Source organism: Roseivivax sp. CAU 1753 (assembly GCF_054482575.1).
This window is the reverse complement of record NZ_JBTLRF010000008.1, coordinates 110,256-152,808: the sequence shown is the minus strand read 5'-3', so window position 1 is coordinate 152,808 and position 42,553 is coordinate 110,256. Positions and strand designations below refer to the sequence as shown.

Genomic DNA, 42,553 nt, shown 5'->3' with positions numbered 1-42,553 from the left:
GCGCGGTACCCTTGCCAGAAACTCGCTTGTAGCTACCATCACGAAACTCCCCACAAATCAAAGAAGCCTCTGAATCGCAGATCAGGCGTCATGCCGTAAGTGTGGGAGCGGCGCACCGCTTACGATCGGTTGAAACGCTGTAGATATTTTTGGGATCCATGATCTCTGCATCGGCCCGCAGATCACAGGCAATGTGATACTTCCAACAAACCCGCACCGTCCCAACCCACGAGCGGTGCCAACGTTATGTCGGGTACCCTCAGCTGTAGTGGTTCAGATGTGATCTGACAGTTGGCCGTTTTTCTGGCGGCGTCTGTCAGGCGAAGTTCAGTTCACGAACTTTTCCTTCCAGATTTCTTTGCCCTCAATCATGGTCTGGAACGGCGTTCTGCCGCAACACCTTTTGCCCTGATGAGTCCGTTCGGTGTTGTAGTGATACAGCCATTCGTCGAGATCTGCCTGTAACGTGCCGCCGCGACCCGCATCAGAAAACCTTCACCACAGCAGCCATTGGCTAAATGCGCAGCGAACTTCCGCTCTCCGCTCCCTACAGACTTACCATCCTCGCCCCCCCTACCGAGCGCCCAGCTTTTCCCCATCCGCCCTTTGCAACATCACTTCCATTTCATCCAAGCCATCGACGGCGGAGCGCATCTGCGCCTGATCAACGACGCTCGTAGCTTCAGCATCCGCAACCTGGCTTCCAAAATCCATCTCCATCTGTCGTTGTTCCTGGGCGATAACGGCTTGAACGACAGGCGCGGTTTTCTTTGGAACGCCGTCAGTTTGCTGTGACTGTTGGCCATCTGCAGCCTGAGCTGAGTTTTCCACGACGGCGTCAGACCCACATGGTCCATTCGAAGGCGGAGTCATCGGCATGGCGCGCACACTCAGCGGCAGCATGCCTTGCGCCCCCCCTCCCCCCGGCTCCGGAAAGGGCAACTCGCCCGTCTGCGCCGCGTGGATCGCTTTGAACAGCCGGTCGTCGAAATACTGGATCCGCTTCGCCCGGATCGGCATCTGCGCATCGACGACCATGACAATCTCGTCGAGCGGCAGGCGGCGAGCCTCGTCCTCGGGCAGAAGCGAGGTTTCCTCAGTGCGGACGGACTGGCTGCGCCCTTCGAAGGGATTCTTGCCGATGGACCGCGAGCGCGTGACGACAGTCTTCGTGGTCTTGCCGACGGCTTTGCTGAGCTCTTCGACCGTCTTTTCGTCGGAGGGCGTCAGGTAAAGCTTCACGCCGGCGTTGCCCTGCAAAGCACGGCGGGTGTTCTCGCCGTAGATTTCATCGAGGGCGGGGATGGTCTGAGTGACCACAGCCAGGTGGCCGCGATAGGTGCGCAGGGTTTCAATACTCTCGACCACGATGGGCATTTTGCCCAAACGATTGAACTCATCGAGCATGATCATGACCGGCCAGGGCTCATCCGGTCCGGGGTCTTTTTCCTGCATGGCCGAGAGAAGATCGGAGAAGAACAGCCGAATGAGCGGCGCGAGGGGTTTCACCATGAGAGGCTGGACGACGAGGTAGACGGAGAAGGGCTTCTTTCGGATCGTGCGGAAATCAAAGTCCGACACCGCCGTCGCCTCGTCGATCGCCGGATTCTGCCATTGATCGAGCCCCGAGGTCATCAGGAGCGAGACGTAAGAGGTCAGCGTATCGTTGTTCGTCGAGGCCAGCCGCGTGAAGATCAACTTGGCGGCCCTGTTGTCCACCTCATGGCCTCGCGCGAAGTATTCCTTCTGCTTGTTCCCGCCCGAAGCGGCGATGCGGTAGATCTCGCCCAGGGTGGGGCGCTTGCGTTGAAAGGCCAGCAGGCCTGCCGCCACAAAGAGATCGATCCCGCCTTTGAGGAGGCCCTGCACCCTGTCGTTGTCACTTTGCAGGAAGAGCGTCGCCAGGAGCTGCAATTCCATCTGCTGGCGGGCGGGGTCGGTCAGCTCGAAGATGCGCAGGAGCGGGTTGTAGCGATGCGTGCGCTTGCCCTCCCAGTCGGTCGGCGCGAAGCGATAAACCTTGTCGCCCTGCGCCGCGCGGTGCCGGGCTGTTGCTTCAAAGCATTCTCCCTTCACATCCAGGGTGACAGCAGAACCCTGCCAGGTGAGCAAGTTTGGGATGACAAAGCCCGTGGTCTTGCCACGCCCGGTGGGGGCCACGATCAGCGCGTGGGGGAAGGTCTTCGAGCAGATGTACTTCGCGCGGGATTTCGGGGGGCCCAATTTGCCGAGGATGAAGCCTGTGCCGGGCCGCCCGAAGAACCCGTTGGCCTTCATCTCGCCGCGCTTCTGCCAATGGGTCTGACCGAAGCGCGTGAGCGCGGAACCGGACATGGCGATACTCAGCATCAGCCCGGCCACGGCGCAACCGCCGATGATCAGGTTGATCAGCTGGAAATCATCCGGGCGCCGATCCCGGATCGCGAGATAGTGTTGCGCGATATAGGCGAAGTCGATGTCCGCGCCAAAGCCGAGGTCTTTGAAGGTCAGCACCGCGGAGGCGATGGTATAACCGATGGCAGCGGCCACCAGAGTAACCAGCACCACCCCAATGGCGATACGCGCCTTGCCCATTGACCCGCTCAATGGGTCTGCCCGCGCTCAGACTCGCCATCCACGTCTGTGGCGCGGTGTTTTTCATACTCAGTGTCGGCAAGCTCATCGACCACCTGGCGCAGGGCCTCCGAGTTGGCCGTCGCTGCATCTGACTGGAGATAGACCTTGGCGGCGTAGAGCCGGTCGAGACGATCTTCGAGCACCTTCTCCAGCGCGTCGGCATCGCCAGATGTGACCCGGTCCAATTGCCTCTCGTCGAGGACCCGCGCGATCTCGCTTCGGAAGGCATCACGATCAGCTGACGTCTCGAACGGTCCGGTCAGCTCCCCTGCCCGCTCATGGGCCAGCACGCGCTCTAGTTCAGGTGTCTCGATCAGACGCGCGTCTCGTTCTACCTGACTTGCCTCTTGGACGCGCACATAGGTGTCACCCAGACCCTCGGCCAGTTGCTCGGGCATATCCGGGTAGCGCGCCTGCAGGTCCCGCGTGACGGCCACGGAGATCGGCGTGGAGCTGTGGGCACCCATGCGCGCGGCCTCGACTTCCTGTGTGATGCGGGCGGCAAGATCACGATCGACGATCCGCGCCTGGCCGTCCTCATCCATGCGGATGACGTCGGTCGGGCTTTGCAGAAGCTCCGGGTGATCCCGGAGATAGGCACACTGTTCATCCTCGAGCCGCTCCACCGCGCGGGTCTCGATCACGGCCTCATCCCGTTCGCTTAGCGGCGTCTCCAACCGCACCGCATTGGCGGCGTCCTCGATCCGGTCTTCGGTGAGATGCGCGCGGACTTCGCGGGCCTCTTCAATGACCCCATCCCGGCGCAGCACGTTCTCCCGTTCCAAGAGCGTGCCAAGTTCGACATGTACATCGTTGAGACTGTCGCGCGCCTGTTCCAGATCGGCGCGGCGTTCGAGGTTCAGGTTCCGCGCCTCAGCCACTTTGGAGAGATCATTGGCGATCCATTGATGCTCCAGTGCTGCATTTGAGGCGCGCGTCTCGATCCGGGCCACCACTTCCGATGTGCTGATCCCTGTCCCGCGCAGCGCGATGTCTATGCGCGACCGCAAGTGCGGCTCGGCCAGACGCTCGCGCTGGTTGGTGTCGATGTTCGCCTCGGAATAGATCCCGCCCTCCGAGGGGGTCTCTGACAGCGTGGATGATCGCAGACCCAGAGGCTGCATGTGCTGGACCTGCGTCTGGATCTCGATGAGGCGCTTTTCCAACGCGGGACGTTCCGCGTCGGACTTCTCGGCGATCATGCCCTGCACCCGCGCGAGCTTTTCCGCATAGAGACTTCTCAGATCCTCAAAACTTTGATCCTCGGCCATATACACATCTCCTGTTCGGTCCACCTGCCCGCCATGCGCCAGCACCTCACCCGCGCGGAAGAGCGCCGCCGCAATGTCTTCGCGGGCCCCGCGGACCTCGGAGGTCTCCCGGGAGGCCTCCACGGCAAGCGAATGGTAGACGGTTCTGGTGTTGGCGATCTCTGCCAGCGTACGCGTCAGGTCCTGCCCAACACGTTCGCGCTCGCGGGGCGCGCGCCCCTCTTCTTTCGCCGCATAGACCTCGCTGGTCCGGGCTGGGTAATGTACAGCCCCGCGATCCACCCGCCGTGTGGCCTCCAGCCGCACACCATACTTTTCCGCCTCCTCGACCATGGCGAGGCGGAAGTCGTCATAGTTGAAGCGGTGGTTGCGCCCCAGAAAGAAGAACTCGCCTTCCTGCGAGCGGCGGTTCAGCACCAGATGCGCATGGGGGTGATCGCGGTCCTCATGCACCGCGATGATGTAATCGAAATGCCCCGCGTCCGTTTGGAAGAACCGCTCGGCCACATCCGTCGCGATGTCGCGCACATCCTCGCCCCGCGTGCCGATGGGGAAGGACATGAGCATGTGGGTGGTCTGCCCAAGCTTGGGCTTGAAGCCCGCATCCCACCGCTTGGCAAAGCGCTCGGTCAGGTCCTTGATGTCACCCGCCTCGAGCTTCGCCTTGCCATCCAGGAACCCGCTACTGTCCACGATATGGGTTGACTTGATGGTGAGGTAATCGAGCTGGTTTACGAGCTGCGATTTGGTATGCGTGCCCCCGCCCCGGATCGCCTTGAAGACCGCTGGCCGATGCCCTGCTGCCGCGCGCGTAAGCTGGGTCTGCTTGGCCACGTGCAGACCTTGCATCGAGCCCCGGACGCGGCTCCAGCCATCCCGGAAGACCTCGCCCGTGACGGCATGGACGGCATCATTCAGCCGCATGGGCAAACTCCCTCAGCGCGGCCGTGGCCTGCAGCTGCATTGCGTCCCGACGGCGGCGCAGGAGCAGGTCGATCTCGTCAGCAGAATCCAGGATGAACCGCGCCAGCCCGCGCATCTGCGCAAGGCGCAATTCGGTGAACTCGGCACTCGTCCCTCCACCGGCCCCCTGCCCCATCCGGTTGGCCTGCGTCATCTGCTTGGCGATCTGTGCGACCCCATTGCCGACCTCGTGCAGCGAGGCGCGGTAGCGCGCCATCTCTGCCGCCATCTGCGCGTCCGGAACGAACACCCCGCCTGCGGCCTGAATGAGCCGCCGCAGCCCCTCGGCCCGGCTCTCGATCCCCGCCTTCGCCAGCACCTCGTCGAGCGCCGCCAGCTCCGCAGCCGTGACCTTCACACTGACCGCTGAGACCGGGATCGCGGCATCCGTCTGGCGCTCGGCATCGGCTTTGAGCGTGTACTGAATCGCCCGCACCGACACGCCAAACCGTTCCGCTAGCACTGAAGTGGAAACGCCTTCCGCAGCTTCGCGAACGATCTCCATGCGCTCCGCATCGATGAGGCGTTTTGAGCGAGACATGCGAAGAAAGACCCCCTATTTCCTGCCACCTTCCACCAAGGCTGCCCCTACCTTACGATAATATACCAAGCTGTCAATTATATACTTATGTCGAATTCAGGCTCAGGCAGCCTTGGTGTCCGCTTCACGCCGCGGCCCGCAGGGACGCGGCTCTGCCGCCCTCACCACCGGGCGTCCCACCTGTCCTAGGGGTCCCGTCCACCAGCCCCGCCCGAGGGTCTGGCCGAACACGCATGTGTTCGGACGGAACCGCGGGCGGGCGCAAACCCCACCGACAGGGCGGACAGGCAGGGTCAAGGAGGGCCAGATTTGGGCCCCCAAATCTCTGCCGCAAAAACCGGGAGGCCCTGGCCGATAGGTTTTTGTGGATGGCCCCCTTGAGGCTGACTGGCCGCCCTGTCGCGGCCTGATCATTCCGGGCGGAGTGCGTCCGTTGAACGCGCAGGGTCCGGCATCCCTGGAACAGGGATCGGGCCGCCCCAAGATCGTCCTGGGGCGGCCCATCCTCGTCAGAGGATTTAGTCCTGGGGACCTTTCGCGCTTGGCGGGAACATCACCAGCTCCGAGACCGCGACGGGGAAGTCGAGCTTGAGGCTGAAGAACTCCGATCCGTCCCCGTTGCGGGTGTTGCGGAACATCGCGCCCACGCGCTGAAAACGGGTGCGCTCCTGGCCATCGGTATCGGTGAACTTGACAGGGACGGTGGCGACGTAGTGGTTGGTCATTTGGGTTACTCCTTGTTGCGATGGGGATCACCCGGCACGGGGGTAAGAGGCCCGGTCGCAAGCGCAAATGCGGAGGGTCCGCGGCTAGCCGTGGAAGCCGTATTTGTGCTTGCCGAAGCGTGAGCTGAGGGCACGGACGGGCCGACCCCGTGCGATCCAAATCTATGAGCAAAAAGGAGAGACCCGAATTTGTGCCGCCACTTTGCAGTCGCGATCGCGCCCGTCGATACCGATCTGAGGTGGCTTGGTTCGTTCTGATCCAATGCATCTGGATAATGATCCGTCACGCTCACCACATGGCGGGTCAGCGTTCAGCCGCGAGCGAAGATTCGTTGTCTGTGTCGGATGAGTGCCCCTGCTATCGGCACCAGGGTTGAGGGGGTGGGGGACAGCTGGTGCGTCCACATCGGTATGGCACGGCCAAACCTTCAGCAATGAGCGTACTGCCCACGTCCCGACCGTCAACGAACAACGAGCCACAAAGCCGCCCGAAATTGCATCGATCCGTGCCTTCAGTCCCGGGCCGGCAGGAACAGGCCACGCGCTCAAATTCAATTGACGCCGCACCCCGCACCAATTGACCAAGACGCGCTGTTGCCCGTTCCCCGACCTGGCGCTCTGCAGTGCAGGATGGTCTCCATGTCTCAGGCGCGTTAAACCCGACGAGACGCACGTTCGCTGTCATGCCTCGAATATCAATCGTATCACCATCAATGATCCGTACATCGCTGGCTCGAAGCGACCGGTCTTGCGAGGCGGGTCGCTCTGCAGGTGGCGCGACCGGCGATAGGAAACTGGAAGACATCCAGCCCACTCCCAAGTTAGACCGAATTTGCGTCCATTGCCCTTCATCGCGAAGCATTTCGACGCGAGTCCCTTCGCTCAAGACGCCCATCACAGCGTTCGCGGTAGACGGCTCAGAACGTTGGTTGACACGTGTCCCTGTCACATAGACGTAAGTGGTGTTTGTCGTTTGCGATGTGGGAATTGCTGACGGACTGTACGGCTTGGATCGCGAATTCGACGTCTCAAACAATGATCCAACCAATGCGAAGAACCCGACAGCAATTACCAGCGGCACCATGATTTGGCGTTGAGCCTTGCGCACGGCACGCCGAGGTGCGGTGATTGCGCGGCTCACGGAGATCGGACGAGGTCTCGCCTGAACGGCTCTGGAGCTGCGCTTTGGTGCTGGTTTCGAAGTGCCGTCGTCGGCAGCTGCCCTTGTCTGGGCCGGTTTTTCCCCTTCCAGTTTCAGGACTTTGTGCAGGCTGGCGTACTGAGCTTTGCTCAGGCGCGTCTCCGTCCCGTGACGCTCAAACCGTTCAGCCATGTTTGTGAGAAAAGACACTTCCCAATCGTTTGCCTGCCCGGACCGCAAACGCGCATCAATGCGTGATTGAATCTCTTTGGTGCGTTCCGGAGAAAAAGGCATCGAGGAAAAACCTGTTCGGGTGTTGAGCTGCGCAACAAATGTCTTCTGCCGCACGGCCACATTAAGCTGTGATTGCATCGAGATACCATCCAGCCATTCCCAAAACCACATTGGCCGTGTTGCAGTCATCAAGACTTTTGCTACCCGTTGCTGGAGTTCGCTGCGACACGCCTGAGGTTCGCAAACATTTGAGAAACGACGAAAGGGCCGCCCGAAGGCGACCCTCTCAATTCATGTCTCCGCAGTCTTCTTCGCCGCGTCAGCAACCCGCATGACCGTCAGGCCTTTCGCTTCCGCCTTCTGCCCGAGGTTCAGCGCGACCCCGTTGCCACCGAAGAGTACAACCCCCGTCGCCGCGAACTTGTCGTCCAGCATCTCGTCGTTGCACTTGAACGGTGCCGCCCGCCCGTGCGCGGACCAGCGCGGATCGAAGCGCGCCTGCGCGACGCCGCGTGCCCGGGCCCACCGGGCCGCAATCATCTCCGCCCCGTGCTTGCCACCCTTGTGGCAGAGGAAGATCTCCTGGTTGCGGTTCTGCTTGATCCGTTCGCGAACCTTGTCGAGCGTGTTGAAGATCACATCGACATCGGTCCAGTCGGTGGCGCCTGAGACGATCAGGGGCACCCCCTCGACTTTCGACTTCTCGGCAGTCTCGCGGTCGTGCTGCTCGAGGAGCTGCCGCGCCTCGAAGACCGCCCCGGTCTCCTGCGCCCGGACGCTCGCGCGCGACCCGGCTGCCGGAATGAAGGCGTGACCGGTCTCGATCTCGTAGCATTCCGCCGCTGCCTCGCTCATCACCTCGATGGCGCCGACAATCTCGCGCAGCTGCAGAAAGCGCGCCTGCGCCTCTTCGAGCGCGGTCTCGGCGATCTCCGATCCGTCGTGGGATTTTGCCAGCGCGCCGATCTTGTCGGCGGTGCGGTCGACCTCCTTGCCGAGCGCCACCTTGCGGCGCTGGAGGATCGTCGCGAGCCCATGGGCCAGCGGTTCGATTTCCGCTTCAAGCCCGGTCCCGCGCAGCTGACCGAGCAATGCCTCAAAACTCTCGCGGATGATGCGGTCGGTCAGGATATGATCTTCCGGGATCGGCAGCTGCGCGTCCTTTTCGGTCAGTCCGAAAAGCTCGATGGTCTCGTAGGTGTTCGCATTATCGTAAGCCATGTCTGGTCTCCAGTGTTCGGTTCCAAGGCCACCACGTGAGTGTGGGGGCATGGCCGAATGCCTGGTTTCCGAATCTGCCCGGGTCAGGGACGGCGCAGCCGCCGGCTTGCCGGGCGCAAAAGTTTTCCAGGCGCGACGCCAACATTGTGCATACGCTCAATGACTGGACCGCCCTCCCTAACCGCGCCGCCCTCGCCGAAAAGTTTTGCGATCCTTGACGCGGGCTGATTTGGGGGCCATCCGGAGGATATGCTTCCACGCTCATGTGTGTGTGTTTTGACGGTAGGTTTGCCCGACGCGAGCAGGCAAACGGCCCGACCGGACGCGGGAGACGGATGGAGCGGCGGGATCGTTTTGGCCTCGGGCCAAAACAGACCAGAGCGCAATCCGGCGGAGCGGCCGGGGAGGGACGTGCTCGCGAGGCGGGCAAACCGGGGGCCTGGGTGCAACGCCGCGGTGAGGCCGAATGGCCGAATGCGCGACGGACCCAAGGGCCGTTCTCCCCTGCGACACGCGAAGCCGAGAATGGGAGGCCGCAAGGCTTAAGCCAAGGTTGATGTGCAGGCGACTACGCTGGCGACTATACGAAGTACCTACTCCAGCATGCAACATGAGGGCGGGGGGCAGGCCTTCGCTGCCAGTGCACATCCTTTCCCATCATACAGCGAAAACTGACATTCGAAGCTGGAAATTTGATCCATGTTTGGGCTGTTCATCTCAGATAAATAACGGCCCGATTGGTTTCGTGCAGAAGTGTTGGTTATCCCCCCCTGTTACTTGACTGCGTCCAACAGGTTCTTGGACACGGGCATTGTGGCTAAGCTGATCACGAACGAAGCCCCTTTCTTCATGAAATGGGGAGTTACCTCCGAGCAAGGCCTGCCGATCTGGTTCCCGCGCAAGAATACAACTTGAACTGGCAACCACCCGAGAATTTATTTTGCTTCGCAACTCTCGGCCGAAATGGGCACACACCTTACCGACCTGCGCTGCGCCCCACGCATGCCATTCTGTTGACAACATCGGCCCGCAAGGACAACCATAGGGTCAGTGTCTCGTAGCGTTGGCTATTTAGGACTTTGCAGGCCGCACTACGAACGGTGTCAGCTAATATGCCTTTGGAGAACGGGACAACGATCAGAAATACACGGGGCACGATAATTGACGCAGGCGACTTTAGATTGTTCTTTGCGGGACGCTCAGAATAAACTCAGATCCTTGGATTATATGGTGATGCGGTCCCAGCTTCGAGCCGACGCCTCACCATTCCTCGGACTTGCACTTGTCGCTGAGAAATTGCCGGAGGCCAAGGATGCGCTTTATGCGCTGTCGGACTGGCGGCTTGATGTCTTGATGCAGAAGTTTGGATATGCGGTCAGTTGGGCAATTTGCGCAACACTGTCCGAACACTATGGCGAAGATGGCAATGCCAAGGTTTGGCCTTTGGTTGAGAATATCTTGGGGAGGACATTGAAACTGCCGGAAGAGCGCAAACTGATAAATGAATCTTTTCGGCGGTCGTGCCAAAAACTCGGCCTCGCATCCGATGGATTTGACCGTTCTGTTCAGGCTTTCCAGGTCCACGCGGGCGTATCGCGCTCCCAGTTGCACCATCTGGCGAGAGTTTTCATTGCTCAGGAACGCTCGATCGGATTGCCCGAGCAAGATGACATCGTCTTGCTGAATCGCTGGGAGGATGATGCCCTTCACTTCTTGGATGCAGGCGTACACGTGCTGCAACGTCCCATCTTGATGGATCATTCAGCCTGGATGGCATCGGCCTATGTCGACTGGCGTCGGGATCAAAATGCGCTGCTGGAAACATCAAGCTACCTGAAATACTTTAGCGAACAGTTGCAAAAGGTATTCGACGGCTCCGGCGGCGCAGCGACCCGTATCGCTCCAGTGCCTCGGCTTGTTTGGGAGGATGGGCGTCCACAGTTGTCGATCCCCGGGCAACAGCAGCGTTACAAAATATTTCTTGATGGTCAGTTGCATAGGGTTCGTGCCGGGCGTCTTTGGCCTCTGCCTTTTCCACTTCCCGCCGAAGTCACATGGCAAGGAACTAGACCAGGGTGCATCCGCCTGTTTCAGACGACGGATTTTGTCGTGTTCGACAGCAACACCGGTCGCCAGGTCGAATTGACGTCTCGCGTTGTCGACGAGGAAACCCGGCTCAGCGGCGTGGTTGCGACCGCCATCGTGGTCTCAAAGGAAAACTTCTCTGTAAATGGCGAACCGAGCCGGGAAACGGTGCCTGAACTCTACAGCGCCAACGTCGACCTTCGTTCGGGCAAGATGGTGCTGGCTCGAGGCTCAAAACATTGGACGCTTGGCGGTGTGCGTCGGCCGCAAATCTCGATACATAACCAAAAGATTGCGAAGGGTCTTGGTGGCCCCAACCTTTGGGGACCCGAGGCCGAAGTGGAGCTCGATTTTGGCTCCAGTGAATTGCTTGCTGGACATACTGACGGCAAACGACGTCGCGCCTTTGTCCGTGTCGAGACGCAAGGCGAAGCAAAAGATATGGAAATCGAAGCAGATGGGCGCGGCATCGCGACGGTAAAGGTCGCCGAGGTCGTAGAAGCTGCGGGCTTGCCTCCTCATGCAGACCCGATCGCGCTTTCACTTACGCTGCTCCGCACGAATGCCGAGTCAACAGAACGCGTCCTGACACGCTTCAAGCGGAAACTGATTGTCTGGCCTGGTTTTCGAGGGCTGCAAGGCGTTCTCATCCGGTCTGAGGACCCACCGCGTAACTTCGTTGACGTTGAGGCCAGACATGTCGTGCGCGACGATGCTGGGTTCCTCTGCCTCGAACGCGGTGGCGGTTACGTTGAGGGTCGGCTTGCCTTCAATATTGGCCGAGAGGTGAGCCTATTCAACGTTCGCGCGAAACTCTTGTCGGGCGTTTTGGAACGCATCGATGGGACGGTTACACCCTGGAAACTTGGCGGTGCCATCATCAAAGGCTCGGCGACCAAGAGCGATGCTCTGGTGCTCACATCTCCTGATGAGCGCGCGAGCCTGAAGGTTGGCTCGCGCATTATCGCCGATCCGTTTCGAGATGGACCGACCTACGCGATCCCGATAGCAACCTTGGATGGTGGAGACATCGTTCATGTGTCGGAGGCTGGTGCTCCGACTTTAATCGCGACCGTGGAAAGCGCGTCGATGCCGTCGAATGTTGTCATCCGCACCTGGTCCGGCGGCACCCGTATTTCATTTTCAATGCCGTTCATTGTCGGCGGGATCATGGTGATGCTCCAAACGGAGGATGGTCACCATGATCAGAGTGAAATTAGTTTCGACCATCTTCGTGCTGCCCATCCATGTCAGTTCTGGCTGCTCGACCCTAAGGTGAACGGGAAGAACGTGGAACTTGAACTCAACGGAGCGCCTTTGAATGGCCTGAACTTGATCACCCTCAAGGTGCGTCGCGTCGGAAAGGAAGATTGGACCCAACTCAGCAACGCACGGGATGATTTATACGCCTTCCCACTTATGGCTGGCGCTGCGGCTGAGCCTACTGCATCTGCCCTTTGCAGGCTCGAGGACTGGCTCTCAAGATGCTACGCACCTGATGTCTGGGACGGAGGCCTTGGCAGGGCTCTGCAACACCGCTGGTCGACTCTTGTCCATCAGGTCTCCCTTTTGCCTGGTGGCACCGAGCGACTGCTTCTGCTGTCCCTGCAAGAGGATGAACTTGACTGGTTGCCGATGCTGCACGTTATTCAGGAAACTCCGACACTTTTCGCCGCCGATGCAATCAAATTCCATGGGTTCTCCAGTTCCAATGGCGCGGATCGAATCTTGAGAGTGATCGCCGACGCATCCTCTCGTCGGCTGCGCGATTTGGATCTCAGTCCGATGGCGATGCTCGCGTTTCCGAATGCGAAGCGTGCGGACATGGCTGGAGAAAAGCTCCGCAACTTCCGACCCAGTAGTTTGCCGGTAATCTTCTCAACACTGGCTGAGAAGCCGAGTGAATGGCTGGCCAAGGACGCGCTGGGACCAGACCATGCTTGGACCGGCCTGAGCCTCTTGCGCGATCGTATTGAAACCCACGAGATTCTTGGGGCAGGCGAGGCTGAGGCGCGGATGTCGCTGCGCAGTGCCGATCTGAATCGCGTGTCTGTCGCGTTACAAGATCCGATTTTGTCGGATCGGTGCTTGAGCACGGAAAATGAGAACGATGCTTCTGTCCATCTGATCGAACGGGCTCTTGCATCGTTCGCGGTTCGAAACCGTGAGGGCGCCGAGGCCGTCGAAGCCATGATAGAGAAGGCGTCGATGAAAACGGGAATGAGCAAAGGTAAAGTTCTCGCGTCCGTAGGTGAAATGATCCGATTGGGCAGAGAAATCTTCATTTTCCATCTGATCGCCGCCGAGATGGAAAAAAGGAGCAGGCCGTGAAAGACCATGTAAGCGGAGAAATCAGCGCGGCAGAGTTGGACCCACTCCAATTCCGGAGAACGCTCGAGGCGCGCATTCGAAGCTTTACGACGGCCGCTGCTGCCGTCTCTCCGGTCGTCGCGCCCGCGCTGGGTGAGGCCATCAGCAAGATGATCGAGGGGGAGACTCTCATAAGGGGCCCTTTTGTCGAGAGCTTGCCTGATTTTGAGAAGGGAGACTCGATCGAACAGCTGGTCTCGGAAAAGCTGTTGTCCGAGAAGTGGCAAGGAATGTTCAAAAAAGCGCCTGATCTTTGGAGACGGCCGCTACATCGCCACCAGCAAGCTGCGATTGGCCGTGATGACAATTACATCGTCGCCACGGGAACGGGATCGGGGAAAACGGAATCCTTTCTATTCCCATTGATCAACGACATCATGCGTCACGGTATCGGCAAGCCTGGAATCAAGGCGATCCTCGTTTACCCTCTGAACGCGCTGGCCACCGACCAGATGTTCCGTATCGCGCGTTTGCTTTTCAACGAACTTGACGATCCGAAGATTACGCTCGGGCGCTTCACGGGGCAAACCACCCCCGGTGCAAGCCGTTCGGAGATCGAGCGCGAAATCCTGTCGTCACCCAGCTTTGAGGACGCCTTCCCCGGAGTTCAAAAAGCGCCCTCTGGATGGCTGCTTTCTCGCTCCGAAATGCTTGAGACGCCACCGGACATTCTTATAACGAACTATGCGATGCTTGAGCATGTGTTGCTGTTGCCAAGAAATCGAGCGCTACTGAAAGATGCCGATCTCCGCTGGCTCGTCCTGGACGAATTGCACACCTACGCCGGTGCCCAAGCGATCGAAGTCGCATTTCTAATTCGAAAATTGAAGGCCAATATCGGCATGTCGACCGGGACCCTCAGGTGCGTCGGAACGTCAGCAAGCTTGGACCCAGAGCGAAAGGACGATTTGGCGAAGTTCGCGTCAGATCTCTTCAACGAGCCGTTCGGTGCTGGCGACGCGGCGGTCATCACAGGCGAGCGCGAACTCCATCCGCGCTTGCGCGAAGACCTGACAACATATTCGCTCGCCCCGGAAGACTGGGTTTCGCTCGGCGAAGGGTTGGCGCGTCTGCGTAAAGACGGCGGCCTTTCCCCTGAAGAAGAGCGCTTTCATATTGAAAACTGGAACGAGGAGCTGGGCTCCTGCTTACCACTCGAAGGCGACGATCTCGGCGAAGCGCTGTTAACGGCTCTTTCGACCCTGACCGAGGTCCGTCAGGTTGCCACAGCGCTCCATAACAAGGCGAGCGGCTTGATGCTGCTCGAACGCTTGGCTGGGGTCATATTTGACGGCGTGGAGCAGGAATTGGCCGAACGCGCGCTGATTGCGCTCGTGAATGTCGCGGTTCTCGCGGTGCCACGACATGGGGGCGGGTTCCCCCTTCTTCCAGCCCGTTACCATATTGCCGCAACCACGATTGAGGGAGCATTGGTAGAACTTTCGGCGGATGCGCCGGAAAGATGGAGTCGGGTGCTTGCAGGAAAAGTGGGGCGAGACGCCACCAGTGACGCCCCAGCTGCCTTTCCGTTGCTCGTGTGCAGGACGTGTGGAGAACCTTACGTTGAAGCTTGGGACGATGGCCGCCGATTGGCCGCTCTTCCACCTCGCAACAACAAGGGCGAACGGACCGTGCTCCGTTTGATCGGCACTACGCCAGCAGCTTTGGACGAAGAAGAGGACGAAGACGAAGAAACGGAATTCGTCCACATTGATCCGCGAACCGGCTCGATCGAAGACGATCCGGGAGAGGGGATCATCTCGCTCCAAGTTGCCGAGTGCGTTGATGACGACCATGATCGAAAGAAATACGTGAAAGCCTGCTTGGCGTGCGGGGAGAAGAAGGGTGCCTTTGCCGAACCTCTGACGACTATCTACGCCGGTGACGAGTCCACTTCGGCTATGGCCACGCAAACGCTGCTCGAAGCACTACCCGCCAAACTCGACTCAGACGCGCCGATGCAGGGCCGTTCACTGCTCGCTTTCTCTGACAACCGACAAGACGCCGCATTCTTTGCTCCGTTCCTCGAACGAATTTCAAGGGTCGAGGCGGTCCGCGGGGCTATCATAGATGCTGTTCGTTCCGAAGAAGATCTGTCGATCACCAACCTCTCGGCGGAAGTGAGTGCACGTCTCAAGAAGCATCGATTTCGCGTTTTCGACAGAGGCGATCAATCGGTCCCGCTCTCTGGAACGGAGCTGAAGGACCGGATGACGGCCCTTGTGACAGCGGAAATTACACTCGGTGGACGTGGTCGGGATTCGCTCGAAGCATACGGCCTGCTCTCAGTCGAGCACGATGGCTTGGACAAGATTGAGCGTCGCGTGTCCCGAAGTCTGGAAGACCACGGTAAGCCGCATTTGAGCGGTTACGCCTCCGGTGTGATGCATCTGATTTTGATGATGATGCGACAGAGCCGGGCAATCTCCGATTTGGATGGCCGCCTGGATCTCGGTGATGAAGCGGTTTGGGGACGAGGACTGGGATCGGAGCGTATCTCCTGGGAACTTCGAAAGGAAAGCAACGCCTCGCGAATTCGCCGAGTCCTGCCGACGAGGCCGCGCGATAGGACACGATTGATCTGGGTGTTGTGCGACCGGCTCGGATTGTCCCGAGAAGACGCGGATACCATTGCGGAAGCGTGTTGGGACGAAATGGTTCGACCGCGTGTTGGTGTTCTGAAGAAGGGCAGCTTGGCGATGGTCATCGACCTCGACAAGATCAAGCTCGGCGAGACCTCAGAACGATTTCGTTGCAGCTCTTGTGGTCGGATTGCTTCTTTTGACTTGGGTGGCGTCTGTCTTGCTAACAGATGCGAAGGGTCAGTGTCTAAGCTTCCGGCCCCTGGAGAAGACGCGAACGTGACGCGGAATTTTTACGTGCGACGGTGGCTCACCCAACCGGGTGCCGCGATCTCCCGAGAGCATACTGCGGCAATCGGATCTGCGCTTCGGAACGAGATCGAAGGTAAGTTTAGAACTGGCGATGTAAATGTCCTTAGCTGCACGACAACCATGGAAATGGGCGTCGATTTGGGTGACCTCGAAGCGGTTATTTGTCGGAATGTCCCGCCAGGGATCGCAAACTACCAGCAGCGCGCGGGGCGCGCTGGCCGACGCGCTCAGGTTGCGCCTATTGCGCTCACGATCGCCAGGGGCAGTCGATACGACCAGGCATCTTTTCGTCGATTTGACGACTATCTGAAGGCGTTGCCTAACGTTCCCTATATCAACCTCGAAAACCCGCGTTTCTTCCATCGTCATCAGGTGTCCTGCATTCTCGCTGGGTGGTTTACGCAACGATTGGCTACCAGTTCGCGTTCGGGCTCTCCGAGACTTCGCGACGTGCTGGGGGAGCGACTGGACAGCGCTGCCCACAAAAGTCTGCTGGAAGACTTCACGATCTGGTTGCAGTCGGACGCCGGAGACGTATCTCTGAAGAAGGCGGAAGCCATGGCTGCGGGATTGCCTAATGGCGTCGCTCTCCAGGGCGCGGAGTTGATGAGGCATGTAAAAGATGAGTCCCTGTCGCGATGGCTGGACGATGTTTGTGGCCGCTGGCAAATGATCGACGACCGCTCTCAAAGAGCTGAAGAGCAGGCTGCGTCTGCGGAAAGCGAAGACGAAAAGCAAAAAGCCAACGGACGCGTGTATCGGGCCGGTAGGGAGAAACAGCTCTTCCTCGATCGTCTTTTGACCGAAAGCCTTTCCAGGCTCGGGATAATTCCGACTTACAGTTTCCCGGTGAGCTCGTTGAGTCTGGAGGTCGTCCGAGATCGCGGTCACGGGCGCGGGAGTGATGATATCGAACTTGCGCGAGACGCGTCGCTTGCGATCTCTGAGTTCGCGCCTGGGGCGGAGACGATCGCAGCAGGCAGGGTGTGGACCAGCGCCGGTATCTCCCGACGCAGTTCGCATAGCGCGAATGACGTCTGGATGGACGAAGGCCGTCTCCAGATTTGCAGAGATTGCCGAAACGTAGAGCGCCTTCCTAAAGAAGGAGAAACTCTTCAGGCTTGCCCCTCCTGCAACGGAAGTCTGGAACCTCCGCGGCGTTTCGTGGAACCGGTTGGCTTTTTGACGAACTATAAGGATCGTGCTGGTGGCGAGCCGGGCTCGTCCAGATTGCGACCGCGGGCGGTCGATGAAGCCCGTCTGCTTACAAAGGCACCATCCAGTCTAATGGGCGCGACCGATGTCCGCGACGTGAGCACTTTTTTCGCGTCGGCGATTGGGAGTGTGGATCATCCAGAAGGTCAGATGATCGTCGTTAATCGTGGTCCGAACGGGACAGGCTACATGCGCTGCCCCAGATGCGAACACGCTGAACCAGCGGCCAGGAACTATTTCGGGTTTGGGCCGGTCGCATCCAAGCATCACGATCCCCGGACCGGAGACCAATGCCCGGTCGAAGAACTGAAAGGAGCGACGGATCTCGCTCACACTTATTCGACAGATATCAGGCTGATACGGATAGCCGTCCCGATCGACCCTCCATCGTCATCGGTGGATCAACGTGCCTGGCAAGAAGATGTCCTGCGTGGTGCAGCCGAAGCAATCAGGCTTGCAGCAGCGGATATGCTCGGAACCGATCCCAGGGACCTCCGCGCCACATTCGAACTAGCCCCCGCTGGTGGTTTCGACGTTGTATTGGCAGACGCCACGCCTGGAGGTGCTGGCTACGCTCGGAGGCTTGTCGAAGAGAGTCGCTTTTCTGCTCGCCTTCTACTTCTCGAAGCAATCAACAAACTCGATTGTGAAAAGAACTGTCAAACGACCTGCGTCCACTGTCTGAATGACTATTCCAATCAGATTTGGTGGGATCGCATGGATCGGCATCTCTCGCGCACTTGGCTTGAGCGAGTTGTGGCACGATCGATAGCGCGACCGAAACATGTGCCAGAGAATGCGGTTCCCTGCATGGCACCGCTCGGGATTGCTCTCGGACCTGTTTTGAAGGGCCACAAACAGATGATCGCAGTTGGGTCTTCGATTTGGGGAGCAGAGGAACCCGAAGCGTCCTTAGGCAGTGCCCGAGCCCTGCGCGATTGGCTGGAGGATGATCGCGAACGTCGTGCGTGGCTTGTCATTCCTGAACACGATCAGGACAGCCCAACCGGAACAGATAAGCAGATCGCTGAGATGCTTAGGCCAGCTGAAGACTCCGGCAACCTTGTCATCGTCCGGATGACTCAAAGCAAGCTTACAGAAGCCCCGCGTTTGACGTTGTTCGGCGGCATCACGAATGAAGAGCTCTTTGACGCTGAACCAAGGCAAGGCTTACTGGCTGGCCTCGGGAACGGCATCTGTTTCCGACGACACGGTGTGAACGATTTACAGTCGTTGTGGATCGCCAAACATGTTCAAGCCGTCTTGAAGGCTCCGAAATCGGAGCTGTTTGCAAAGCTTCTTGATCGGCTGGTCGTTCACCGTTTTCAGGCCGGAAAGCCAAGAAATATTGCGGCGGTATTTCAGGAGCTAAGTGGGCAGACAGTTTCTCTTGCCATCCAAGACCCTTGGATCGGCGCACAGCATCGCAACCGTGAAAAACTCGGTGAGTTCCTTCGTGCGCTTCGGCAGACGGGCGTCATAATCGCGTCTCTGAAACTGACTTGGAACCCTCGGAACGGAGACGATCACAGCAAAATACAGAGTGACGGATTGCTAAATGTATCTCAGCCGTGCGTTTCCGGGGAGATTGCGCTTCGACCGTGGGAGCCCTCACGCAGCCAACACTTCCACGATCGGATTGTTCAAATTCAGCAGGAAACCTCAGGGACTTATTGGCGAGTGGATGTCACGTCTGGAATTGACAACCTTATGTCTCACCAAAAGGAGTGTAATTTGTTCATCGAAAAGCTTTAGTTCCGGCAAGTAGCCGTTTGCCGCGCCAAGAGTTAGCAACTGTGTCGATTCGCTGGGCTGAATCTGCCACGCCTTGCCGATCTCTTCGGGCTTCTCTCGTTTCCCAGCCATAGCTGATCCTCCAATTTGAGGGATAATCTGTCCCAGTTGGTGGACGACTTTCAGGGGGCTACTCCACTCGGACCCTGATTTATAACCGAGTATTCACTCGGTTGGCGCTAAGTCAGTTTGCCTACTTCGAGGTTGTGACGCGTCGATTTTGCGAGGTGGTTAGGACATGATGACATCGCGCTTTCGGGCGGGTAGCGCAAATGCGGTACAGCGCTCGATATGGGCGATGAGACTCTCGACCTCGACATCGAAGTTGTCGAACCATGGAACTTTCCCCGAACTTGCCGCCACGCGTCCGCCCTCGATAGTTCAATAATATATTATAGTATCACATTTGCATCAGATCGCAAGCGGGCGGCGTCCTTCCCACAAACGGACATGGAAAAAGGGGAACCGTGTTGCCACGGCTCCCCTTTCTGTGCGGTTTGTCTAACCTCGCGCGCTGATCAGGCAACCAAGGAGAGCCCCACGCCTGCGTCCTGCGGCTGCTCACCACTGTCGATAAACGGGATGATCGAGAAGGTCTGCCCGCCGCGCTGTTCTTCGTTCTGCACGGCGTTGACGCGCAGGTCGCCATCGGGCGTATTGATCAGCAGCGACAGGTAGTCATTGCCCGTGCGGCTGCTTTTCGCCATCCAGGCCGAGCCGACGCGGATCGGTGTGCCCCGGGGCGAGCTGACCTCGATGCGATAATCAGGGTGAGTCTCCTCGGATTTGTAGCCGTTCTCGATCAGCATGAACTCCAGATCGAACATCATGTTGGCGATGTAGCCGGTGAAGGCGTTGTCGGCGTCCATGGCGGTGAGCTCGCCCGAGATCGAGCCGGATTTCATCAGGCCGTTCGAGACCAGCGGGATGATCTCGAATTCGCCGCTCTGGGCCGCGCGCGCCTCTTTCGTCTGCACAGCGTTGACCCGGAACGGACCCAAGCCGACATCGATCTGCATCGAGATGTAGGGGTTGCCGCTGGTATTGCCGGTCTCGTTCCAGGCCGTGCCGATGCGCACCTTGCGGCCTGATTTGTTGACTGCCGTCACGTCAAAATCCGGGCTGCGTTCAGACATCTTGGCCCGCGCCTCCAACTGGATGGCGATGTCAAAGCGCGTCGAGTGGATCATGCCGGTGTACTGAGCGGCTGCGGTCTCGACATTGCGGGTGAGGGTTCCTGCGAACATGGGATGGTTCCTTTTGGATTGGCCGGTGCCTGACGTTCTTGCCAACGCATCCGGGATTGCTTTCTCGACCCCTTGAGGGATCACAAATCAGAAAGCCTGCTTTCCTTTCAGTCTCGCCCACGGGTCAGAGCTGCCGTCCGAGTGGGAATGCACCCACGCTTCCGGGTGCTACGCCCCTCCCCTGCCCGTCTGGTCTTGATTGGCTGCCTGGATTTTCTGCGGCGTCCTTCGATTGCGCGATGAAGAACTCCGTTTCTTTTCCGTTCAACCGTTGCCCGCTCCGGTCTGTCAGGCCGATGCAGCTACCATTCCGCACATAGGTGATCAGGTACTGACCGAGCCTGTCCTTGTGGACAATGTAGCCGGTATTGGCCCAATGCACGGTCTGGCCGGCATCGACGGCCGCCCTGATTTCATCGAGTGTCATGTGATCCTCCTCAAGTAGAATGGTGGGGAAACGACTCTAGAAGCCCGATCTTCCAACCGGGCTTCCGTGCGGCATTCAATTGGCAAAAAGCCGAGTCCTGTCAGGCACTCTGCGCCGCTTGCATCGCGCGCGCCGCCATCCAATCCTTCAGGCCAAGAACCGTTCTTCCGGCTGCGACCTCGGAGGCCCAGGCAACCCTTGGGTCGCCGCAGGGCTCATCGCCGGAATGCCGGTTGATGTGGCCATTGGCCATCCATGGCTCGGGCTGTATCCGTCGCAGCCAGTCCGCCATGCTCGGGATACGGCCCTGACAGTCTTCGCGGACATGCTGCTCGCCGATCCAGCGTACGGGGATGTCGCGACCCGCGCTATTGGTCAGGGTCAGGCCGAAGACACGTTCGGCCTCAAACAGGCCTTGGGCATGGTGGCGCATGGCTCGGTGCGTAAAGAGCGCGAGGTGCTCTTTCGAGGCGTCAATTATCTGGACACTTGCGAATTCACCTCCAAGGCTGAAGTTTTCACCTTTTCCCGAAGGCAGATTATGCAAGTCACCAGAACTCCCGAGGGGGCTGTCCCTCGCTTCTTTGTCCGCGATGATGCAGGCAATTCCGTCAAACCGATTCACGATTTCCTCCGTTATCTCGACGCTCGGGGCTCATCCCCGAACACCATTCGCTCCTACGCCTACGATCTGCGGCGCGTGTGGGAGTTCTTCGAAGCCCGAGAGCTCGAGTGGCAGGGCTTCAACATCGCGATCGCCGTCGATCTGATCGCTTACCTGCATGACCGGATCGACATGCGCCCCGGCCGGTCCGCAACAGCGCCTGGCCCGGATCGGCTGTCACCGGCAACGGTCAATCGAGCGCTGGCAGCAATGTCGTCGTTCTGCGACTGGGCGATCATTGCAGGGAAGCTGACCCCGCCAAATCCGATGCGGGTCAGCAAGAGTATCAACAAGCCTTCGGTCACCGACCGGCACCGGCCGTTCTTTGAAGGCATTTCCCGTCGCTCAGCGAGCGTGCGCGTAATCCGTGTCCGCAGCGTTCACCGCCTGCCTCGTCCGATGAGCGACGACCAAGTCGAACGTCTCTTCGCCGAAGTGACCTGCCTGCGCGATCGCGCTCTTGTGCTCCTGATGCTTCATGGCGGCCTGCGTCCGGGAGAAGCTCTCAGTTTGCATCTCGAGGATATCGCCTATGGGCGGCGGCGCGTGACCGTCCGATGTCGTGATGATCACCCGAAAGGGGCACGCGGAAAGTCTCGCGTTGAACGTGTCGTCGACCTGCATGACGGGCAGGCCCTCGATACCATCAGCGCCTATGTCATGCGTGACCGTCCCCGCGAGACAGACACACCGTTCATCTTTCTGGTCGGCGGAAACGGCACGAGGCGATCTGAGCCCTTGTCCTATGCCGCGTTGGCAAAAGCCTTCGCGCGAGCGGCAGAACGAGCAGGGATCAAATCGCCCGGCGTCACACCGCATGCACTGCGGCATACCCATGCCACCCGCATGTGGGAAGCAGGCATGCGAGAGATGACCCTGCAGCGCCGGCTCGGGCATGCATCACCGGAATCAACACGTATCTACACCCGCGTGTCCGACGCCACGGTACTCGCCGAGTACAGCCGCGCGATGGGGCTGAAGCCATGACGGATCCGTTGCCAAACACCCTGCGAGGCTTTTCGACCGACATCGCGCCGTCGCATTGCGAGGAAGAGGAATACCGCACATTCATCGTCGGCCTCGACATGACCAGTGCAATGAAGAACCGCTATGTCGCTCAACGTCGAGAGTTCGTCGCCGCCTTTCCCGATCTCACTCTTTGGTGCGAACAGCCGCTTGAGGTTCGGCTTGGACGACTTCACGGAACATCTGCTTTCACACCGGAATACCCTGCCTCGTTCTGGGCGCGGCAATACCTCTACTACCTCGCCTTAACGGACCGCCTGCGCCTCGACTATGGGTTCCTCCTGTCGATTTCGCCCATGTATGCCGCCCAACTCGCAAACAACCTGGGTATCGATCTGGGTATTCCGGCTCTCCGCAAGCGCCAGAAAGCGATGGGGTATCACCAGACGACACCACAGGGGTCGACCAACTGGGTGGTTTCCCGCATCGCGCTTCATGCCGGCATACGTTCGCCTGATCTCATCACCTCCGACGACCTTGCAGCGTTGGACGCTGCAATTTCTGCATATGCTGCGTCTTCCCTGATGAAGCGCTTCCTTGGCTACGACCCGCAGAAGGCCAAGACGACCGCCCATTTCTGGCACCGCTATGTCCGCCAGACACAGCTTGTCCTGCACCACCTCGGCAACGGCATCGCGCGACCAGGGCCAGAACCCGGTTCAGAAACCGCTGGATCGGCGGCAACTCCTCGAGCAGCACCCCGTCCTTGTCGATCAGCCGCAGGGCCGTCCAGTCGGTGAAGCTCTCGTAGCTCATCGCCTCAGCGCGCCCGGCGGCAAGATCGGCGAAATACCCACGCAGCGCTGCTCGCGCAATCGGGCTTTCGAGATTGTCCTCCTCGCGGAACATGCCTTGCGAGCCGGTCTCGCGCTGGCCCTTCGTCAAGGCCCCGAGCTGGTCGAGGCGTTTGGCTATAGTTGAGGTGAAGCGTTTCTCGCCATGCACATCGGAGGTGCAGACCCGGAAGAAGGGGGCGCTGACCTGGGCCGAGCGATGCGTGCGGCCCAGCCCCTGGATGGCCGCATCGGCGCGCCAGCCGGGCTCCAACAGGTAGTGCCGGCGCCGTTTCTGGTTCTTCGCCGTTTGCGCCGCGTGATAGGACCGGCCCGTACCGCCTGCATCGGAGAAGATCAGGATATCCTTCTCGCCGTCCATGAAGGCTTCGGTCTCGGATGAATTGCTGCTGGCGGCGCGCTTCTCGATGAAGAGGTGGCCATCGTCCGCCTTCAGAGGTCGGATCGACCTTCCGGTCACTTCGGCCACGGCCTCGTCGCCAAAGGCCCAGAGGATCTGATCCAGCGCCGAAGGGATCGGGGCCAGCGTCATCAACTCCATCATGGCCGCATCGCGCAGGGCAAGCGCTTCGCGGGAGACAACCAGCGCGCCATTGGCGTCGCGCAAGGGTTCAGCCACCATGTTGCCGTCGATCTCGACAAGCTTTTGCGCATGGATCGGGAAGGCCTGTTCGAGATAGCCCAAGACATAGTCGCGCGGCGTCAAGGCACCCTCGACGAGCTCGTCTTCCAGGTCCATCGTTTCAAGCCGACGCTTCAGCAGGCTCTCACCCGTCGAGACCACCTGGATGACGCAAGCCTTGCCCGCCGCCAGATCGTCCTCGATGGCGCGGATAATGCTTGGGGCTTTCATCCCCATCAGGAGATGGTTGAAGAAGCGCTGTTTCGTGCTCTCGAAGCGGGACTTGGCCGAGGCGCGTGCGGCCGAGGCATTGGTCTCGCCAGAGGCGTCGTTGACGCCGGTCGCCGTCAGCGCGGCTTCGAGATTGTGGTGGATGGTGCGAAACGCACCCGCATAGGCGTCGTAGATCTCGATCTGGGCCGGGGTGAGCGCGTGTTCGAGCACGTCATACTCCACGCCGTCGAAGCTGAGGGCGCGGGCCGTGTAGAGCCCGAGCGTCTTGAGATCGCGCGCGACCACCTCCATGGCAGCGACACCGCCGGCTTCCATCGCAGAAACGAAGCTCTCGCGGCTTGGGAAGGGGTATTCGGGGCCCTGCCCCCAGAGCCCCAGCCGCGCGGCATAGGCTAGGTTGTGCACGCTCGTGGCACCCGTGGCCGAGATGTAGAAGACGCGAGCGCGGGGTGCTGCCAGTTGCAGCCGCAGGCCAGCAAGGCCCTGCTGGGAGGGTTTGACCCCCCTGCCCTGCTCGGACCCGGCCGCGTTCTGCATGGCATGGGCCTCATCAAAGGCCAGTACGCCTTCAAAGTCTTCGCCCATCCAGTCGAGGATCTGGCTCAGTCGTGTGGTGCCGCATTTGCCCGCCGAGCGCAGCGTGGCGTAGGTCACGAACAGGATGCCATCACCCATCTGGATCGGTTGGTCCGGTTTCCATTTGGAGAGCGGCTGAATGTCGGCGGGCGAGCCGCCGAGATCGGTCCAGTCGCGGATCGCGTCCTCGATGAGCGTGGCGGATTTGGAGACCCAGATCGCCTTCCTGCGCCCAGCGAGCCAGTTCACCAGGATGAGCCCGGCGCATTCGCGCCCCTTGCCGCAGCCCGTGCCGTCACCGAGGAAGTAGCCAAGGCGATAAGCATTGGCGTCCGGGTCATCATCGGCACGGGTGAGTTTGGTCTGGTCGTCGTCGATGGTGAACCGCCCCGGCAGGTCACGCCCATGGGCATCATTGGCCATGATGATGGTCTCGAGCTGAGCCTCGGAGAGATGCCCATCCTCGATCAGCCTGGCAGGCAGGCGCAATTCCGCACTGGCCGCGCCAGAAGGCACGGGCGGCGCCACGGAAGCCATGGCGATGCTTTCGACCAAGGGCGTGGGATGTTCCTGCGCACCCGCGATCTCGATCCGCTGAGGGCGATAGCGCGCATAGATATCCGAGACGGGCGTGTTGTCGCGCGCGGCCTCAAGGCTTGTGAAAGTGAGCGGTATGGCGGCGTTGGTCTGAGCGTTGGACGCCACAACTCTAGCAACTGGTCGCTTGCGCGTGACAGGTACTGGACCGACCGATCGCGCATGAGGGTTTTTCGCCGCCTGTTGTACGGGGCGCGCCTCGGGCCGGGTTGCGGCCACGGCGTCGGCAAAAGGAAGGGCTTCATCCAAGTCCCTGACGCTGGCGCGGATCATCTCTCCGTCCTCCTGCACCTTGTCGAAGACCATCAGCTGGGTTTCCACAGAGGTGCCGAGCTTGCGGTAAACCTGTCCCGGCATCGTGAGGGCCAAGCGCGGCGTCAGGAGACCGCAAGCGCGGGACCAATGCGCGGCATCGCGTTCGGGCGTGAATCCCGGCGGCATGATCGCCACCAGCCGCCCGCCATGCGCGAGACGCTTTGCAGCCGCAATGAGATGTTTGGCGGCGATGTGCTTGTCGCGGGAGCGATCGACCGAGGAGGCGAACGGCGGGTTCATCACCACGATGTCGGGTAGAACCGGCGTCTGCAGCAGATCGTCGATATGCTCGCCGTCATGGCCCGTCGCCTCGCCGCCGAAGACCGCGCGCAATAGGCTATGGCGAAAGGGGTCGATTTCATTGAGAGAAAGCGTGGCACCGGCCCGGGCAGCAAAACCGGCCAAAGCACCGGTGCCAGCCGAGGGCTCCAGCACGGTCTCGCCCTTGCGAATGGCTGCCGCCCGCACGGCCAAGGCGGCAAATGGCAGTGGCGTGGAAAACTGCTGCAACCGGATCTGCTGCTCGGAGCGGCGGGTTTCCGTCAGCAGCCGTGAGGCAAGCAGCTTTGCAGCGGCGATGTCACCTGCTGCACCGTCCCCACGCAGCACAACCTGGATGGCCGCGGCCTGCATCAGGTCATAGGCCATGCGCCAGTCCCAAGCACCGCCGGCGTCGCTGCCATGAAACGTCTCGCGCATGATGCGCGCGAGCGCTGAACTGCGCAGGGGTTGGTGGTCGATCTCCGCGCAGATCTGCGCCAGCGCAGAGGCGAGGTCAGTATCAGAGATTGGGAAAGCCGGGTTTGCCGGATTGGGCTTGGTCATGGGGATTTTCCTTCGGATCAGGGTCTGAGTTCCAAAGGACAAAAAGCCCGCTCTACACTTTTTGGGGTTTCCGCCGAAAGCTATGACGGAGGTTGGGCAACGAGAGTGAGTGCAGAATTTCAGATTACGAGCGCGACCCGCCCTTGTCCGAATCAAAGGCTAAGTCACGCAGCCGATCGGCAAACACTTTTTTTGACAGAAGAAGCGGCGGCAACCCACCAAAACACCCCGAAACGCACGAAGGTACCAGGTAAGACCAGAACGCACTGTTCAAGACTGTTGGCGGCGCTTCTCATCAATCACCGCCTGCACAAGATTCATTACGTTGGAATGAGGTGTCGCGGCCTGCTGGTCATTCAGCGCCTCCTCCACCTTGGACCGAAACCAGGCATAATGAGATTTCATGTCAGCGGTCACGGAAATGGTCCTCAAGGCCCCTATCCAGCAGCTCGCCTAGGTCTCTAGGCATATCGGCAACACTCAGAGCGACCCGAGATCGGCTGTCGGAGGAATGGACCTTGGACAGATCGACTTTGTCGCAGGCCTGTTTACGATCTGAAGGTTGTTTCAACTCAGAGTCCCCGTTCACGCGACGATCGAACGTTACAGCAAAACTTCCCGGACGATAAGACTCTTGAGATCTCTACATTATGGGGATGACCAAAACATCTGCGCACAGACGCCCTTTCACGCCATTGCCGACGTTAAGGCGGGATGCCGCGAAGGTCTCAAACGAGCCCAGAGTGAGCGATGCTGCGCGCTCCACCAATGTCAGTTTTGGTGGTGATCGGCGAAATTGTGTATTTTTGGAAGCACCGCCAAAAGCTCTACAAAGTGTTCGCGGTGCGCGGTATAACGGGAACCCCGCACGCATGTATGCGATGATTTTCCAGATTTCTTCTTCAGTCAGCGCTTCCCTGAAGGCTGGCATTTCTGTTCCGAAGCGCTGACCGCCCTCAGAAATTGCCCAGAGCAGATACTCGTCTCCCGACATCGGCATCTGAACAAACCATCTAAGGAGAGCCGGAGAAGGCACGAGAGACCGACCGGCCTCACCATCCCCGAGACCCTCGGCTCCATGACAACTTGCGCAGTTCGCTGTGTATAGCGTCTGGCCTTCCGCGATAACTTCAGGCGTCGCGCGAATAGTGCTCCGAGCGCCCCGATAAGCTGCGGGCACGCACTCGTTCATGTAAGTCCAATGTCGTTGCATGCGCTGTTGCTGGCCCGGACCCATGTTGCCGTGTCCCCAGCCAGGCATGCGTTCAGACCACATGTGGTTCGGTCCCATTGGCCCGTGACCCCACCCAATCGCCTCGCTGCTGCTGTGCGAAGGCTACAGTAGCAGAGATCATACACACCGCAACCATACCAAAATAGCGTGATTTATGCTGCTTCATAGTCTTCTCCTTATGGTTTCCGATCAATGAAATTGCCGTCAGGCTGCTTCGTAACTCGTGAACACTTCGGTGTTACCGTCGCGCCGGATCAGAAATACATCGTAGGCTTCACGCTGATCTTCTGGCCCCATTCCGTGTGATCCATAGGGCATGCCGGGAACGGCGAGACCGACTGCGTCTCGGCGTTCGTCCAGAAGGCGACGAATGTCTGCTGCGGGCACATGGCCCTCGATCATATAGCCTTCGATCTCGCCTGTGTGGCACGATATCATCTCTTGGGGGATGCCATTGTCCAACTTGTGTCGGACCAGCAGTGTTCCAAAGCTGCGCTCCTCGGTCACACGGAAGCCTTCAGCCCGAAGAATATCAGCCCAAACCCGGCAACAGCTGCAATTCGGGTCCTTAAGAACGTGGATCGACGGAGCTCCCTGCGCAATCGCGGCGAAGGGTGCAATGCTGGTAAGACCTACAGCGGCTATAATAATTTGACGGCGCGTTACATCAATATCAGTCGTCCTTTAGCTCTGTCCTAGTCTATTTCATCGCTTAGTGGCTGCTTATCTCCCGCGATAGTTGTCGCAGGCCTCAACGCCCCCTGCGACCACATCGAGAAGTGCGTCCACATCGCTCAACAGCGTTGCGATACGTGCGCTACTGATACGGTAGCGGATGAAGCGCCCATCTCGGTCGCTGTTAACTAGCCCGCACTCCAACAAGCATCGCAAGTGGTTGGATACGTTTGGTTGTGATAGTCCCGTACGCTCGACGAGTTCGTGAACAACCAGCGGCTCCCCGCACAGCGCGCCGAGAATAGACAAGCGGCTTGGGTCGGCAAAGCCGCGAAATAGTTTTGCTCGTTGTTCAATGGTACCGACCTTGCGGTCCACAACGATCTGCGTCATATCATTGCTCACTGATATATTATCCTTTGATCCACTTTAGCAGGAGAACTGCGATCATGGCCAACGCAGAAAGCGCGATAGCAGATATCCCATCCTTTCGTTACCGCGTTTCCGGCATGGATTGCGCCAAGGATGCCGCCCAGATCGAGCGGGCGGCGCAATCTGCGGGTATCGCGCCTGACGCCGTGAAAGTGTCTACTGCAACGCACATAATGACTTTGACAGCTCCCGAAGCGCGCTTGCCGGAAATTGAAAAAGCCGTCGAGACAACAGGGTATGGGTTTGACCGCATCGAGAGCGACGAAGATATTCAGCAAGGTACGGCCCATCAGGACCCTGGCTATCGCCGCGCGCTCTGGATCGTTGTGATCCTGAATGTTGGTTATGGCGTTCTTGAAATGATCGGCGGGTTCATTGCCGGGTCACAGGCCGTGAAGGCCGACGCGCTGGATTTTATTGGTGATGGCGCGATCACCTTCCTCGGCCTGCTGGCCATCGGTTGGAGTCTTCTCTGGCGGGCGCGGTCGGCCCTGATCCAGGGCATCTTCCTTGCCCTGCTTGGTCTTGGCGTCTTTGGGACAACCATCATGCGGGCATTCGAGCCGACAACCCCAGACGCCACGCTGATGGGGCTTCTGGGCCTGATTGCTCTTGTGATCAATGTCATCTCCGTGCTGCCGTTGCTGCAGTACCGGAAGGGGGACGCGAACATGCGTGCCGTCTGGCTGTTCTCGCGCAACGACGCCATTGGCAATGCGGCAGTCGTTGTCGCGGCCGGTCTGGTGGTTTGGCTGGGTAGCGCGTGGCCCGACCTCATTGTCGCCTTCGGCATCGCCGGGTTATTCCTGCATTCTTCCTGGTCGATCATCCGCGACGCGCGGGCCGATCTGAAGGCGGCGGCATGAACAACCGCGTTCTGGGTGGGCTCTGTGCGATTGCAGCTTTCGGTCTCGATCAGGGCACCAAGGCGCTTGCCCTGAACACCCCGGCGCTTGAACATGGGGTCGAGGTTCTGCCCTTTCTCAATCTCGTTCGTGTTCTGAACGATGGCGTCAGCTTCGGTATGCTCGGCGGGATCGTACCCTGGTGGGGTCTCATCGCGCTTGCTACCGCGATCATGGCAGGGCTGCTGATCTGGTTGTGGCGCGCGCTAGATAGGCTGACGGCTGCTGCTCTCGGTATGATCATCGGCGGTGCGCTCGGCAACGTCTTCGACCGGCTGCGCTATCAGGCCGTCCCTGACTTTCTCGACTTCCATTACGGGTCATACCACTGGCCGTCCTTCAACTTGGCTGACGTGGCGATCTTTTGTGGGGCGGCACTGCTGTTCTGGGACGGCTTTCGCGCCTCGAAAGTCAGGCCGGAAAATCGGGAACAAGACAATCGCAAGGGAGATGTCACGGGGGGATAACAGCTAACAGGCAAAGAACTTTGGGAGGGAATTCGGCTTGAGATTTTTGGATTGGATTGACCGTGGCATTCGCGGCATCGGCGTCGTGACTGCGTGGCTGACAGTTGTTTCGATTGCTGCTTATGGCGCGCTTCAGATGCTGGATCGCAAGCTACAACTTGGCGTGTCGAGCTATTTGCCGGACCTGTCCACGTCACTGCTGTTCATCCTAATTTTCTTGACCTTTGGGTATACCTATCTGCGCGACGGTCACGTGCGCGTTGATGTTCTTCGCAGACATTGGTCCGCCCGCCGCATTGCTTGGATCGAACTGATTGGCGGCCTTTTTGTCCTTCTGCCGCTCGCCGCCATCCTGACCTACTACGGATGGGACGGCCTGATGCGCACCACAAAATACGCCGAGACCCAAGTGTGGGCACAACGCATAGCGGGGGTCATAGGCCCCATCTTGCTGGCTTTTGCGGGGATGATCGTCGCCCTTCGCAACATCGGCTTTCTGGCAGGGAGACGTGCGCAAGGCGCACCGGACCAAGCAAGCGGCCTGCACAATGGTGAATGAGGTCCTCACGGTTGCCATGCTTGTCGTGATGGCGATTGGGGTTTTCAGTGGCTTTCCGGTGGCGCTGGTGCTCGCGGGGACAGGCTTCTTGGGGTTTGTCGCTGCGGTTTGGGTGGGGATCACTGATTTTCAGCATCTGGGGCTGATCTACCTGCGGGCCCGTGGTGTACTGACCAATGAATCAGTCCAATTCACCAGCGTTCCAATGCTGATTTTTCTTGGCCTGATCCTGAATGCCAGCGGCGTTGCCGAAACCATGTTTCGCTTGCTGGGGCGTCTTCTGACAGGCGTTCCCGGTCGCTACGCCATTGCGACTTTGCTGATCGGCCTCGTTCTTGCGCCCGCCGCCGGGGTGATCGGTGCTTCCGTCATAACTGTGGCGTTGGTGGCCTATGCCCCGATGATGGCGTCGGGCTACGCACCGCGAACCGCAGGAGGCGCTGTCGCAGCTTCTGGAGCATTGGGTGTCGTGTTCCCGCCAGCCGTGATGCTGTTCTTCATCTCGAACGTGTTCTATCTGCGCATCGGATTGATGTATGTGGCCCTCATCGTACCTGTGCTTCTGATGGTCATGGCCTTCGCGGTCTACTTTGCGGTCACCTTGAGAAAAACGGTCGAAATCCCGCTGGACGCACCCAAGACCAATCTTGTGTCAGACCTCTTGTTTGTACTCGCGTCTGTCGCGGTTATCGCATCCATTCCGCTCAGCATCATTCTGGGCTTTGCGACACTAACAGAGGCGGCTGGAGTAGGGGTGTTTGGCGCGCTTTTGGTTGCTCTGGCGCGAAAGCGTCTGTCTTTCTCGTCGTTAAACTCTGTCACGGTGCAGACAAGCACGATGACGTCGATGGTCTTCTTCATCGTACTTGGCGCATCGGTGTTTTCGCTCAGTTTCCACCTCGTTGGTGGACCAAATGTGATCTTCGACTGGATATCCGCATTCGATCTCACCCGGTGGGAACTGTTGGCCATGCTCCTTGGCGTGATCATCATACTTGGGTTTGTTTTTGACTGGATCGAGGTGCTGCTGGTCTTTGTACCCGTACTGATGCCGATTATTTCAGAGCTCGACTTCGCAGATCACGTCGGCTCTGCCTACTTTGCACAAATCTGGATCGCTGGCCTGATAGCCTTGGCGTTGCAGACGTCTTTTCTGACGCCCCCTTTCGGTTATGCCCTGTTCTTTGCCAAGATGGCCGCACCGAAGGGTATCAATCTGTCTGATATCTATCGCGGAGCGGTACCCCTTGTTGCCATTGAGATTGCATTGATCGCGGCGCTGATCTCGTTTCCTCAGCTTATCACTTGGCTGCCCGAAATGGCCCTTGGGGATGCCGATGCGCCGCAATTGATACAGCGGTGAGTGATGTAGCCTGCAGCGGGGGAAAGCATTCCCTTGTGGGTTCTCTAGGTTTAACCGTTTTTTCGGATTGAGCTGAAGCGGCCACTGGCGCAGCCGCAGCGAAATGGTGCTTAGTCCGCATCTTACCAGTTCGTACACGATGCAGCGAACGGCTGGTGTACGGATAGGGAGGGACTTCTGAGAATTTCATCGTACCAGCCATATGACACACCAATGTCGCTTATTTCACTCGGCTCAAGGGTGACGGGAGATTGTAGGGCAGAACGACCTCTTTACGGACAGCCTCAGCGTAGGATTCTGCCCCTTCCAGCATTCGACCCCACTTACCGATCGGGCACCGCTTCAAGGGAAGTTTCGAACCGCTTGCCCGCCGCTGCAGCTTCTTTCAAGAGCGCGTCGAAATTGTCAGGTGGATTGCCATCTTCCAACATCCCTTTGAACGTCGCATAGGCATCCGTCTTGCTGCCGTAGGCGCGCAGGGTCTTGTCGTCGTTCACCCAGGCCACCACGATGACCTTCGCATCGCTGTTGAACCGATAGAACAGCCGATACTGCTGGAAGAATTTCGCCCGGAACCAATGCTTGCGGTGATCGCCGAGTGTGCCGCCTTGCCGGAAGGCGGCGGCACCCGGATCTGCCGGTATGGCCTCGGTGACCAGCTTGAAGATGGCGGCCAGCCGTTTCGTCGGGTTTTTCTTGCGCCAGGTCTTAGGATCGCGTGCCTTACGCGCCTCGACCTCTTCAATCAGCCCTTCGAGCTGATCCAGAAAGAGCGGATGCGCATAAATCGACCATCCGTTTACGACAAGGGGCGCTTGGGCGGGCACGCTATCGCCGCTCATTCATCCTCGAGCGATAGCGGCGCATCGAGATCGACGTCAACGGCTCCGACCAGTGCTGCAAGACGGTCATGCAAAGCCCCATCGAACGCCCGAATGCGGTCCGGATGCGCCTTGATATCGGCCTCGACAAAATCGAGAAAGGCTCCGAGCACGGGATCTTCCTCGTCGCTGCGCACGGGCTCGATATAGACCCTGCCACTCGGCTCGGTGCAGTAACGAATCTGGTCGCCCTTGCCCAGCTTGAGCTGTTTGCGCACACCCGCCGGCACGGTCGTCTGATACCGATCCGTGAGTTTCGAGACATCTTGTGCGAGGGCTGTCATGGCAGTCTCCTGAAGAAAAGGGTCTTTGCTGCCCGCGATAGGTAATGCATTTGCATTGCCTTGTCAAGACAAGCCGCAGCATCTGCTGTCGCCGGGCAGGTCGATGAACCGTCCGGCGCAGGACCTAATTTCGCCCCGCCAGGAACTCCGCCAGCACCGGGCTAGCCGCACCTTTCGCGGAGCTGAGCAGCTCCGAACCCGCAAGCGAGGCCTTCGACAGGCGTACGAGCCCACCAGTTTCCTCGATGCGGTAGCAGCGGCGCTTTTGCCGCCCGCGCCTGTAGTGGGTCGCGGTGACAATCTGGCAGGTACTGCCATCGGTGAGCGTCACAGGTGCTGCGAGCCTGATCTTGTCGCCTTCCTCGTAGTCCGGGATCGCAGCCCAGTCCTGGCAGCGCTGGCGCCAGGCATGAGCATAGCTGTCCGGGTCTTTCAGGTCGGAGAGGAGCTCGATCAGCCCAAGGGGAGCACGAGACTCGTTCGGGCCAGCACTTTCCTCCATGTCCTTGTAGCCCCAGCAGCCGTCATCGTATCGGGTGAGGAAGACAGCACCGAACGTGATGGAGCCATCCGCATCGGTCACATAGGTCGTGTCCTCGACCGGCGAGCCATCGATACTTGTGACCTTTGCCGCCGCGTACCAAGTCGAACCCACCTTGCAGGCTTTGACCAGTTCCGTCTTGCGCCTGTCGCTCTCGAAGGTGCAGAGCCGGGCAATCTCCGCTTTCTCATCCGCGTAGGTCTGGACGCGGCGATCGGTATAGAAGAGCCATCCCATCTCAGAGTCCTTTCTCTCATTGGGGAAATTGTTGTCGTCAATGTCCCGAGAGGGCCGCAGGCCTGGCAGGGTATTGGCGATGCTTGTTTGAGAAAGGGCGCGTTACGCCGCCCTCCGGTCATCGATTTCCATCAGCGCATCGAGCGGCACGCGGTAGGGCTGCATGGCGTCGAAATCCTCGCAATTGCCGCAGTTCTGCACGATCGCGAAGGTATCGCAGGCATCCTTGAGGATGACCCGGAAGGTGCCGCCGAGGCCCGAGGGCACCTCGTAGGTCCCGCCGATGAGATAATCCGAGGCCCGGCGTACGAAGACGCGGATGCTGTGGCCATCGGTGGCGAGCCGGATCGCCCCCCGCCCCCGGTCGATGAGCACCTGCACGTCATCCAGGATGTCGGTGTAGAACTGGCCGGTCAGATCGCGAAACGCCATGCGGCGCTGCGCCATCCAGTCGGTATCCCGAAACGGGTTCATGCCGTCGGCGAAGGCGAAGGAGGGATCTGCCTGTTCGGTGGTGACGATACGGGTGGTCGTGCCATCGATGCCGTTTGAGCGCAGATGCACACCATTGCCGACGATCAGGATCAGGGCGGGCCTGTCCACGGGCCCGTTCCAGTTGGGCAGGAAGGTCTTGCAGGCGCGCGCATGGGCGATCTGTGCCGCAACAGCGGACGCAGAGAACTTGAGAATAGCCATGGGGATGTCTTTCGGTTGGGTGTGGGAGGGTCGACCCGCGCGGGAAATGCCTCGCGCGGGTCGCGTGAGGACTCAGGCCGCTTGCGCGACCTCGCTGTCAGGCTCGGGAGATTCCGAGGCGGGCTCCGCCTCATCACAGACGACACCGGCGGTCTGCATCATCGGCGGGCACCAGGCGGCTACGGCAGCGCGCTGCGCGTCCGTGAGTGTGGCGAACGGCTCTGCAAAGAGCTTGTCGCAGAAGGCGACGATCTCCTTCTTGCTCGACGAGGCCAGCGTCACCGCCTCCTGGGCCAGACCCAGATCCTCGCCGAGGATCTTCAGGAGCCATGCCTTTTTGAAGCGATTGAAGAGCGCCGCGTTCGGCGTCCAATGCGCGCGGATATCGGGCATGATCTCGATCTCGAACGCATGCATCAGGCTGTCGCGCTGGCGGTCCCGCGCGAAGCAGGACTGCGTGGTGCTGGCCGTGGCATAGGCGACGAGCTTGGCCTTCTCCCCTGCTTCGAGCGCGCGAAACGCCGCGAACTGATCGGCGGGCGGGCGGGTATCATCGAGCCACGAGAGGTCCAGCACATCATGCGCCGCGGCCACCTGCGCGAGGGAGGTCTCGTCAATCTCGTCCATCTTGGCGTGGTTGCGGTATTCCTTGCGGGCATCGATCTTGATCGCCTGCGTGACACTCATGCCGCTGGCCAGAACGTCGCTCACCAGCTTGAAGAGCGTCAGATCGAGCGTGGCTTCCGGATGCAGCGCCATCGCGGCGCCAAGGGCCATGGCCCGCTCGGTCTTGAGGTCCTCGGCCAGTGAGGCTGGATAGGTGATTTCGCCGGCGTCCGGGGCCTCTTCCCCGGTCGGGCTAGCCGAAGAGCCGCGCGCGCCCTCCTCTTTCACGGTGTCTTCCGGGCGGACGAGACCAACATGGAGCGTGATCTGCCCACCCTGCCACGACGCGATCACCCCGGACCGCGCGAGGTCCTCGGTGCTGTAAGCCTCCTGCAGATCGCGGGCTTCCTCTTCCAGAGCGTCCACGCGCTCGTAAAGGGCATTGTAGGCACCGTCCTCGAGCCCCTCATCCTCCATCTGGAGCTGCAGTTTATCAAGCTCGGCAGTGATCTCATCGATGCGCTTCTGGGCGGATGCATCCGGCACGATCGGGCCGGGATAGACGCGGCCATAGTCGGCCATGGTCGCGTAATCATAGCGCACCATCGCATCGGCCCAGGCGAAGCCCAGCCTCATACGGGCCTCTTCGGCAGCGGCACCGAGCTTCTCGAGCAAGATGGTCTCGACCAGTGCTGCATCCTCGAGCACGGAATGCTCTTCCAGAAGGTCAGCCGCGACAGCACCGCCGAGGGCCTCGTAGTCCGCGCGCACGAAGGCTCCGATATCGTCGCTGACCTGCACGCCGCGGGATTTGAGCGCTTGCCGGACGGTATAGGCCTGCAGATAGCTGTCTTCCTTGGTGAGCGCCTCGTAGACCTCGCGCTGAACCTCCTGGCTCGGGTGCTCGGCAAAGGCCTTCATCGTGTCGAGCGTGATCGTCTTCGCCCGGGCCGCGGCGCGGATATCGGGGTGGATCAGCCCGTAGCGCAACCGGCCTTTCACGGCGGCAACGGTCGTGCCGAAAGTCATTGCGATGGTCTCAGGCGTCTGGCCATCGACCTCCATCATCCGCGCGAAAGCCTCGAACTCGTCGATTGCGTTCATCGGTGCCTGGGTGATGTTCTCGGCGAGCGACAGCGCCGTGGTGACGTCGCACTTCTCCGGCACAAGGCGGCAGTCGACCTTGGTCTTCGCGGTGAACCCCTTCGCGGCCTTGTCGGCGACCAGCTCCTTCAGGGCTGCATGGCGTCGGCCACCGGCGAGGACAGCGTATTTGCCGTCGAGCTTCTGGACCAGGAGCGGCTGCAGGAGACCCAGAACAGCGATGCTGGCTTTCAGATGGGCGATGTTCTCGGGGTCGTAGGTTTCCGGCGCGTTGCTGCGCACATTGGCGGGGTGGGCAGTCAGATCGCCAATAGCGACGGATACGGGTTTGAAGCTTGTGGTCATGGGATGTCCTTCTCGGTAGTTATGCTGCGGCCGGCGCGTTCAAACGCGTGACCAATCCCCGGCTTCGGAGATCAAAAGGACAAAAGGCCCGCTTTGCCTTTTGAGGGGGCAGCGGGCCTTAGGAGGCTCAGAAATAGGTCTTGAGGCTGCCCCCCGCCTACCAGTCGCGCGCCATCATGATGGTCAGCACACGCATGGTGGTGGCGGGATTGTCTGGGGTCTCAGCCCCGTAGCGAAACTCCGAACCCGCTTCGTACAAATCCAGTTTCCAGAACACGGTCTCACCCCGGATCTCGACCGCCCCGAAATCGTGCCATCCCTCGGGATCATTCTCAGGCTCGAATGTATCGAACGCACCGGTTGCCTTCACCGCCTCGGCCATGAAGCCGTCACCGGCCTCCATAAGCGCGCGGGTGACATGCATGCGGCTCTGGATGGGCCGCGCGGGCGGCACTCCAAGGCACGCAAGCTTGCGAAACGCATCGTTCTGCGCCGCGATCACACTCGGATCTGCACGGTCTGGCTGGGGTTGAACATTCATGGACATAGGGATCTCCTTTGAGAAGTTGAAACACCCTTCCCAAAGCCCGCTTTAACTTTTCAGATTGGTGGAGATGTCAGGGAGCGAAACACCCTCAGCCAAACAGACCTACGGTCGGCAACTGTTGGACTACGTTAATTCGCGTCTGGCTCATCAAATGCCCGCTTCTTACTCAAGCTACTCGAAATCCCGTTAGAAACCAAACCCACAAACCCTGACATTTTGGCCACCGCCAAAATCTTGCCGCATAAGTTTGCTAACGCGGTTTCCGGTAATCCAATGCGCTACGTTTTCCCGTTCATATCACTCCTTTTTCGGAATATGCCGCCACCCTCACCGGGGCGATTGCTTATGCCGGCGGTTCTTGCCGGCATCTGGACCACTCTTAAGGCCGTGGGCCTGCCGGACTCCGAAGCCTTTGTCTGGGCAGCGGTGCTTGCACAGGCAGCACATCTTTGGGCGGTTCTGCCAGTTACTATTCGGCGCCAACGCCACGTATTTGGGCGCGCACGCCAAGCCACCAGTTGGGCGATTGCCGCCAGTTTCGCGGTCCTTTCGGTTCAGGTCTGGTGATCCGAGCCCTGGCTTTGCCAGCGGTTGGTTAGCATTTATTGCGGTTGGTACGCACTGACGATGGCGTTTGGTGTCTGGGGTAACCGGGACGTTCTGAACCACACTGTCCCCGTGTCCGATAAGGCAAGGGTATCCCCAATGCTTCGCCGCCACTTGCTCAAGCTCAACGCTTTGATCGCCATATTGATCATCGCAACCAACGAAACGCTCTTGGCGGTTGAAGCGCCTCTGAACAGCAGCGTGCTAACCCTCTCGCTGTTGCCCGTGGCGTTGCACTATCTTTACCAGATAATCCTCAGGTTAACAGCTCCACCCCTGTACGAGAGCGAATCCTGATGCACACAGTGCTGTCAGATTCGGAGGATGACATCGAGGAGGCCGCAAGCCGCCAAAAGACTCTCCCCCCATGGTTCGCGCGCTTCGTCCCTATTTACCGTCAAGTGCCGTAAACTCGGCGCGGGTGAGAAACGGCGCGTTTTCTGCAAGCTTTCTCAATTCTTCAAGCGATGAATACAATGGCGTTGACGGATCAATCTTCGCTTGAGCACGACTTCTGAAAAATTTCGCGTACTCTTCCACATAGACACGGTCCTTTGGCGGCATGTCCGCGAGATGGTTCGTCAGGAAGATGTCATAGTGGTGAACCGCTTCCGCAAACCTGTCCTGCCGATGCCGCGCCATTGCACGAAAAAGTTCCGCCTTAGCCAAGAAATATGGTTGCGCTTGGAACCCGTCCAGGCGGTCCAGAACGGCCGAGTAATCTCCTGCCTGCATTGACTTCGCCGCCCTGTGAAATTTCCCGGCGGCTCTGATATTGCGAATAAACTTCATAGGTCCGCCCCACCAACTGCGCCCTTTGTCTTGCGGAATCGCACTATTCCCCAAGCTCCCTTACTTCCCGTTGAATCGACCATTCGATCAGTTCGGCCCAAAGCTTGCGTGCGAGGTTCGGATCCAGGCCCTGTTCGAACGCGGTTGAGCTGACCTTGTCGAGCACCTCAGCCACCCGATCCGTTGTGCGCGCCGGCAAGCCTTCGATCTTCTTGAGATCCACGGCGCGGTCGATATAGCGGCTTCTGGTGACCAGCAGGCCAATGAGGTCTACATCGATCGCGTCTATTTGCGCGCGGAGATCGGTCATGGTCTTGCAAGCATTGGGCGCGAGAAGGGTCGTCATGTTTTGAATTCCTTTGGTAGTTTTGAATTTAGCCGAGAAGTTGGCGGAGGAGCCTGACAGCCCGCTCGGACCGCGCCTGACAAAAGGTTTTTGATGGCTGCGGAAGACGGCCGATGACGCGCCTGATCTGCTGGTCGCCTATCAGCAAATCGAGATAAAGCGCCACGGCCTCTCCGGTATCGTCGAAGATGAGCGTCCCTTCATCCCGGGCGCGCAGAAGCACCCGCTCGAGCAGTGGGAAAACCGCCTCCCGCCCGGCCTTTGAAAGGGTCGCGCCCAATTCTCCACTGCTATCCGCCGCCGCTGCACGATTCAGTGCAACGGCCCTGTCGCCGGTGAGCAGGTTCAGCAATTTAGGTCCAAGCGTGCCAAGAATGGAAATCGCGTCGTGATCGGTCTCCAGTTCGGTTTCCAGGTGCATTTTCACCTCTTCCGCATTGCGCGTGACGAGCGCCTGAAACAGGCCCCGCTTGTCACCATACCAGTTGTAGAGCGTCTCGTTCGAGGCCCGCGCCTGTTTCGCGATGCCCAGTATCGACGTGCCTCCGTAGCCCTTTGCTTCCAGCACTGCATAGGCGGCGTCTTCGATCTGCTGTCGCCGCAGCGATCTTTTTTCTTCGCGCATTTTCGTCTCCTGCGTGTTGACAGCAAACGTAACTTCTATTACGGATATGCGCAACCGTAACTTAAATTACGCTTTTGGAGAAAGACATGACCCATCATGACCGTCAGGCCCTGGCCGCGCTCACAACCTTGATCCTGCTGCAATCTATAATGCTATCGGCGCTATATGCCGGTATCAGGCCACACCCGCCTGTGGCGACGCCGCTGTTCGGCATCGCCCCCTTTCTCGGCGCCTCGGTGTCCGTCGCCCTCTCCGCGATGATCGTGCAGCCGCTATCAAGCGCCACCGGGCGCGGGCTGAGCGTGATGGCGGCGCTAATGGCCCTGGTCTCATTCGGGCCGCAGAAATACTTCGATGCGCAGTTTGCCCTGATCTGGCCTGCCGTGATCCTTGGCCAACTCGCGGCGATCGTGATCTTTGCCCGCGTTCTGAGTGCATCCCGTCATGAAGATGGCACGGACAAGACCGCCACACCATGCGACGGACCGGCCTGATGGCCCGACTTCTTGTCCCGATGTCGATGCTCTCGCTTCTGAGCATGGGCGCCATTTTCGGGTTCTTCTATGCCTGGGTCTGCTCGACGATGTGGGGTCTCGATGCCGCCGACCCCCGGGTCGCCATCCCGGCGATGCAGGCGATGAACGCCTCCGTCCGCAACCCCGTCTTCTTTCCGGCGTTCTTCCTGACACCCGTCATTCTGGCTCTGACCGCCGCCATCGCGGCCCGGCAGAACAGGTGCAGGGCAGCCGCCCTGTTTTTGGCAGGTGCAGTGATCTACGTCGCAGGGGCGCTGCTGGTCACTGCCATGGTTAACGTGCCGATGAATGAAGCGCTGGCGCAAGTAACCGTCCCGGCAGACAGCGCCGCGGCTGCCGACATATGGCAGGTCTATTCCACGCCCTGGCAATTCTGGAATACGCTCAGAACCCTTGTCAGTGGCTTTGCCCTGCTTCTGACCGGCCTTGCCATTTTTGCCCTTACCCCGGAGACAGACTGATGGACATCTCGCTTTTGACTTTCGCCTTGCTGGCCGTGGTGGTCGTGGTGACGCCCGGGCCGACGGTTCTTTTGGCCCTGTCCAACGGATCCCGGTTTGGAATTGGCTCCGCAATTTTCGGCATCATGGGCGCCGCCCTTTCCGACGGGGTCCTTATCGCCGCGGCCGGTCTAGGGTTGGGCGCCGTTCTTGCCACATCAGCGGTTCTGTTCAACGTCGTGAAATGGGCAGGCGTCGCCTATCTAGTGTGGCTTGGCGTTCAGATGTTGCGGTCCGCGGGGGAAATGGGGCCGGTTCCCGGGCAAAAGAACGGGCAAGGCAAGGGCGCATCCCCGCGCAGGCTGACGCTGTTTCGCAAGAGTTTTCTGGTCGCCGTGACGAACCCCAAGGGCTACCTGTTTTTCACCGCGTTCCTGCCCCAGTTCCTAAACCCGTCAGAACCATTGTTGATGCAATATGCCCGGCTCGCACTCGTCTTTATCGCCGTCGATGTGGCTGTGATGGCCATTTATGCTGGACTAGGAGCAAAGGCGGTACAATTTCTGAGTAACCGTGGCGCGCTGTGGCTGGACCGGACCTGCGGTGGCCTGCTCATCATCCTCGGATGTGCCCTAGCGCTAGTACGACGCAGCGACGTGTAGCCACAGGCCCCATACAGGGGTTAGGCGCTCCTGCCGAACAGAGCAATCAAGCGGCCCGAGCGCCCTCCCCTACCCTGCCCGCCTCCGATCTGGCGATCAGGTAGTCACAGGCGCGCTGCGCATCGGCGGCGTGGCGGAAGATCGCGCCCTTGTCCGACCGAAGGACGCGCAACCAGTTGTGGAGGTAGGCAGCATTCATCTCGAGCGTATGCGCCGTGAAGCCGAGTGTCTGCCCCAGGAACACCGAGGTCAATTCCGCGACGATCTCCTCGCGCGCATAGGACGTGTTGCCAAACTTCGAGAACCCGAAATCACGGTTCAGTCGATGGGGGGCTTTCGTGGCATGGGCCAGCTCATGGGCCCAGACCCCGTAGAAGTTGCGCGGGTCCTGGAACCGCGTGATGGACGGCATGTAGACCTTGTCCACGGGCGGCAAATAGTACGCTTCTGTTCCTGTGAAGACGGTCGTGATGTCGATGGCATCGAAAAACGCCTGCATGTGCGGGATGGGCTCGGACGGCGGATACTCGGGCGCTGGCTCCGGGTCGGGGTAGAAACTGTCGGGCAAGCCCTCGATCTGGCAGGCGTTGAACACGCGGTAGGATTTCTGGAAGCGGAAGACGCGGGCCTCCTCGGAGCGATCATCCCCGTCGCTGCGGTCATCCTCATCGCCGGCGTCCCTCCGGCTTTGACCGTAGTAAACGACGACAGAGGACTTCTCGCCCTTGCGAACCTTTGCGTCCAACGCATTGGCTTGCGGCAGCGTCATCCAGAAAGGTGAGCTATGGCCCGCCATCACGGTGCGCATAGTCAGCAGGAAGTTGTTCACTCCCTGGTAGGGTTCTCCGCCCACGCGCAGTGGACGAGAGCTGCCACCTGCGGTCCATGGCTTGCGCCACGGCAGGACGCCGCGCTCGATGATGCGGATGATTTCGTTTGTGATGACCTCGGAGGCATCGAATTTGGGCGTGCGGGAACGGGCCATGGCTGGCCTCCTTTCGAGTGTTGGTGAAATAATTGGGGATCAGGTTGAGCGACTGGTGCGTGGATCGCTCGCGATCGTGGCCCCGAGCTTTTCGACCATGTTAATGTAAGTGGTCAGCGAGACGGACCTGCCAGAAACCCATGGCTCAGGATTGACCGATCCTCCCCGTGTTACGCGGGGGAGGTTCGCGAAAGCGATGACATCGGTGACGGGTCGAACGGCGTGCCACGTGCGACCGCAAGAGCGGCCAAGGGAAAGCGCTCGATCGGCGCGAAGGTCGACACTGTG

General features: G+C 59.7%; 34 protein-coding genes and 3 pseudogenes (1 of these 37 running past the window's edge). 11 read left to right on the top strand and 26 right to left on the bottom strand.

Going from position 1 to position 42,553, the window contains the following annotated elements; genetic code table 11:
- Positions 1-327 precede the first annotated feature (327 nt).
- The 7 genes and pseudogenes from ACXYMN_RS16180 to ACXYMN_RS16150 all read right to left on the bottom strand — a co-directional run.
- Positions 328-465: pseudogene (locus tag ACXYMN_RS16180) on the bottom strand (IS481 family transposase); the annotation flags it as partial.
- A 108-nt stretch (positions 466-573) separates the two neighbouring features.
- Positions 574-2,574 (bottom strand): type IV secretory system conjugative DNA transfer family protein, encoded by a 2,001-nt coding sequence (locus tag ACXYMN_RS16175; protein ID WP_459014693.1) that lies wholly within the window; start codon positions 2,572-2,574, stop codon positions 574-576.
- Positions 2,575-2,582: 8 nt separating this feature from the next.
- Entirely contained in the window at positions 2,583-4,811 is a 2,229-nt protein-coding gene (locus ACXYMN_RS16170) for a relaxase/mobilization nuclease domain-containing protein (RefSeq protein WP_459014692.1), read from the bottom strand.
- Positions 4,798-5,391 (bottom strand): helix-turn-helix domain-containing protein, encoded by a 594-nt coding sequence (locus tag ACXYMN_RS16165; protein WP_459014691.1) that lies wholly within the window; start codon positions 5,389-5,391, stop codon positions 4,798-4,800. The genes ACXYMN_RS16170 and ACXYMN_RS16165 overlap by 14 nt, the downstream gene beginning before the upstream one ends.
- Before the next feature lie 518 nt (positions 5,392-5,909).
- Positions 5,910-6,116: a hypothetical protein gene (locus ACXYMN_RS16160; RefSeq protein ID WP_459014690.1), complete on the bottom strand. Its 207-nt coding sequence runs from the start codon at positions 6,114-6,116 to the stop codon at positions 5,910-5,912.
- Positions 6,117-6,474: 358 nt separating this feature from the next.
- Positions 6,475-7,662 carry an SH3 domain-containing protein gene (locus ACXYMN_RS16155; RefSeq protein ID WP_459014689.1) on the bottom strand — a complete coding sequence of 396 codons (1,188 nt, stop codon included), beginning with the start codon at positions 7,660-7,662 and terminating at the stop codon, positions 6,475-6,477.
- 120 nt (positions 7,663-7,782) lie between these two features.
- Positions 7,783-8,712, bottom strand: coding sequence for a DUF2493 domain-containing protein (locus ACXYMN_RS16150; protein ID WP_459014688.1), 930 nt, complete (start codon positions 8,710-8,712; stop codon positions 7,783-7,785).
- 1,233 nt (positions 8,713-9,945) lie between these two features.
- On the opposite strand from ACXYMN_RS16150, the gene ACXYMN_RS16145 reads away from it, so the two are divergent.
- On the top strand, positions 9,946-13,128 hold the full coding sequence (locus ACXYMN_RS16145) for a hypothetical protein (protein ID WP_459014687.1): 3,183 nt from the start codon (positions 9,946-9,948) through the stop codon (positions 13,126-13,128).
- Positions 13,125-19,031: a DEAD/DEAH box helicase gene (locus ACXYMN_RS16140; RefSeq protein WP_459014686.1), complete on the top strand. Its 5,907-nt coding sequence runs from the start codon at positions 13,125-13,127 to the stop codon at positions 19,029-19,031. The genes ACXYMN_RS16145 and ACXYMN_RS16140 overlap by 4 nt, the downstream gene beginning before the upstream one ends.
- 557 nt (positions 19,032-19,588) lie before the next feature.
- Here the strand turns inward: ACXYMN_RS16140 and ACXYMN_RS16135 are convergent.
- The 3 genes and pseudogenes from ACXYMN_RS16135 to ACXYMN_RS16125 form a co-directional block, all read right to left on the bottom strand.
- Positions 19,589-20,317, bottom strand: coding sequence for a DUF736 family protein (locus tag ACXYMN_RS16135; protein WP_459014685.1), 729 nt, complete (start codon positions 20,315-20,317; stop codon positions 19,589-19,591).
- Between the two features lie 124 nt (positions 20,318-20,441).
- The gene (locus tag ACXYMN_RS16130) at positions 20,442-20,744 is read right to left on the bottom strand and encodes a hypothetical protein (RefSeq protein WP_459014684.1); all 303 of its coding nucleotides are present in this window, start codon (positions 20,742-20,744) and stop codon (positions 20,442-20,444) included.
- Between the two features lie 100 nt (positions 20,745-20,844).
- Positions 20,845-21,222, bottom strand: a pseudogene (locus ACXYMN_RS16125) (DUF6915 family protein); the annotation flags it as partial.
- Between ACXYMN_RS16125 and ACXYMN_RS16120 the strand changes: the two are divergent.
- Entirely contained in the window at positions 21,166-22,395 is a 1,230-nt protein-coding gene (locus ACXYMN_RS16120; protein ID WP_459014683.1) for a tyrosine-type recombinase/integrase, read from the top strand. The pseudogene ACXYMN_RS16125 and the gene ACXYMN_RS16120 overlap by 57 nt on opposite strands.
- 501 nt (positions 22,396-22,896) lie before the next feature.
- Here ACXYMN_RS16120 and ACXYMN_RS16115 read toward each other — a convergent pair.
- The 5 genes from ACXYMN_RS16115 to ACXYMN_RS16095 form a co-directional block, all read right to left on the bottom strand.
- Positions 22,897-26,397: a strawberry notch-like NTP hydrolase domain-containing protein gene (locus tag ACXYMN_RS16115; RefSeq protein WP_459014682.1), complete on the bottom strand. Its 3,501-nt coding sequence runs from the start codon at positions 26,395-26,397 to the stop codon at positions 22,897-22,899.
- A gap of 270 nt (positions 26,398-26,667) precedes the next feature.
- Entirely contained in the window at positions 26,668-26,814 is a 147-nt protein-coding gene (locus ACXYMN_RS16110) for a hypothetical protein (protein WP_156108153.1), read from the bottom strand.
- A 226-nt stretch (positions 26,815-27,040) separates the two neighbouring features.
- Positions 27,041-27,589 (bottom strand): c-type cytochrome, encoded by a 549-nt coding sequence (locus tag ACXYMN_RS16105; RefSeq protein ID WP_459014697.1) that lies wholly within the window; start codon positions 27,587-27,589, stop codon positions 27,041-27,043.
- A 246-nt stretch (positions 27,590-27,835) separates the two neighbouring features.
- Entirely contained in the window at positions 27,836-28,303 is a 468-nt protein-coding gene (locus ACXYMN_RS16100; RefSeq protein ID WP_074637346.1) for a DUF411 domain-containing protein, read from the bottom strand.
- 51 nt (positions 28,304-28,354) lie between these two features.
- Positions 28,355-28,699 carry an ArsR/SmtB family transcription factor gene (locus ACXYMN_RS16095; RefSeq protein WP_046212131.1) on the bottom strand — a complete coding sequence of 115 codons (345 nt, stop codon included), beginning with the start codon at positions 28,697-28,699 and terminating at the stop codon, positions 28,355-28,357.
- 56 nt (positions 28,700-28,755) lie between these two features.
- Here ACXYMN_RS16095 and ACXYMN_RS16090 point away from each other — a divergent pair, with 56 nt between their 5' ends.
- Genes ACXYMN_RS16090 through ACXYMN_RS16075 form a run of 4 tightly spaced genes read left to right on the top strand, consistent with a single transcriptional unit; the run spans position 28,756 to position 32,032 of the window.
- Positions 28,756-29,604 (top strand): cation transporter, encoded by an 849-nt coding sequence (locus ACXYMN_RS16090; RefSeq protein ID WP_339640047.1) that lies wholly within the window; start codon positions 28,756-28,758, stop codon positions 29,602-29,604.
- Entirely contained in the window at positions 29,601-30,110 is a 510-nt protein-coding gene (gene lspA / locus ACXYMN_RS16085) for a signal peptidase II (RefSeq protein ID WP_339640045.1), read from the top strand. Before ACXYMN_RS16090 ends, lspA begins: the two co-directional genes overlap by 4 nt.
- A gap of 37 nt (positions 30,111-30,147) precedes the next feature.
- Complete coding sequence (locus ACXYMN_RS16080) at positions 30,148-30,669, top strand: TRAP transporter small permease subunit (RefSeq protein WP_242649946.1); 522 nt, start codon at positions 30,148-30,150, stop codon at positions 30,667-30,669.
- The gene (locus ACXYMN_RS16075; protein ID WP_321174746.1) at positions 30,659-32,032 is read left to right on the top strand and encodes a TRAP transporter large permease; all 1,374 of its coding nucleotides are present in this window, start codon (positions 30,659-30,661) and stop codon (positions 32,030-32,032) included. The genes ACXYMN_RS16080 and ACXYMN_RS16075 overlap by 11 nt, the downstream gene beginning before the upstream one ends.
- Positions 32,033-32,355: 323 nt before the next feature.
- Here ACXYMN_RS16075 and ACXYMN_RS16070 read toward each other — a convergent pair whose 3' ends face one another.
- The 6 genes from ACXYMN_RS16070 to ACXYMN_RS16045 all read right to left on the bottom strand — a co-directional run bounded on the left by ACXYMN_RS16070 (position 32,356) and on the right by ACXYMN_RS16045 (position 37,273).
- On the bottom strand, positions 32,356-32,874 hold the full coding sequence (locus tag ACXYMN_RS16070) for a type II toxin-antitoxin system YhaV family toxin (RefSeq protein WP_008282927.1): 519 nt from the start codon (positions 32,872-32,874) through the stop codon (positions 32,356-32,358).
- Positions 32,871-33,197 (bottom strand): type II toxin-antitoxin system PrlF family antitoxin, encoded by a 327-nt coding sequence (locus tag ACXYMN_RS16065; RefSeq protein WP_148057222.1) that lies wholly within the window; start codon positions 33,195-33,197, stop codon positions 32,871-32,873. The genes ACXYMN_RS16070 and ACXYMN_RS16065 overlap by 4 nt, the downstream gene beginning before the upstream one ends.
- Before the next feature lie 124 nt (positions 33,198-33,321).
- Entirely contained in the window at positions 33,322-33,975 is a 654-nt protein-coding gene (locus tag ACXYMN_RS16060; RefSeq protein WP_037239996.1) for a DUF6927 domain-containing protein, read from the bottom strand.
- Positions 33,976-34,077: 102 nt separating this feature from the next.
- Positions 34,078-34,671 (bottom strand): hypothetical protein, encoded by a 594-nt coding sequence (locus ACXYMN_RS16055; RefSeq protein ID WP_025042408.1) that lies wholly within the window; start codon positions 34,669-34,671, stop codon positions 34,078-34,080.
- Between the two features lie 72 nt (positions 34,672-34,743).
- Complete coding sequence (locus ACXYMN_RS16050; RefSeq protein ID WP_025042407.1) at positions 34,744-36,726, bottom strand: ParB/RepB/Spo0J family partition protein; 1,983 nt, start codon at positions 36,724-36,726, stop codon at positions 34,744-34,746.
- A 157-nt stretch (positions 36,727-36,883) separates the two neighbouring features.
- On the bottom strand, positions 36,884-37,273 hold the full coding sequence (locus tag ACXYMN_RS16045; RefSeq protein ID WP_025042405.1) for a DUF3768 domain-containing protein: 390 nt from the start codon (positions 37,271-37,273) through the stop codon (positions 36,884-36,886).
- 705 nt (positions 37,274-37,978) lie between these two features.
- Here ACXYMN_RS16045 and ACXYMN_RS16040 point away from each other — a divergent pair.
- Positions 37,979-38,176 carry a hypothetical protein gene (locus ACXYMN_RS16040; protein WP_459014681.1) on the top strand — a complete coding sequence of 66 codons (198 nt, stop codon included), beginning with the start codon at positions 37,979-37,981 and terminating at the stop codon, positions 38,174-38,176.
- Between the two features lie 90 nt (positions 38,177-38,266).
- Here the strand turns inward: ACXYMN_RS16040 and ACXYMN_RS16035 are convergent, their stop codons facing one another.
- From ACXYMN_RS16035 to ACXYMN_RS16025, 3 genes are read right to left on the bottom strand one after another with little or no spacing between them, the layout of a single operon-like run.
- On the bottom strand, positions 38,267-38,671 hold the full coding sequence (locus ACXYMN_RS16035; RefSeq protein WP_459014680.1) for a hypothetical protein: 405 nt from the start codon (positions 38,669-38,671) through the stop codon (positions 38,267-38,269).
- 43 nt (positions 38,672-38,714) lie between these two features.
- Complete coding sequence (locus ACXYMN_RS16030) at positions 38,715-39,017, bottom strand: chorismate mutase (RefSeq protein ID WP_025042402.1); 303 nt, start codon at positions 39,015-39,017, stop codon at positions 38,715-38,717.
- A gap of 28 nt (positions 39,018-39,045) precedes the next feature.
- Positions 39,046-39,642 (bottom strand): TetR/AcrR family transcriptional regulator, encoded by a 597-nt coding sequence (locus ACXYMN_RS16025; RefSeq protein ID WP_025042401.1) that lies wholly within the window; start codon positions 39,640-39,642, stop codon positions 39,046-39,048.
- 86 nt (positions 39,643-39,728) lie between these two features.
- Between ACXYMN_RS16025 and ACXYMN_RS16020 the strand changes: the two genes are divergently transcribed.
- Genes ACXYMN_RS16020 through ACXYMN_RS16010 form a run of 3 tightly spaced genes read left to right on the top strand, consistent with a single transcriptional unit; the run spans position 39,729 to position 41,280 of the window.
- Positions 39,729-40,136, top strand: a complete 408-nt coding sequence (locus ACXYMN_RS16020; protein WP_025042400.1) for a hypothetical protein — start codon at positions 39,729-39,731, stop codon at positions 40,134-40,136.
- On the top strand, positions 40,136-40,639 hold the full coding sequence (locus ACXYMN_RS16015; RefSeq protein WP_025042399.1) for an anthrone oxygenase family protein: 504 nt from the start codon (positions 40,136-40,138) through the stop codon (positions 40,637-40,639). Before ACXYMN_RS16020 ends, ACXYMN_RS16015 begins: the two co-directional genes overlap by 1 nt.
- A complete protein-coding gene (locus ACXYMN_RS16010) occupies positions 40,639-41,280 on the top strand; it encodes a LysE family translocator (protein WP_201039606.1) in 642 nt (213 codons plus the stop codon). The genes ACXYMN_RS16015 and ACXYMN_RS16010 overlap by 1 nt, the downstream gene beginning before the upstream one ends.
- Positions 41,281-41,326: 46 nt before the next feature.
- On the opposite strand, the gene ACXYMN_RS16005 is transcribed toward ACXYMN_RS16010, so the two are convergent.
- Together ACXYMN_RS16005 and ACXYMN_RS16000 are read right to left on the bottom strand one after the other, a co-directional pair.
- Entirely contained in the window at positions 41,327-42,265 is a 939-nt protein-coding gene (locus ACXYMN_RS16005; protein WP_025042398.1) for an ArdC family protein, read from the bottom strand.
- 39 nt (positions 42,266-42,304) lie between these two features.
- Positions 42,305-42,553 (bottom strand): annotated as a pseudogene (locus ACXYMN_RS16000) (hypothetical protein) (it continues 227 nt past the right edge of the window).

What these genes read in the sequence shown, in the direction of transcription:
- ACXYMN_RS16090 (WP_339640047.1), top strand. Translation starts at nt 28,756, where the DNA reads ATGGCCAACGCAGAAAGCGCGATAGCAGATATCCCATCCTTTCGTTAC.
- ACXYMN_RS16115 (WP_459014682.1), bottom strand. Translation starts at nt 26,397, where the DNA reads ATGACCAAGCCCAATCCGGCAAACCCGGCTTTCCCAATCTCTGATACT.
- ACXYMN_RS16130 (WP_459014684.1), bottom strand. Translation starts at nt 20,744, where the DNA reads ATGACACTCGATGAAATCAGGGCGGCCGTCGATGCCGGCCAGACCGTG.
- ACXYMN_RS16055 (WP_025042408.1), bottom strand. Translation starts at nt 34,671, where the DNA reads ATGGCTATTCTCAAGTTCTCTGCGTCCGCTGTTGCGGCACAGATCGCC.
- ACXYMN_RS16035 (WP_459014680.1), bottom strand. Translation starts at nt 38,671, where the DNA reads ATGAAGTTTATTCGCAATATCAGAGCCGCCGGGAAATTTCACAGGGCG.
- ACXYMN_RS16070 (WP_008282927.1), bottom strand. Translation starts at nt 32,874, where the DNA reads ATGAGCGGCGATAGCGTGCCCGCCCAAGCGCCCCTTGTCGTAAACGGA.
- ACXYMN_RS16165 (WP_459014691.1), bottom strand. Translation starts at nt 5,391, where the DNA reads ATGTCTCGCTCAAAACGCCTCATCGATGCGGAGCGCATGGAGATCGTT.
- ACXYMN_RS16105 (WP_459014697.1), bottom strand. Translation starts at nt 27,589, where the DNA reads ATGAACGAGTGCGTGCCCGCAGCTTATCGGGGCGCTCGGAGCACTATT.
- ACXYMN_RS16040 (WP_459014681.1), top strand. Translation starts at nt 37,979, where the DNA reads ATGCTTCGCCGCCACTTGCTCAAGCTCAACGCTTTGATCGCCATATTG.
- ACXYMN_RS16020 (WP_025042400.1), top strand. Translation starts at nt 39,729, where the DNA reads ATGACCCATCATGACCGTCAGGCCCTGGCCGCGCTCACAACCTTGATC.
- ACXYMN_RS16175 (WP_459014693.1), bottom strand. Translation starts at nt 2,574, where the DNA reads ATGGGCAAGGCGCGTATCGCCATTGGGGTGGTGCTGGTTACTCTGGTG.
- ACXYMN_RS16155 (WP_459014689.1), bottom strand. Translation starts at nt 7,662, where the DNA reads ATGTGGTTTTGGGAATGGCTGGATGGTATCTCGATGCAATCACAGCTT.
- ACXYMN_RS16045 (WP_025042405.1), bottom strand. Translation starts at nt 37,273, where the DNA reads ATGTCCATGAATGTTCAACCCCAGCCAGACCGTGCAGATCCGAGTGTG.
- ACXYMN_RS16145 (WP_459014687.1), top strand. Translation starts at nt 9,946, where the DNA reads ATGCGGTCCCAGCTTCGAGCCGACGCCTCACCATTCCTCGGACTTGCA.
- ACXYMN_RS16135 (WP_459014685.1), bottom strand. Translation starts at nt 20,317, where the DNA reads ATGTTCGCAGGAACCCTCACCCGCAATGTCGAGACCGCAGCCGCTCAG.
- ACXYMN_RS16015 (WP_025042399.1), top strand. Translation starts at nt 40,136, where the DNA reads ATGGCCCGACTTCTTGTCCCGATGTCGATGCTCTCGCTTCTGAGCATG.
- ACXYMN_RS16050 (WP_025042407.1), bottom strand. Translation starts at nt 36,726, where the DNA reads ATGACCACAAGCTTCAAACCCGTATCCGTCGCTATTGGCGATCTGACT.
- ACXYMN_RS16120 (WP_459014683.1), top strand. Translation starts at nt 21,166, where the DNA reads ATGGTGGCGCATGGCTCGGTGCGTAAAGAGCGCGAGGTGCTCTTTCGA.
- ACXYMN_RS16095 (WP_046212131.1), bottom strand. Translation starts at nt 28,699, where the DNA reads ATGACGCAGATCGTTGTGGACCGCAAGGTCGGTACCATTGAACAACGA.
- ACXYMN_RS16025 (WP_025042401.1), bottom strand. Translation starts at nt 39,642, where the DNA reads ATGCGCGAAGAAAAAAGATCGCTGCGGCGACAGCAGATCGAAGACGCC.
- lspA (WP_339640045.1), top strand. Translation starts at nt 29,601, where the DNA reads ATGAACAACCGCGTTCTGGGTGGGCTCTGTGCGATTGCAGCTTTCGGT.
- ACXYMN_RS16030 (WP_025042402.1), bottom strand. Translation starts at nt 39,017, where the DNA reads ATGACGACCCTTCTCGCGCCCAATGCTTGCAAGACCATGACCGATCTC.
- ACXYMN_RS16005 (WP_025042398.1), bottom strand. Translation starts at nt 42,265, where the DNA reads ATGGCCCGTTCCCGCACGCCCAAATTCGATGCCTCCGAGGTCATCACA.
- ACXYMN_RS16060 (WP_037239996.1), bottom strand. Translation starts at nt 33,975, where the DNA reads ATGGGATGGCTCTTCTATACCGATCGCCGCGTCCAGACCTACGCGGAT.
- ACXYMN_RS16170 (WP_459014692.1), bottom strand. Translation starts at nt 4,811, where the DNA reads ATGCGGCTGAATGATGCCGTCCATGCCGTCACGGGCGAGGTCTTCCGG.
- ACXYMN_RS16065 (WP_148057222.1), bottom strand. Translation starts at nt 33,197, where the DNA reads ATGACAGCCCTCGCACAAGATGTCTCGAAACTCACGGATCGGTATCAG.
- ACXYMN_RS16150 (WP_459014688.1), bottom strand. Translation starts at nt 8,712, where the DNA reads ATGGCTTACGATAATGCGAACACCTACGAGACCATCGAGCTTTTCGGA.
- ACXYMN_RS16075 (WP_321174746.1), top strand. Translation starts at nt 30,659, where the DNA reads ATGGTGAATGAGGTCCTCACGGTTGCCATGCTTGTCGTGATGGCGATT.
- ACXYMN_RS16160 (WP_459014690.1), bottom strand. Translation starts at nt 6,116, where the DNA reads ATGACCAACCACTACGTCGCCACCGTCCCTGTCAAGTTCACCGATACC.
- ACXYMN_RS16010 (WP_201039606.1), top strand. Translation starts at nt 40,639, where the DNA reads ATGGACATCTCGCTTTTGACTTTCGCCTTGCTGGCCGTGGTGGTCGTG.